We start from the raw sequence: 54660 nt of genomic DNA on the forward strand, positions 1-54660 counted from the left end.
CGAGCGCGCCGAACGCCGCCACCCCCACCGCACCGCCCGCCTGACGCGCCGTGTTGAGCAGCGCCGAGGCCGTCCCTGCGCGCGCCGGCTCGACCGAGGAGAGCACGGCCGTGGTCATCGCCGGCACGGCGAGGCCCATGCCGGAGGGAATCAGCAGGAAGGCGAGCAGCATGTAGGCGAGCGGCGTCGAGGCATTCACGCTGATCAAGAGCGCGTAGCCCGCACCCGCGATCAGCGCGCCGACGATCATCGGCCGGCGCGTGCCGTAATGCGCCACCACATGGCCGCTCACGATGTTCGAGAGCAGGAAGCCGCCGGTGAGCGGGATGAACGCGAGGCCCGCCTGCAACGGCGTCTCGCCTCGCGCATGTTGCAGATAGAGCGCGAGCACGAACACGGTGCCGTAATACGTGAGATTCACGCAGATACCGAATAGCACCGCCGCGCTGAACGTGCGGTTGCGCAGCATGGCGAGCGGCACCATAGGGTCGCGTGTGCGTGCTTCGAGCGAGACGAACGCGAAACCGGCGACGAGCGCGAGCGCAAAGCCGCCCGCCACGGCCCAGTGCGTGAAGCCGAGCGGCCGCCATTCGATCACGGCGCCCGTAAAGGCCGTGAGCGCCACGACGGCGAGCAGCTGGCCGCGCACATCGAGGCTGCGCACGGCGGAGGCGCTTGCGGCGCCGGCATCGTGCGCATGGCGGCGCGGCGCGGGAATCCAGGCGAGCGCGGCCCAGAGACCGGCTGCGCACAGCGGCAGGTTCACGAGGAAAATGCTGCGCCAGCCGAACGCCGCGATCAGCAGACCGCCCGCTACCGGGCCGGCGGCGATCGAGATCGCGCCGGCTGCGGTCCAGAAACCCACGGCGCGTGCCCTGAGCGCCCGGTCGTGGCGGCACGCTTCGTTGAGCAGCGCGAGCGAATTGGGCAGCATGGCCGCGGCGCCCGCGCCCTGCAGCGCGCGGGAGGCGATCAGCATGACCGGGTTGGCCGCGAGCCCGCAGGCCAGCGAGGCGAAGGCGAACACCACGAGACCGATGGCGTAGAGGCGGCGCGCGCCGTAGCGGTCGCCGAGCACGCCGCCCGAGAGCATCAGCACAGCGAAGGCGAGCGTATAGGCGTCGACGATCCATTGCAGGCCCGCAACCTTCGCATGGAGGTCGGTCGCGATGCGGACGAGCGCGATATTGACGATGGTGACGTCGAGTTGTGTGACGACGAACCCAACGCTGACGGTCGCGACGATACGCGTGAGCGCAGGGGTGAAATGGACGGGGGTGGGGTGTGAGGTATTCATGCGCCCATGGTAGGGCGCTCGCAGGCTTCGACGTTTCAGCGCGAGGTGAATCGTCGAAGCCATCGAAAAAATGGTGCCTGACCGGTGGCGGCCGTCCAGTGCGCGCTCAGTGGGTGTTCGGCGCGCACTGCCGAGCGCTTACTCTTCGCGATGCGCGTCCTTGAAGAACAGCGTCGTGATCGCACCGAGCACGCAGATCGCGGCCACATAGTACGTGGGCGCGAGCGGCGCGGACTTCATCAGCAGCGCGACGACGATCGGCGTGAGGCCGCCGAACACGGCGTACGCCACGTTGTACGAGAACGAGATGCCCGAGAAGCGCACCACGGGCGGGAACGCATTCACCATCACATAGGGCACCGCGCCGATCGTGCCGACCAGCAGCCCGCAGAGCGCATAAAGCGGCATGAGCATCGAGCTGTCCACGGCGATCTGGCGGAACAGCGTGTAGTACGCGATCGCGAGGGCGATGCCGCCGATGGCCAGTACGCGGCGCGCGCCGAAGCGGTCCGCGAGCGCGCCCGCGCTCACGCAGCCCACCGTGAGGAAGAGCGTCGCCACGCAGTTCGCGAGCAGCGACGTGGTGGCGTCGAGATGGAATTGCTTCTGCAGGAGCGGCGGCGTCATGAGGATCACGACGACGATGGCGGCCGAAAGCATCCACGTGAGCAGCATCGAGACGATCACGGCGCGGCCGTGGTCGCGCAGCACGGCCTTGAGCGGAATTTCGTCGGCGAGCGACTTGCGCGCCTTCATCTCCGCGAACACGGGCGTCTCGTGCAGCCACTGGCGCAGATACACCGAGAACATGCCGAACAGCCCGCCAATCAGGAACGGAATGCGCCAGGCGTACGCGGCGATGTCGCCCGGGGCGTAGTGATGATTGACCGCCGCGGCGATCAGCGAGCCGAGCAGGATGCCGAACGTGAGGCCCGCCGTGAGCGTGCCGCATGCATAGCCGATATGGCGGCGCGGCACGTGCTCGGAGACGAACACCCACGCGCCCGGCACCTCGCCGCCCACGGCTGCGCCTTGCAGCACGCGCAGCGCGAGCAGCAGCACGGGAGCGAGCACGCCGATCGTCGCGTAGGTGGGCAGGCAGCCCATGGCGAGCGTGGGCAGCGCCATCAGCAGCACGGAGAGCGTGAACATGCGCTTGCGGCCGAGCAGGTCGCCGAAGTGCGCCATCACGATGCCGCCGAGCGGCCTCGCGAGGTAGCCTGCCGCGAAGATGCCGAAAGTCTGCAGCTGGCGCAGCCAGTCGGGAATCGTTGCGGGGAAGAACAACTGGCCGATAGCCGGCGCGAAGAACACAAAGATGATGAAGTCGTAGAACTCGAGGGCGCCGCCGAGTGCGGCGAGCCCGAGCGTCTTGTAATCGCTGCGGGTGAGCGCGCGCGCAGCGGCAGGCGTGCGCACGCCAATATCTGTTGCTTGCATTTCCGAAAACCAGGGTGTTGTTATGTACGACGTTGTATGTAGCGCGTGCGGAACGCGTGTGGACGTCCGTGATGGCCGAATTTGCCTGGTGCGCGCGTGGCGCGGGGGCGGCGGTCGTCGGATAGGCGGGCGCAAGGGTGGGGCACGGCAACAGCGCGTCCGCGAGGGTGGGCGGACGTGCGACGACTTCAGGCCAGTGCGCGATTCTACAGGAGCCTGGAAGCTGCCCGATGCGCGGCCCGTCAGGACGCTCCTGCGCCGCTGTGGGAAAACGGCGAAGCGCTCTGGAATTCGGACTCGTCTGATGGGCAGATTTTACACATATCCACAAAATTGCCCGCTCTCATCATCGATTCATCAGGGGGCTCAACATGCGCATCGCGATTTTCCAGCGCGACGCCGACCATCGCCAGCAGCTCGAACGCGTGCTGACGCAATGCGGCCACGCCTGCGTTCCGTCAAGCGACGCACTCTTGCTTGGCAGGACGCTGGCCGCATCGACCGTCGATATGCTCCTGCTCGACTGGCAGGGTTCGCAAATCGCCGGCGCGGAGCTGCTGAGAACATTGCGGGCCGTGAACGGCAGCCAGATTCCGGTGCTGTTCGTCTCGGAGGACGCCTCCGACGAGAGCGTGGTGAAAGCGTTTTCTGTCGGCGCCGACGACTACGTGTGCCTGCCGGTTTGTCCCGCGGTGCTGCGTGCGCGCGTGGACGCGCTCCTGCGCCGCGCATTTCCCGACCGGTACGAGAACCTCACGATCGAAGCCGGCCCCTATCGCTTCGACATGCGGCGTCAGGCGGTCAGCGTGCACGGCAAGCCTGTGCTGCTGTCGACTACGCAATACCGGCTTGCTGCGCTCTTCTTCTCGAATATTGGGCGGGTGCTCTCGCGCGATCACATTTACGCGATGGTGTGGGGCCGCGAGCTGCATACCTTGACCCGAACGATCGACAGCCACGTGTCGCGACTGCGTCTGCTGCTGGAGATCGAAACGCCGAACGGCTTCCGGCTGCAGCCGGTGTACAAGAGCGGCTACCGGCTGTTGTGCCTGCAGGACGAAAATGAGGCGCTCGCCGCCGAAGGCGCGACGCTCGAGTCGGCTTGAGGCGAAGCGCTACGATTCTGTAGTTCGATAAAAGAAGACGGCGGCACGCATGGCGTGCCGCCGTCTTCCTTGTTCGATACGTCGCGCGCCGCGCGCGGCAACCTCAGCGCGCGAGGCCGAGTCCCTGCAGCACGGCGTTGCCTTCCGACGTGAGGCGGATGCGCGGGTCACCGGCGTCGTCCTGCACCTGCTCGACGAGGCCGGCTTCCTTGAGCATCGGAATCTCGGGTTTGGCGTGCGCGTCGATCGGCGCATGCAGCAGCAACAGGAGCGTCGCAAGCTCGTGATGGCTCAGCAAGCGGCGCAACAAGGTGCGGCGAGCGGGCTTCGCACCAGGCGCTGCCTCGCTGTCGGCCTGACCTGTCGTCTGGATTTGCGGGTCTTGCTGTTTCACGGAACCTCCTGCGGCATTCGTTTCTTCTGGGTGAAGCGATGATGAGGACGAAGACTTAAGCGATTCTTAAAACGCCCGGCGAAAATGTGTCATCGCGCTACACGGCGCGCATCAATGTAAAAGGCTGTAATAGAAGGGCACGAAGGCCGCCCGGCGGCTGCCGGGCAAAAACGACCCGTCAAACGTTCAAGGCGCGCAGGTTTTGCTCGCACCCTCGATCCACAGGTTCGAGGCGTGGCGCTTGCCGGCGTAGTAGCGGTAGGTTGTCGCACCATTGTCGGTGCGAACCTTGATGACGTTCGAGTCGCCGAATTCGAGCATCTGGCCTTGCGGCAGCGGCGAGGTGGTAAAGCTGGCGCCGTGACGCGAGGCTTCCACGGTCAGGCACGAGATCACGTCCTGGACCGACCGGTTGGTTGTGGAATCGATGACCGGCTGGCCAGCGTCCGGGTTGCTCTGAAACCACGCGCACGCGCCGAGCGAGAGCGAGAGGGCAAGGGGCACGGCAAGCTTCTTCATATTTCTCGGTATCCAACGAAATAGCCAATCATTATATCGGGAGCATCTCCCGTGCCACGGTGCTGCCGCAAAACTGTCACGCGCCGGGCATCTGTGTTGCGGCAGTGCGACGTGAGTGCGGAGGCCTACATACTGGCGCGCAAGAACCTACGGAGCGAGATAGACTATTTAAGGGGTGCCGTCTGGAAATCTGACGTGACGTCAGGAGAATACGCATGAACCGCCCATCGGTACGCTTTCCTGTTCGCGCCGCTGGCGCTGGCTCACTCTTCAGGTGGGTCAAGTGGGGATTCGTCGTCGCGTTTCTGGCCGCCCTCGTCATCATCGCGCGCATCGTCCAGATCGAAATCGACACGTCGCGCCTGCAGGCGCGCTACCTCTCCGAACTCACGCGCGACATAGGCTTTACGGTCGAGAACGGGCCGAGCCACAGCATCCGCTTTCCCACCACGAACGGGCCGTACGACGTGCGGCTCGGCTATGCGCAATTGCCGACCTTCGAGAACCGGCTTGCGGAACGCGGTTTCGCGATCGCCGCGCAGGCGCGCGATTCAGATCGCATGATCGCCGTCGCCGACCAGGGGCTTTTCCTGCCGTTCGAGGAAAAGGATCAGGCCGGCATCGTGTTGCGCGACGCGACGGGTGCGACGCTCTTCCATACGCGTTATCCGCAGCGCGCGTACGAGAATTTCGACGCGGTGCCGGCCGTGGTGCGCGACTCGCTGCTTTTCATCGAAGACAAATACCTGCTGGCCCAGGACCAGCCGAACCGCAACCCGGCCATCGACTGGGGGCGCTTTAGCCGCGCGCTCGTCGATCAGGGTGCGCGCCTCGTGAACCAGCATCAGCAAACGCCGGGCGGCAGCACGCTCGCCACGCAGATCGAGAAGTTCCGGCACTCGACGGGCGGCCGCACCTCCACGCCGCCGGAGAAGCTGCGCCAGATCGCGTCCGCTTCGCTGCGCGCTTATCTGGACGGCCCGCAGACGATGCCAGCGCGCCAGCAGATTCTCGTGCACTACCTGAATTCGGTGCCGCTCTCCGCCAAGCCGGGTGTGGGCGAAGTCAACGGCCTCGGCGACGGCCTCGCCGCCTGGTATGGGCGCGACTTCCGCGACGTCAATCGCATCCTGCGCGCGCCGCTGACGCCCGAGACGCTCGACGCGCAGGCGCTGGCGTTCCGCCAGGTGCTCTCGCTGCTGATCGCCCAGCGCGCGCCTTCGTACTTCCTGCAAAAGAACAACGACGCGCTCGCGAAGCTGACCGACAGCTATATCCGCCTGCTTGGCGCCGGCGGCGTGATTACGCCGGCGCTGCGCGACGCAGCGCTCGCCACGCAGCTGACGCTCGATCGCTCGAAGCCATCGCAGCGCGCGCCGGTTTCATTCGTGGAGCGCAAGGCGGTGCTGACGCTGCGCACCCAGCTCATGCAGGCACTGGGGCTGACAACGCTTTACGATCTCGACCGCCTCGATCTCACTGCCACGGCCACGCTCGTCGACAGCGTGCAGCAGGCCGTGAGCGACCGCCTTGCCGATGCTGCGACGAAGGACGGTGCGCGGCAGGCGGGTCTGGTCGGATTCGAGATGCTGCGCCCCTCCGACGATCCTTCGAAGATCGCGTATAGCTTCACGCTGTTCGAGCGCAGCAGCGGCGAGAACCTCGTGCGCGTGCAAACGGACAGCGTGAACCAGCCGTTCGACATCAATTCCGGCGCGCGCCTGAATCTGGGGTCGACGGCGAAGCTGCGCACGCTCGTGACGTATCTGCAGATCGTGAGCGCGCTGCACGCGCGGTACGCGGCCGATGACGCGAAGTCGTTGCGCGCGATGCTGCCGCAAGTCGATCCGAGCGACGCGCTCACGCGCTGGGCGATCGACTATCTCTCGAAGACCTCCGACCGCTCGCTGCATTCCATGCTGGAAGCGGCCGTTGAGCGCAAGTACTCGGCCAGCCCGGGCGAGACGTTCTACACCGGCGGCGGCGCGCAGAGCTTCAACAATTTCGAGTCGAGCGACAACGCGCAGATTCTCACCGTGCACCGCGCGTTCCAGCATTCGGTGAATCTGGTGTTCGTGCGGCTCATGCGCGACATCGTTCACTACGAGATGATCCAGACTTCCGGGCCGCCGGCACAATGGCTCGACGATCCTGTCGTGCGCACGCGTTTTCTCACGCAGTTCGCCGATGGTGAGAGCCAGGTTTACATGAAGCGCTTCTACACGCGCTACGCGGGCAAGAGCAATGACGAAGCGCTGGCGATCTTGCTGCAGCACACGCGCAAGGGCCCGGCGCGCATCGCGACCGTGCTGCGCAGCGTGAAGCCCGACGGCAAACTGCCGTGGTTCGATGCACAGATGCGCGCGCAACTGAAGAACACGAAGTTCCAGTGGCTCGATGACGAAGACCTCGCGCACTACTACGACAAGTACGCCATTGACAAATTCAATCTCAACGACCGCGGTTATATTGCGGGCATTCATCCGCTCGAACTGTGGCTGCTGAATTACTTGCGCCTGCACCCGGATGCGACGCTCGCGCAGGTTCAGCAGGAGAGCCGCGACACGCGCCTTTACACCTACAGCTGGCTCTTCAAGACGAAGTATCACGCGACCCAGAACCGTCGCATTCGCCACATGATCGAGCTGCGCGCGTATGAGGCGATCGGCAAGTCCTGGCGCGCGGTCGGTTATCCGTTCGACAGCATCACGCCGTCGTATGGCGCGGCGATCGGTGCTTCGGGCGATCGGCCCGCGGCGCTCGCGCAACTCATCGGCCTGATTTCGAGCAATGGCGAAAAGCTGCCGACGCATAGCTTCGAGTCGCTCGACTTCGCGCGCGGCACGCCTTACGAAACGCACTTCGTTCACGCGACCACGCCGCCGCAAGCGCTGATTTCGCCGGAAATCTCGCAGGTGGTGCGCGAGTTGCTGACGTCGGTGGTGGAGGGCGGCACGGCCAAGCGCCTCGCCGACGGCATGACGCTCCCCGACGGCAAGACACTGCCCGTGTACGGCAAGACCGGTACCGGCGACCAGCGCTTCAACGTGTACGCCCCGGGCGCGCGGCTCATCGAATCGCGCAAGGTGAACCGGAGCGCGACCTTCGTGTTCGTGATTGGCAACCGCTTCTACGGCACGCTCACGGCATGGGTGCATGAACCGTACGCGGCGCGCTATACGTTCACGAGTGCGCTGTCCGTGCAACTGCTGAAGTCGCTCGCACCGGTGTTGCAGCCGCTTCTCGAATCGAGGTCCGGGTCGGATGGCGACGCGAAGCCCGATCCTGTCCACGCCGCGCAGCAGATGACGCTCATCGACCCGCAATCGGGCGAAATGCGCCGCGTGGTGTGGAACGGCAAGGCGCTCGAATTCGACGACGCGCACTGATTCAGGTTATTCGGAATCCAAAGCAAAATGCGAGGCTGGCGCAGATGCGCCAGCCTCGCGTTCTTCTTTATGCGGTCAAGATCCGCTTCAATATCCGCTCGGCGGCGGAGGTGCCGACCCCGGCGGAGGCGGCGGCAAATAGCGCGGTTGCGGCGCTGTCTGGAACTGCTGCTGTGGCGCCTGGAACTGCTGCGGCTGCGACATCGTCATGTTGCCGGGCGCCGGTATACGGTTGCCGGTGGCGTACATGCATTGCAGATAAGCGTAGTCGTAACGACGCTGCACGTCCCACGCGGAACCCTGTGCGTTGCCCATGCCCACCGCGCTGCCCGCGAGCAGGCCTGCACCCGCGCCAATGGCCGCGCCCTGGCCGCCGCCAAATGCGGCGCCCGCGGCCGCGCCGAGCGCCGTACCGACTACGGCGCTGCCCAGGCCCGCGCCGGTTGCCGCCTGGTTCGCGGTGACGCCGCCCACCTGCTGGAAGGCGAACTGGCGGCAATTCGCGTCGTCGACGCGGAACTGGTCGAAGGTCTTGCCTGTGCCAGGCAGGGCCATCACGCTCGGCCCCGTAGGCGTCACGGCGCATGCGCTCAGCAACCCCGCTGTGGCGAGTAGCGCGAGATACGTGTATTTCATTTGCGGCTCGATATTTTCAAGGTATTCAGTTCGAAGGCGCCGGTTGGGCGGGAACCGCGCGCCAGCCCGACGAACATTGCTTCACATAGGGATAGTAGGTTTTCGACTCGTCGCAGTAATACCAGGTGTCGGGGTTTGCCTGCTGGTCGCCTGCTGCATCGCCAGGCGCGGCATAGGCGGGGCCCTGCTGCGGGTCCATCGCGGGGGCGCCGGCTTGCCCCTGCTCGATATAGTCGGGCGCCTGCGGGGGCGGCGCGACGATGACGGGCGCCGGCGCGTAGTAGTAGGGCGCGGGCGCGACCGGGTAGTAATACGGCACGCCGGCACCGAAATACACGCCGACATGCGCCGCCTGTGCTACGCCGCACACGCCGATCAGCGCGGCCGCAGCGGCCCCGAGAAACAGTTTCGACCTTCTCACACACGATCTCCAGAAACGGGCAGGCTGGAGCAACGGCGCGCGCCAGCCAATTATCGAACGCTAAGACATTGCCGGAACCAATGCAATTACGCGAGTTGCGCCGATTTTTCGAGTTGTTACAGAACGCGCTGGGCGGGTTGGGCGCAAGGGCCTTCCGGAGCGCGTACGGCGCGCAACGGTTGGCTTCGCGACCCATATTCCACGGAAATGCGTGCAATGAGGCACGAGCGTTCGTCGCCCGTTTGTAATAATTGGATAGATGTAGGGTCTTTCGTCAGATCGACATGGACTGTGCGCACTTCACCACTGTGGCGCGTCGCCGTACGCATTCAAAATTAATAAGGACTGCGGCATAAATAGGGATCTTGCTTGTCTTGTGGCGCTGTCGACGCTCGCCTCGTCGCCGGAGCGGGAGGGTCGCTATGCGGCATAAGGGAATCCCTCGTCGAGCGTGCGATCTCGTGAGCGCAAGCGTAATGTAAAGCGCATTTTTATTTTTGAAGAACTGAATAAGTCAAATCTAAAACGTTCTCAATGTTTATTGCATAAAATGGCATTTCAATTGCCAATTTTTCATTAAATGCGGATTCGGATTGAAGCGCCTGGGTCTCGCGGAAAAATCGTCGCCTAATCTAAAGTAAGGGCCAGAACGAAAACGTTTGCCTTAGCGCAAACCCCTGGTCAAGTTACCCAAATAGTGAGCCGTTAATGCACGGGTAAGAGATGCAGCATCCACGCGCCACGAGCGCCATAAAAAATCTGAGAGAAATCGCCCGAACCTGACGGCGGCACGCCGCAATCCGATTTGCATCGAAAGCGAAACCAATACGAGGGCAAGACCATGGAACAATCGACACCGGATCGCCAGATCGAATTGCGCGAATTAAGCGCAGTGAATGCAGCGCTAAATCGTGTTCAGGCAGTAATCGAATTCGACCTTCAGGGCACCATTCTTCACGCCAACGAAAATTTTCTCGCGACGCTCGGCTATACGCTCGAAGAAGTGCGCGGCAAGCATCACAGAATGTTCTGTGATCCTGATTATGTTCGTACTGAGGCTTACCGCCAGTTCTGGGAGCGGCTTGGCCGCGGCGAGTTCGATCGCGGCGAATACCGGCGCCTGGGGCGCGGCGGCCGCGAGATCTGGATCAACGCGTCGTACAACCCGGTGATCGACGATAGCGGCCGTCCTTACAAGGTCATCAAGTTCGCCACCGATATCACGGCTGCCAAGCAGCAGCACGCGGAATACGAGGGACGCCTGCGCGCCATCGACAAGGCCCAGGCGGTGATCGAGTTCGACACGGGCGGCATCGTGCTGCACGCGAACCAGAACTTCCTCGACACGCTGGGCTATCGCCTCGAAGAGATTCTCGGCAAGCACCACCGTTTGTTCTGCGAGGAGGCGTACGCGGCCAGCCCTGACTATCGCGAGTTCTGGGCCAAGCTCAATCGCGGCGAATTCGACGCAGGACGTTACAAGCGTGTCGCCAAGGGCGGCCGCGTGGTCTGGATCCAGGCAACCTATAACCCGATCTTCGACGTGAATGGCCGGCTCTACAAAGTCATCAAGTTTGCCAACGACGTGACCGCGCAGGTCGAACTCGAAGAGAGCGTGCAGCGCCGCGCGCAGGACGACCAACGCAAGGTCGAGAAACTGCTTGGCGTGGTGAGCCGCGCGGCCGCCGGCGACCTGACGGGCGAGGTCGAGGCACATGGCGAGGAACCGATCGACCAGCTGGCCGCCGGCATCAAGGGCATGATGAGCGACCTCGCGAGCGTGATCGGCAAGGTGGTCGAATCGGCGGGCACCTTCAAGGACTCGTCGCAGGACATCGCCGCGCGCGCGGACACCGTGGCGAGCGGCGCGCAGTTGCTCGGCGCGACGGTCGAGGAAATGAACGCGTCGATCGAGGAACTCACGGCTTCCATCAACTCGATCGCCGACAACTCGCGTGGCGCCGACCAGCTCGCCAAGGACACGCAACAGGAAGCGGAGCGCGGTGCGAAGGCCGTGACACGATCGATCGAGGCGATGGAGCTGATCAACCGCTCGTCCGAGGATATCGGCGAGATCATCAAGGTCATCGGCGAGATCGCGAGCCAGACCAATCTGCTCGCGTTCAACGCGGCGATCGAGGCCGCCCGCGCGGGCGAACACGGCCTCGGCTTCTCCGTGGTCGCCGACGAAGTGCGCAAGCTCGCCGAGCGTTCTTCGCAGGCAACGAAGGAAATCTCGAAGCTCATCAACGAGTCGGTGAAGCGCGTGGCGCAGGGCAGCGAAATTTCGAAGCAGGCAGGCGAGGCGTTCGAGAAGATCGTGGCCGGCGTGAGCCGCACGACCCAGGCCATTTCGGAAATCTCATGCGGCGCGGACGAGCAGCTCATCGCGGCCCGCGAAGTGAGCGCCGCGATTCAGCAGGTGGCCGAGGAAACCGAGAAGTCGGCGGGCGCGTGCGACACGATCGCGCGCGCGGCAGCGTCGCTCAAGGGCGGCGCGCTGGGTCTCGACACGACGGTGGCGCGCTTCGTGGTGTGAAGACCGGAGGGTGTAGTGGATATCGATCAGGATGCCGAACTGCCGGTGCGTATTGCGCTGTTCGAGCAGGTGCGCCGACATACCGGCATTGCGATGAACGAGCGCAAGTGGACCATGCTCAAGGGCCGCTTGCGCCGCCGCATCATGACGCTCGGGCTGCCCGACTATCGCGACTATTTACGTGTGCTCGACGGCAGCACGGACGAAGTGCGCGACTTCATCGATCTCGTGACGACGAACGAGACGTCGTTCTTTCGCACGCCGCGCATCTGGGAGTACCTGGCGCGCGAATTCCTGCCGCGATGGGCTGCGAAGCGATCGGGCGAGCCCTTGCGCATCTGGTCGGCGGCGGCGTCGAGCGGCGAGGAAGCGTGGACGACGGCCATGCTGTGCGAGGAGTTCCGTTTGCAGCATCCCTCGCTACGTTACGCGATCGTCGGCACCGATATCTCGGACGGCATTCTTGCGAACGCGCGCGCCGGCAACTACGCCGGCCGCAGTATGGAGGGCCTGCGCCAGCAGCGGCCGGAACTCGTGCAGCGGTATTTCCGCGGCGACTCTGCGGCCATCAGCGTGAATGAGGCTTTGCGCTCGCACGTGAGCTTTCGCCGTCACAACCTTTACGACGTGCCGCGCGATCTGGGCCCGTTCGATCTGGTCCTGTTGCGCAACGTACTGATCTATTTCGATCTCGAAGGCCAGAAGGCCGTGCTCGCCAACGTTCGGCGGGCGATGCGGCCAGGCGCCGTGCTGATCGTGGGCGAATCCGAATCGTTGAGCCGTGTCGCAGCGGGATTCGCCTTCGAGCAGCCGCTCATCTATCGCAACGAGGAACGTGAACATGAGCATCCAGCGTGACGTGCAGGTGCGAATGTGTGAGATCGCGGTGAGCAGCGCGGAGGAGGCGAAGATTCTGCGCGCGACGCTGGGATCGTGCGTGGGCATCGGCCTCCTGTGGCGCTCGCGTGGGACCTACGGGCTCGCGCATTGTCTGCTGCCCGAGCCTACGGGAGGCACGCGCGCAACCGGCGCTCCGCAGGCGGGCAACGGGGCCAAGTATGTGATCGAAGCCTTGCCGAAACTGCTCGCCATGATGCGCGCGGACGAGGCGCGCGAAGGCGATATCGAGGCCGTGCTCGCGGGCGGCGCGAACATGATGCATCACCGCACAACCATCCACGAACCGATCGGAGAACTGAACGTTCGCATCGCACGGCAGATGCTGGCGGATGCGCGCCTGAAACTCGTCCACGTCGACGTGGGCGGCGAGTGCGGGCGCCAGTTGACCATCGACTGCGAGCAGCAACACTACGCCGTACGCCACTTCTCGCGCTCGCTCGAGCCGCGGTCTCCGGCTACGCGCTCGCAGTCTCCCTCGCAGTTAGCAGGATAAGGAGTCACCCGATGAGTCTATGCACGCTTGCCGCCGGTCCCAACGTCGAGCTCTACGGCTCGTTCCATCTGGCGGGCGCCGAGTTGGCGCTGCCGGTGGCCGCCTTGCAGGAAGTCGTCAACCCGCCCGAGACGCTCACTGCGATCCCGCTTGCGCCACCGTACCTGCTCGGGCTTTTCAACCTGCGCGGCACGCTGATTCCGGTGGTCGATCTGCGGCAGTTGCTGCGCCTGAACGCGGAGGGCACGAGCGCGGCGCGCAAAGTCGCCATCGTCGAATCCTCCGGCGTACGCGTGGGGCTGCTGTTCGACGCAACAGGCGAAATTCTGCGTGTGCCGCGCGAGCAGGTCATCAGGCTCGACGTTCCCGAGGGCAGCCCGCCCATGGCGATCGACGCGGTACTCAAGCTCGAAGGCGGCGAGCGGATTCTGCAGGTGCTCGCGCCCGCGGTGCTGCTCAGCCTGCGCGACATGCCGCAACTCGCACAAACGGCGCCGCGCGCGGCGCAGCGGCGTGCACACCAGGGCCAGCGTCGCCAGAACGTATCGTTCAAGGTGGGCGCCACGGCGCTCGCGCTGCCGATGGAAGCGATCCAGGAAATCATCCGCGTGCCGGCCTTGCAGCAGTCGCCGCTGGCCAGCGAGGTTTGCATCGGCATGCTGAACCTGCGTGGCGCGACGATTCCGGTGCTCGATTTCAGCGCGTTGCTCGGCTTCGCGCGCGCGGGCGACGAAGCGCGCGTGGACGAGCGGCGCATTGTCGTGCTTCATCGCAACGACCTGCATTTCGGCATGCTGGTGGACGAAGTGGCGAGCATCGTCGCGTACCGCGAAGAAGACCTGTTGCCCATGCCGGCCTATGGCGGCAATGCGCAGCGTTCACTGTTCGCGGGCTATCTGGCGGCCGAAAATAGCGCGGGCGTGCTGCTCATGAATGCCGACGCCCTGTTTGCCAACGAACGCGTCGTTGCGCTGGCTGCGGGTCATCGCGATCTGTATCGAAACGCTCTTGCGCAGGCGGCGCAAAAACGCGGCGCGGGCACGCGGCAAACGCTCGTCACGTTCCGCATTGGCCAGTTGATCGGCGTGCGCATCGCCCAGCTGCGTGAGGTGATCGACTATCGCGACGACATCGTGCATACGCCAGGGCTGCCCGGCGTCGTGCGCGGCATGCTGAACCTGCGCGGCGTGCTTGTGACCGTGATCGACGTGCGAGCGATGTACGGCATGCCGCCGTATGAGGATCTCGCGGCTGCGAAGGTGCTCATCGTCGAATACGAGCACGAAAAATACGGACTGCTTGTCGATTCGGTCGAGGATATCGTGACGCTGACCGGATCGGCCCAGTTGACCTTGCCGCAGGCGTTCACACGCAACGACGGCGCGCGCGTGAATACCGATATGCGCGAAGCCGTGGAATTGCCGGGCAAGGGCACGCTGATGCTGCTCGAGCCCGCGTCGCTATGTGCGCGCGTGGCCAAGGAAGCGGCGGTCTGATCGACGGCCAGAGCGCGCCGGCTAGCGTGCGGCGCGTTCGCGCTCGAGCCGGCGCACGGCTTCGCCCACGTCCTGGCTGAACTGCGCGAGCGCGGCGAGTTCGAGGTTGGGCGGCTGCAGCGCGGACCAGAGTGCGTCCACGAGGCGTTCTGCCGTGGCGTCGATGTCCGTGCGGCGGTTGGCGAGCGTCGCGTCCCACAGCACATGCTCCATGGGCCCGAATACCAGCGAACGCAGTAGCCGCAGCGGCAGGTCGTTGCGGATCTGTCCGCTTTCCTGGCCGCGCGCGAGTACCCGCATGAGCGGCGCCGTGTAGCGGCGCTGCATTTCCGTGAGCGCTTCGCTTAGATCGTGGTGCCGCGTGCGGCCTTCCGAGAGCACCAGTTCGCAGATGCCGGTGCCGCTCTCCAGCATCAACTGCAGATGCATGCGCACGATGAATGCAAACTGCTGGCGCACGGTGCCGTCGCGCGGCAGGCCGCCTTCGATCGCGGCGATCGATTCGTCATACCAGTCGCCGATCACGCGCGCGCACAACTCCCGTTTGCCCCGAAAGTAGCTGAACACCGTCGCCTCGGACACACTGAGGCGTTGGGCGATCTCAGCGGTGGTGGCGCGTGCGTACCCTTTTTCCGAGAACACTTCGCGCCCCGCCTGCAGGATCTCGCGCACGCGCTGCTGCGACTTGCGGCCCGCCGGCTGGCGGCGCGATGCGGGCAGAACGGCTTTCGGGGCGACGGCTTCCATATTGAGCTTCATTCAATTTACGTCAGGATGGGATTGATTATCCGCGAAAAAAACGCCACCGGACAAGGAAATTTCATCTATATGACAACTTGAGCGTAACTCAGAAATACCTATTGACGTTAACGTAAATCTGGCGTGAAATGTGCGTCCATGGGGCGAAGCAACGCCCGGTTCGAGATTCCCTGGAGACACACATGAGCAACGTACCCGGTTTGCAGTTCCCGCTAGGCGAAGAAGTCGAAATGCTGCGCGACAGCATCGCTGGCTTCGCGGCGAAGGAAATCGCACCGCGCGCGGGCGAAATCGACCGCACCGACCAGTTCCCGATGGACCTCTGGCGCAAGTTCGGCGACCTGGGCGTGCTCGGCATGACGGTCTCGGAGGAATACGGCGGCGCGAACATGGGCTACACGGCGCACATGGTCGCGATGGAGGAAATTTCGCGCGCGTCCGCATCGGTCGGCCTGTCGTACGGCGCGCATTCGAACCTGTGTGTGAACCAGATCCACCGTAACGGCACCGAAGCGCAAAAGCGCAAATATCTGCCGAAGCTCGTTTCCGGCGAGCACGTCGGCGCGCTCGCCATGAGCGAGCCCAACGCCGGCTCGGATGTCGTGAGCATGAAGCTGCGCGCCGAAAAGAAGGGCGACCGCTACGTGCTCAACGGCACGAAGATGTGGATCACCAACGGCCCGGATTGCGACACGCTGGTCGTCTACGCGAAAACCGATCCTGAAGCGGGTTCGCGCGGCATGACGGCGTTCATCGTCGAGAAGGGCATGAAGGGCTTTTCGGTTGCGCAGAAGCTCGACAAGCTCGGCATGCGCGGCTCGCACACGGGCGAGCTGGTGTTCCAGGACGTGGAAGTGCCCGAAGAGAACATCCTCGGCCAGCTCAACGGCGGCGTGAAAGTGCTGATGAGCGGCCTCGACTACGAGCGCGCCGTGCTGGCGGGCGGTCCCACCGGCATCATGGCCGCGGTCATGGACGCGGTCGTGCCGTACATCCACGACCGCAAGCAGTTCGGTCAGGCCATCGGCGAATTCCAGCTCATCCAGGGCAAGGTCGCGGACCTCTATACGACCTACCAGGCGTGCCGCGCGTATCTCTACGCAGTGGGCCGCCAGCTCGACACGCTTGGCAAGGACCACGTGCGCCAGGTGCGCAAGGACTGCGCGGGCGTGATTCTCTACACCGCGGAAAAGGCCACGTGGATGGCCGGCGAAGCGATCCAGATCCTCGGCGGCAACGGCTATATCAACGAGTATCCGGTCGGGCGTCTCTGGCGCGACGCGAAGCTCTATGAAATCGGCGCGGGCACGAGCGAGATTCGCCGCATGTTGATCGGCCGCGAGCTGTTCGCGGAAACGATGTAATCCTAAGAAACTCACGGTAACGAAGGGAGGACGGGATGCCGGTCATCGAATCGAAGCTCAATCCGCGTTCGGACGACTTCAAGGCCAATACCGCGGCACTCGAAGCGCTCGTCGCGGACCTGCGCGAGAAGATCCAGAAGCTTTCGCTGGGCGGCGGCGAAGCCGCACGCGACAAGCACCTCTCGCGCGGCAAGCTGCTGCCGCGCGATCGCATCGCGCAACTGGTCGATCCGGGCACGCCGTTTCTGGAGTTCTCGCAGCTCGCGGCCTACGGCATGTACAACGACGACGCGCCGGGCGCCGGCATCATCACGGGCATCGGCCGCATTGCGGGGCAAGAATGCGTGATCGTTTGCAATGACGCCACGGTGAAGGGCGGCACGTACTATCCGGTCACGGTGAAGAAGCACGTGCGTGCGCAGGAAATCGCGCAGGAAAACAACCTGCCTTGCGTGTATCTCGTCGATTCGGGCGGCGCGAACCTGCCGAATCAGGACGAGGTGTTTCCGGACCGCGATCACTTCGGCCGGATCTTTTACAACCAGGCGAATCTCTCTGCGCAGGGTATTCCGCAGATCGCGGTGGTGATGGGCTCGTGTACGGCGGGCGGCGCATATGTGCCGGCCATGAGCGACGAGTCGATCATCGTGAAGAACCAGGGCACGATTTTCCTCGGCGGCCCGCCGCTCGTGAAAGCGGCGACGGGCGAGGAAGTGAGCGCAGAGGATCTGGGCGGCGGCGACGTCCACACGCGCCTTTCCGGCGTGGTCGACCATCTCGCACAGAACGACGCGCATGCGCTCGCCATTGCGCGTTCGATCGTCGGCAATCTGAACCGCACGAAAACGCCGCCCGTGGTGCTGCGCGAGCCGCTGCCGCCGCGCTTCGACGCGAAAAGCCTGTACGGCGTGATTCCCGTGGATACGCGCAAGCCTTTCGACGTGCGCGAGGTGATCGCCCGCATCGTGGACGACTCGGCGTTCGACGAATTCAAGGCACGCTACGGCACGACGCTCGTGACCGGCTTTGCGCACATCTGGGGCCACCCGGTGGGCATCATCGCGAACAACGGCATTCTGTTTTCCGAATCGGCGTTGAAGGGCACGCACTTCATCGAGCTGTGCTGCCAGCGCAAGATTCCGCTCGTGTTCCTGCAGAACATCACGGGCTTCATGGTGGGCCGCAAGTACGAAAACGAGGGCATTGCACGTAACGGCGCGAAGATGGTGACGGCAGTGGCCACGGCGAAGGTGCCGAAATTCACGGTCATCATTGGCGGCTCGTTTGGCGCGGGCAACTATGGCATGTGCGGCCGCGCGTATTCGCCGCGCTTCCTGTGGATGTGGCCGAATGCGCGCATCTCGGTGATGGGCGGCGAGCAGGCTGCGTCCGTGCTCGCAACGGTGCGCCGCGACGGCATCGAAGCGAAGGGCGGCACGTGGAGCGCCGAAGAGGAAAACGCATTCAAGCAGCCGATTCGCGATCAGTACGAGCTGCAGGGCCATCCGTATTATGCGAGCGCACGTCTGTGGGACGACGGTGTGATCGACCCGGCGCAAACGCGCGACGTGCTCGGCCTGGGCCTTTCCGCCACGATGAACGCGCCGATCGAAGACACGCGCTTCGGCGTGTTCCGCATGTGATGCATTGAGGACCAGACAATGCAATACGAAACGCTCACAGTAGAAGTCGTCGGACACGTGGCCACCGTTACGCTCAATCGCCCTGAAGTGCGTAACGCGTTCAACGAAACGATGATCGCGGACGTCACGGCTGCGTTCACCGCGCTCGGCGCGCGCGACGACGTGCGCGCGATCGTGCTCGCCGGCAGCGGCAAGGCCTTTTGCGCAGGCGCGGACCTGAACTGGATGCGCAAGATGGCCGGCTACTCCGACGCGGAGAATCGCGCGGACGCCATGCGTCTCGCGCAGATGCTCTCGGCCGTCTATCGCTGCCCCAAGCCGGTCGTAGCACGCGTGCATGGCGACGCCTACGCGGGCGGCATGGGTCTCGTATGTGCGGCGGACATCGTGGTGGCCGTGGAAAGCGCGCACTTCTGCCTTTCCGAAGCGCGCCTCGGTCTCATGCCCGCCACGATCGCGCCTTACGTGATCCGCGCGCTGGGCGAGCAGGCTTCGCGCCGCTACTTCGTCACGGCTGAAGCGTTCGACTGCGCCACCGCGCAGCGGCTCGGCCTCGTGAGCGAAGCGGTGAGCGCTGAAGACCTCGACGCCACCGTGCAACGCATTACCGAAACGCTTTGTGCGAACAGCCCGAATGCCGTGCGCGAATGCAAGCAGCTCGTGCAGGACATCGCCGGCCAGACGATCGACAGCACATTGATCGAAGACACCGCTGTTCGCATCGCGCGCATTCGCGCGAGCGAGGAAGGGCGCGACGGCGTGTCGTCGTTCCTTGAAAAGCGCACGCCGCGCTGGCGCGATCAATAACGCAAGAAGCAGGAAACGAAGCGAGGACATGACATGTTCAACAAAATCCTGATCGCCAACCGCGGCGAAATTGCGTGCCGGGTCGCGGCTACGTGCAGGCGGCTCGGCGTGAAGAGCGTGGCCGTGTACTCGGACGCCGACGCGAACGCGAAGCACGTCGCGGCCTGCGACGAAGCCGTGCATATCGGCGAAGCGGCCGCTGCGCAAAGCTATTTGCGCTATGAGCGCATCATCGAAGCCGCGCGCGCCACGGGCGCGCAAGCCATTCACCCCGGCTACGGTTTTCTTTCGGAGAACGAAGACTTTGCCCGCGCGTGCGAAGCGGCTGGCATCGTCTTTATCGGGCCGCCGGTCGGCGCGATCGCCGCCATGGGCTCGAAAGCGGCCGCGAAGGCGCTGATGCATGCGGCGGCTGTGCCGCTCGTGCCGGGCTACCACGGCGATGATCAGGACCCCGCGCTCCTGCAGCGTGAAGCCGATGCAATGGGCTACCCCGTGCTGCTCAAGGCGAGCGCGGGCGGCGGCGGCAAGGGCATGCGCGTGGTCGAGCGCAGCGAAGACTTCGCGGCGGCGCTCGCTTCGTGCAAGCGCGAGGCGGCCAGCAGCTTCGGCAACGACCGCGTGCTGATCGAGAAGTACCTCACGCGGCCGCGTCACGTCGAAGTTCAGGTGTTCGCCGACAAACATGGCGGCGCGGTCTACCTGTTCGACCGCGACTGCTCGGTGCAGCGCCGCCACCAGAAAGTGCTGGAAGAAGCGCCCGCGCCGGGCCTCGAAGACGCGGTGCGCCGCGCTATGGGCGAGGCGGCCGTAGCCGCTGCGCGCGCCGTGCATTACGAAGGCGCCGGCACCGTCGAATTCATCATGACGGGCGCCGACTTCTACTTCATGGAGATGAACACGCGCCTGCAGGTCGAGCACCCCGTAACCGAGATGATCACGGGCCTCGATCTCGTCGAATGGCAGCTGCGCGTGGCGGCGGGCGAGCCGCTGCCGCTCGGGCAGTCGCAGCTTTCGATCACGGGCCATGCACTCGAGGCGCGCATTTACGCGGAAAATCCCGCGCGCGGATTCCTGCCCTCCACGGGTACGCTCAAGCATCTGCGCATGCCGGATGGCGTCGAGTTCCGGCTCGGCGACGCGGGCCAGCGCGCGAGCGTGCGTATCGACAGCGGCGTGCGCGAAGGCGACACGATTACGCCGTTCTACGATCCGATGATCGCAAAGCTGATCGTGCACGGCGCCACGCGCGAGGACGCGCTTGCGCGTATGAAGCGTGCGCTCGAAGCGTGCGAGGTGGTGGGGCCGCATACGAACGTCGAATTTTTGCAGCGGCTCGTGACCTGTGAGCCGTTCGCAAGCGCCGATCTCGACACGGGCCTGATCGAGCGTAACCACGAGGCGTTGTTCTCGCCGCAGCAGAAGCCGGTTCGCGAAGCGCTCGCGCTCGCGTGCGCGGCGCTGCTCGGCCGTGAGGGCGGCGCGGCGCATGGCGCTTCACCGTGGCACGCGCTTTCGCATTGGCGCCTGAATAGCGGCTTCGCACAAACGCTTTCCTGGCGCGATGTCGAAAGCGATACCGCGTTCACGGTTGCGCACACGCATGACGGCGGTGAGGAAACCCTGGCCTATGCGGGTCACGAGGCGCGCTACTCGTGGTGGCGCAGCGAGGGCGTGGACGAATACGGCGCGACCATCGGCGACAGGCGCGTGACGGGCCGCGTATTCATCGACGGCGACGTGTTTCATGTGTTCTGCCTCGGCACGGCGATGGCGTTCGAGTGGCAGAACCTGCTCGCGCATGCCGCAGACGCGGAGCACGGCGAAGGCCGTCTGACTGCGCCCATGCCGGGCAAGGTGATCGCCGTGCTGGTCGAGCCGGGCGCCGTGGTCGAGAAGGGTGCGCCGCTCATCGTCATGGAGGCGATGAAGATGGAGCACACCATCGGCGCGCCTGCGGCTGGTAAGGTGACCGAAGTATTGTATGGCGTAGGCGATCAGGTGGCTGACGGCGCGCAATTGCTCGTGCTTGAAGCCGCTTGATACCGCTTGATGCCGCTCGAAGCGGTTTGACTTGCAGGGCCAAGCAGTTCCTTCCGGCCTCCCCTGTAGCCGGAGAACGACGTGAGAGTTTTGCCCTGGGGCGCTCTGCAATAGCGGAGCGCCCTTTTTTTCGCGCTTGCAGTTGGGAACCGCTCAGTGTGCCTTCGCATGCGCCGCGAGCAACTCCCGATGTCGCGCTTCGGTGGCGTCGTCGGCGGGGAACATGCATTCGAGGCGCAATTCCTGGGCGGCGACGTTTTGCGGCGTTCCCACGCTCGTCACCATCGAGAAGTAGCGAAGCACTCTGCCGTCGTCGATGAAACTCAGCGGAATGACCGGCATGGTGGGCGTGCCGGCCGATCCATGATGGGCTTTCCAGTCGCCTGGCACGCCGGGGTACGCGAGCAACTCGTCAAGCAGCGTGCGTGTTTCATCGTCGATCACGCGCCCGACCGCTTCGCGATACACGCGCTGCAGCAGGCTGCGCGAGACGTTCTCCCAGTCCGTGAGGAACGGGCGCATGCCTTGAGGATCGAACATCAAATGCAGCATGTTGCGCGTGCCGGTACGCGCGGACATGTCGATGAAGTGGCCGAAGAAGCGCGGCGCGGCGTCGTTGGTCATCAGCACGTTCCAGTGCCGGTCCATGACGATGGCCGGAAACGGATCGTGCTGGCGAATGACCCGTTCGAGCGCCCGCACGACATGCTCCATTTCCTGCGCGTTCCAGGGGGCGTCCGAATAGACCGGCGCGTAGCCGGCGGCGAGCAGCAGGGCGTTGCGCTCGCGCAGGGGCACATCGAGTGTTTGTGCAAGCGTCAGCAGCGTGTCGCGGCCCGGCACGCTGCGCCCGCTTTCAATGAAGCTGATTTGCCGCTGCGAAATCCCGGCGTCGAGCGACAAATCGAGTTGACTCACGCCACGCGCATCCCGCCAATAGCGCAGCAGGGTGCCAAGTTCGCTTTGCGGCGCGTTCGGTTCGGGGCGCATGGGGTTCATCGGTTCTCCCGGGTTGGATGCGGATGCGATCGTATGTTGAGGATAGGCGCACATGCGCGGCTCGCCAATTACATGCGATGTAATCGCTGCACGGCGCGCGAATTGCAAGCCTTGCGTGCCTCCGCGTGTGGGCGCCTCCACCTACGCGCACTTCGTTCAAAAACAGTGCGATGATTGAGTTTGGCTTTTCGGCAGACCTTTCCGGCCGAATCCTGGGAACTTGTCGCCGAGCTGATTCGCCACATGCGGCGATCCGGGGTCGGAGTGCAAATCCCCGCACCCTTCGTCATGGTCGTTCCGCCCCTCTACCAGACAGGTGAGGTCATCATGCTTGGTGTTCGTAAAGCTGTGTTCCCGGTGGCGGGAATCGATACGAGCTTTCTGCCGGCAACGAAGGCGAGCCCGAAGGAAATGCTGCCGGTCATCGATAAACCGCTCATTCAATATGCCGTTGAAGAAGCCATCGGTGCAGGCATCACCGAGCTGATATTCGTGACGGGCCGCGGAAAGCGCGTCATCGAAGATCATTTCGACAGGTCTTACGAGGTCGAGCACGTGCTGAGGGCGCGCGGCAGGCATAATCTCGTCGAGCTCGTGCAGAGCATCAAGCCGGCCAATGTGGAGTGCGTCTATGTCCGGCAAGCGGAACCGCTCGGTCTCGGGCACGCCGTGCTTTGCGCGGAAAAGCTGATTGGCGACGAGCCCTTTGCAGTCGTGCTCGCGGACGATCTGCTCGACGGCAAGCCTCCGGTTCTCGCGCAAATGGTCCATATCTTCAGCCATTACGATTCCTCGGTTCTCGCTGTGGAAGAATTCGAATCGTGCGAGTCGACGAGTCATGGCGTGATCGACGGCCGGCATTGGGACGAGCGCGTGATCAGCGTGAGCCGCATCATTGAAAAGCCGACGCCCGAACTGGCGCCTTCGAGTTTTGGTGTGGCCGGGCGTTACGTGCTCATGCCGAGCATCTTCCATCATTTGCGTTCGCTGAAACCCGATGCGAATGGCGAGATCGAACTTACGCCCGCCATTCATTCAATGCGCGAAGAGGAGCAGGTGCTGGCCTACGAGTTCGTGGGCAAGCGCTATGACTGCGGCACCAAGCTCGGCTATGTTCAGGCGACGGTCGACTTCGCCCTGAGGCACGCGGAATTGCAGGAGACCTTCGACGCTTGGCTGCGTGAGCGCATTGGCGCGGTGCAACTGGGCGCGTGGGCAACCGCGCCGATGCTGAGTCAACCGGCTCCGGACGCGGCGGGGCTCGCACATTAAAGCCATGCCGTTTGCATAGGAGAATTGAGCAATACCCGCGTACGCGCAGCCTCGATGACCGGGCGGGATCTGACGATGCCGCCCTTTTTCAAGGCGATGCGAAGAAAGGATTGGTAAGAAACGCTGCAAGGTTCCGCCCGCTGCACTGCTTTAAAATCGCGGCATGAACCCCAGCGTCCTCATTGTCGACGACGATCCCGTCGTGCGCGATCTGCTGAGCCGCTTCTTGCGCTCGCATAACTTCGATACCGCCGTGCTGCACGACGGCGTCCACCTCCAGCGCCGCCTCGAGCGCGAACGTCCGTCCATCGTGGTGCTGGACATCATGATGCCGGAGACCGATGGCCTCGAGGCCATTGCCGCCTTGCGCGCGGCGGGTGACGACATTCCCGTCATTTTCGTCACCGCGCGCGGCGCCGTGAGCGACCGCATTCGCGGGCTCTCGCTGGGGGCGGACGACTATTTGCCCAAGCCCTTCGATCCGCATGAACTGCTAGTGCGTATCCAGAACATTCTGCGGCGGCGCGGCCCGTCCACCGCCAGCGCACCGGAGGCAAGGCGGCGCTACCGGTTCGGCGACTTCGAACTCGACTTCACGATGCGCACGCTCTCCTGCGGCGACACGCAAATCCCGCTCAGGGAAAGCGAATTCGCGTTGCTGAAGGTATTCGCCACACATCCCTACAAAGTGCTTTCGCGCACGCTGATCCACGATATCGTGCATCGCGACGAGCGCGAGTTCCACGAACGCAGCCTCGACGTGCCGATCTGGCGACTGCGCCGCGTGATCGAGGCCGATCCATCGAATCCGCGCCATATCCAGACCGTGCGCGGTAAGGGCTATGTATTCGTGCCGGATCCGGCGAATTATTCGGAGGCGCACGGCGCAGCAATTCAGTGAGAAGTCCGTTGAATACGCTGTTCGGGCGCATGGCATTGCTCTCGGCGGCGGTTTTGCTTTCCATGCAGCTCGGCTGGTTTTTGCTGCTTGCCCGCCAGCCGCCGCGCCATGAAGTCGATGGCTTCGCGCGTGGTGTCCTGCTTGCGCTGCGCGTGGCCAGCGAAGAGCACGTCGGCGGCGGCACGCTGCCGCCACCGGTGCATCTCGGCGGCTCTCTCGAGCCGCCGAAGGACCGCGACCTGAGCGACGTGTTGCGCGTGCACCGCGTGCCGGTGTGGAACGTGCCCAAGGACGTTCACCTGCACGAACCGACACGCAGGCCGCTGGTCGACTTGACGCGTCATCTGCGCGAGCAATTGCCGCCCGGCACGCAGTTCGCCGTGGATGACGGGCGCCCGCCGCAGCTCTGGGTGCGCTTTCCGGGCAGCACGACCTGGGTTGTCGTGCCGGTCGATATCCCGCCGCCGCCGCGCTTTGTCATCGAAGGGATTTCGATGCTGCTGGCGGCGCTCACGCTGTCGTTCCTCGCCGCATGGCAGATCCAGAAGCCGCTCGCGAGCCTTGCGCAGGCGGCACGCCGGTTCGGCACCGGCGAGCGTATTGCGCCGCTCGAAGGCAAGGGGCCGCGCGAACTGCGCGACGTGAGCGCGTCGTTCAACGACATGATGCGCTGCGTGAACGAGGCCGAAGACGACCGCGTGGTGATGCTGAGCGGCATCGCGCACGATCTGAAGACACCGCTCACGCGGCTCAAGCTGCGCGCGACGCTGATGGCCGAGGAGGCGGAGCGCAACGGCATGCTGCGCGACGTCGACTCGCTCACCCACATCGTCCAGCAGTTTCTGGAGTTCGCACAACAGTCGCCCGACGCGGGCAGGCTATTGAGCGTCGATGGCTTTCTGCAAAGCCAGTTTGGCAATCCTGACGAAATCGAAGGCGGCAACGAGCCACTGTTCGTGCTCGATCTGCGTGCCGGTCCCCGGTTCAAGCTGCCGCAGGTCACGCTGGATCGGCTCGTCACGAATCTGGTCGATAACGCGCTCGAGTATGGCGCGCCGCCGGTCGAAATCTCGACGGCGATCGAAAACGGATCGCACCTGATACGCGTACGCGATCACGGCGCCGGCATCGAGCCCGAGCGCATTCCCGCCGCCATGAGGCCGTTCGTACGCCTGAATGCGGCGCGTGGCGGCGAAGGCCACTGCGGCCTCGGGCTAGCTATCGTCGCGCGGCTCGCGCGCGACAGCGGTGGCCAATGCGACGTCACGAACCATGCCGATGGCGGCCTGCTCGTGAAGCTCTGCTTTCCTGTCGCCCACGGCTGATACGCCACCACAAAAAAACGCGCCGAGCCCTCGCGGACCGGCGCGCAAACGTGCCAACGCTTGAAAATGCGGGCGCTTGTGGACGTAGTGGATCAGGCCGTCGTGCTGACGAACAGGCCGCTCGCGGCGCCCGAGCCCTGCTGCTGCAGGTTGCTCGCGAGCGTCGTGAGGAATTGCTGAAGCTCGGACGTCGTGCCGCTCGACGAACTGCTCGACGAGGCGCCCATGGCCGTCAAAAGGTTCTGGAAGTCGGACGTCAATTCGCTGTCCGAACTGCTGCTGCTGCTCGATGAGCTGCTTGCCGTGCTCGAATCGGAGGACGTGCTGCTCGAAGCCGACGAGAGCGACTGCGCGAGGTTCGAGATCGCCGAAGCGAGATCGCTGCCGTAACCGCCTGCCGACGAGGGCGGCGGAGGCGGCGGCGGGGGCATCATCGCTGCCGCAGTGGTCGTCGTGCTCGTATCGCTCGATGCGGACGACGTGCTGGAGCTGGAAGCCGTAGTCGCAGATGTTGCGCTTGCCGACGAAACTGCGCTGCTGCTGTCGCTGCTATCGTCCGTGGCCGTCGTGGTGACGCCGCTCTGTTGCGCGGCGGCCTGGAACAGCGCGCCGAGGAATTGCTGAAGCGCGGCGGCAAGCGCATCGGGCGACGTGGACGACGTGCTCGACGTCGAACCGGTGGAGCTCGACGAAGAATCGGAACTGGTGGTGCTCGCAGACGCGCTGGCCGTGCTGTCCGTGGTGAAGCCGAGCGACGAGAGCGCCGAGGCGATAGCGGCGGCGAGCGGATTGACGTTGTTCGAGTCCGACGAGGCGTCCGAAGCCATGGGCATGCCCGACGTCTGGCTGCTGCTCGTGGTTTGCCCTTCTGCCTGGTAAGCGGCCCAGGTCGAAAACAGTGAGTTTGAGTTGGATAACGCGCTTATCGACATGTTTAACCCCCCGGTGAATGTGCGATATGGTCGATGTCCGACCGAGAAGGCTGGTCAGGCCACTCAGTCGGCGCAATCGTATGCCGTCTTTCACTGCGAGGGGCGGCTTTGTAATTCGAGGAAAGAGTTCAGGTAAGGAATTCGTGCAATCCTTACCTTTCCTTTCTTCAGCCTGCTTCGTCGCGCACCGGCGGTGCGAAGCGCAGCGCTACCGCAATGCGGTTCCACGCATTGATATTCGCCACGGCGGCCGTCAAGAATGCCATCTGCTCGCCGGGAAACTGGCGCGCCACGTCCTCGTAGAGCGCGTCGCTCACGCCGTCATGGAGCTTCGCGGTCAGCGCTTCCGTGTAAGCCAGCGCGGCGCGTTCACGCTCGCTGAAGTATTCCGGCGCCTCGTGCCATGCAGCCACGAGATCGAGCTTGACGCGCGGCACGCCTTTCTCGCGCGCAATGTTGAGGTGGTACTGAATGCAGAACGCACAGCCGTTGATTTGCGAGGCGCGGATTTTCAGCAGTTCGGTGAGCGGCTTTTCGATGCCGGAGGCGTCAACAGCCTTGCTCATGGCGGAGAGGGCGGCGGTAACCGGGGCGGCGTCGCGCGCGAAGGTTTCGTAAGCAATGCGGGTAGACGTGCTGGACATGACTGGACCTCGCGAAGTTTGGTCGTTAATATCAGAGCACGAACATCATATTCGAACCCTGACATTATGCGCAAGACAGCAAGGAAAGACCCGGCTTCGGAAAGGAGCGAACACGCGAGCGCCATTCCGGCGGTCGGCGAGGGCAAGCGCGGCGAGGCCGGTTATTTCGGCTACCTGCTGCGCCAGGCGGGCGCGGCGCATCGTTTGCGCATGGAGCGCGCGCTCGACGATCTCGGCATTACGCCGCCGCAATTCGTCGTGCTGACCATGCTGGCCGCCTACCCCGGTATTTCGGGCGCCGATCTCGCGAGGCTCGCGGCGCTCACGCCGCAAACGGTGAGCGTGATCGTCGCGAATCTGGAGCGCGGTGGCGCGATCGTGCGTCGCCCGCACGCGGTGCATGGACGCATTCAGCAAATCGATGTGACCGATGAGGGCGAGGCGCTGCTCAGGCAGTGCCGCGCGCGCGTGAAGAAGCTGGAGGCGCGCATGGCCGCGGGCTTCACGGCCGAAGAGGAGCAGGTAATACGCCGCTGGCTGGTGAGCGTCGCGCGCGAGGATGATATGGGCTGAATGCATCCGGGCGCGACTGCACGTTACTGCGCAGCGCTCTTCGCTTGCGCGAGGCTGCACGAATGGTCGAGCAGGCCTTCGGCCGTGCCGGTTCCGCCATCGACATCGAGCCCGCTGTTCACGACGAGCCAGCCGCTGTGCTTCGCATCGGGGCCTGCGCCCGTCACGAGTATCGTCTGCACGGCCATGGTCTGTTGCGGGCCGAGATCGCGCTCGACCACGCGAAACGGATTGTTGCTATCCGAGAGACTCGTCACGCGCGTGACGCGGTAGCGCGAGCCATCGAGCGTGGTCCAGCGCCAAGTACCCGGCGCGATGTCGCCATACGGCGCAAGCGCCTTGGTGATGTCGGCTCGCATGCAATCGACGTGAATATGCAGTTGATTCTGCGTGCGGCGCTCAGAGGAATTGATCTCGAGGCCGAGCTGGTTGCCGGCGAGCGGCATGCCGATCTTCGCCTCTACGAAGCGCCCCGCGCCCCATGCGCCTACCCAGTACTCCGGCGCGCCGCCGTAGAGAATTTCGGGGCTTTCGATGCCGCTCACGCGGTCGGTGGGAATCACAAGATACTGCGCGCGCCCTGCGATGTCCTTGAGCACGGCATAGCGCTTCTGGAAGTCGACGGTGGTGCAGGGGCCGGGCTTCCCCTTGTCGCGCATGTTCGGCACGCACTGGCCGCCGACGACTTGCCAAAGACCGTTGGAGTCGACCGCGGAGAGGCGCACGCAGGCGCCGGTGGCGGCGAGCGCAACGACTGCCGTCGTGGCTACGGCAAGCCGGGACATCCGCATGAAAGGGGCAAGGCGCAAGGATCGCATCGGCACGAAGTGTCTGGGTTTAGTCGATCAAATGCGCCGCGGTGCGAAGTCTGCACGCGTTGCGGCGCAACGCTGCGCGCAGTGTAGCGCAATGCCCGTGACAGTCGCTTGTGCGCGGTTGCCGAGGCTTATTTGCGGCGCGGATGAAACGTGACCGGTTGCGTGTTCGATGCGTCCGTTGCCGCGGGCGTCGGCCCGCACGTGCCGCAGGTGCCGCAGCCGTCGCCGCAATCGCCGGTTGCGCCTTTGGGCTGCACGAACCGCCCGAGGCGCCGCGCGAATGCGCTATGTTGCGAACGCAACAATCTGGAGGCCACGGCAGCCTGCACGCGCGTGGCCGTTTTCGGCGCGAGCTTGCGCAGCGTATAGACGAAGCTCGCGGCCACTAGCAGCGCGATCACCGCATATTGCGCGACGAGTCCGGCGTTCATACGAAGTGCCTCGCGATCTGATATGTGACGAACGACGCCGCATAGGCCACGACGAACATGTAGCCGAACGACACCACGACGGCGCGCCACGAGCGCGTTTCGCGGCGAATCACGGCGAGCGTGGACATGCATTGCGGTGCGAATGCGAACCACACCATCAGCGAGAGGGCGCTGGCGAGCGAGAAGTTCTGCGCGAGCGTGTGGCCGAGCGCGGCGGTATCCGCGTCGCCGCCCGCCACCGAGTACACCGTGGCGAGCGCGGCCACCGCCGTTTCGCGCGCGGCGAACGCGGGGATCAGCGAAAGGCTCATTTGCCAGTTGAAGCCGAGCGGCGCGAACGGCCATTGCAGCGCGCGGCCGAGATAGCCGGCGATGGAGTAATCGATGGCGGGCAGCGTCGCGCCTGCGGGCGGCGAGGGGAACGTGGAGATGAACCACATCAGCACCGTGAGCGCGAGGATGATGCCCGTGAGGCGTTTGAGGAAGATCGCGCCGCGCTCCCACAGGCCGATGGCGACGTCGCGTACGCGCGGCAGCCGGTACGAGGGCAGTTCCATTAGCAGCGCGTGTTCGCGGTGGTCGCGGCGCAGCTTCTTCATGACCCAGCCCACCGCCATCGCGCCGACGATGCCGGCGGCGTAAAGCGCGAAGAGCACGAGGCCCTGCATGTTGAATACGCCGAAGACCGTGCGGTGCGGAATGAATGCGCCGATCAGCAGCGCATACACGGGCAAGCGCGCCGAGCACGTCATGAGCGGCGCGACAAGGATCGTGGCGAGCCTGTCGCGCGGGTCGGAGATGCTGCGCGTGCCCATCACGCCGGGAATCGCGCACGCGAAGCTCGACAGCAGTGGGATGAACGACCGCCCGGTGAGACCGACGGCCACCATCATGCGATCGAGCAGGAAGGCCGCGCGCGGCAGATAGCCCGACTCCTCCAGCACGAGGATAAAGAAGAACAGCACCAGAATTTCCGGCAAGAAGCCGAGCACGGTGCCGACGCCGCCGAACAGCGCGTCCGTCACGAGGCTGCGTAGCGGGCCGTCGGGCAGCGCCGCGCCGGCGGCCGCGCCGAGCCACGTGAAGCCGTCGCCGATGGCGTCGGTGAGCGGCTTGCCGAGCGAATACACCGCCTGGAACACGAGGAACATCACGAACGCGAGGATCAGCGGGCCGAGCACGGGGTGCAGCGCGAAGCGGTCGATGGCGTCGTCGCGAGCGTCGGTGGCGCGCGGCATCGTCACGGCGCTCGCGAGAATCGTGCGCACCGTGGCGTGCAAGTCGTCGCTCGCGGCTGCGGCTCCTGCTGGCGTTTGTGGCTTTTCAGCCGTCGTGCGCTCGATCAGTTCGATGAGCGCTTGCGCGCCGCCGCGCCGAACGGCCACGGTTTCGACCACGGGCATGCCGAGCCGGCGCGCAAGCTCGCCTACATTCACCTCGATGCCGCGGCGCCTGGCGGCGTCCATCATGTTCAGCGCGAGCACCATCGGACGCCCCATGCGCTGCACTTCGAGCACGAAGCGCAGATGCAGGCGTAGATTCGTCGCGTCGGCCACGCAGACGATCAGATCCGGCGCGGCCTCGCCCGGGTAGCGGCCGAGCAGCACATCGTGCGTCACGCGCTCGTCGGGGCTCGTCGAGTCGAGGCTGTAAGCACCCGGCAGATCGAGCAGTTGCACCTTGCGGCCCGAGGGCGTGGCAAAGCGTCCTTCCTTGCGCTCGACCGTCACACCCGCGTAATTGGCAACCTTCTGGCGCGCGCCGGTCAGCAGATTGAAGAGCGCGGTCTTGCCGCAGTTGGGATTGCCGACGAGCGCCACGCGCAGCGGCGTAACCGGGACCTGGCTCATTGCGCGGTCTCCCCGTTTGCCGTCACGCTCACGCGCTGCGCTTCCGCGCGGCGCAATGCAAAGCGGGTCGAGCCGATCTGCACGAGCAGCGGGTCCGCGCCCCAGGGTGCGCGCGCAACCACGCGCACGGGCTCGCCCGGCACGAAGCCGAGGTCGCGCAGACGCTGCGCGATCGGGTCGGGGGCATGGATATCCTCGACACGCTCCACGAGGGCGGTCGCTCCTTTGGACAGATCGGTCAGACGCATAGGTGGGGGACTTGCTTACAACGAATGAGAATTGTTCTCATTGTAGCGGCAGGGCGGTAGTTTTGGCGGCAAATGCACCTTGGGCCCGCCGATGCGGGCAGAGAACCCGCAGCGGAGGCGGGGTATCGGTGGCGCATGCGCTTATTTGCCGCAGGCAGCGCGCGGTTTCCGGCGCAGTGGCCGTTTACTCAGAATGACTAATTAAATGATCCGCGATGCAAGAATGCGCCGCGCGACTTCCTCGTTGCGAGGGTGCGCCGTCCGCTCAAATCTCCGGCGCAGGCAGCGTCCCGAGAATCGCTTCGAACGCGAGACCGATCGCGAGCAGCCTCCGGTCCCCGCCGGCCGGTCCGTCGAGTTCGAGCCCGACTGGCAAGCGCGCGTCGATAAGGCCCGCCGGCAGCGCGAGGCCCGGAATGCCGGCGTTGCTCGCGGGATCGGTGTTGCGCAGATACGCCTCCATCTCGTCGATCGGCGCCGCGCCGTCGATCGACACGCGAGACGATCCATTCAGTTCGTCGATCGGTACGGCGGCGAGGCGCGTCGTGGGAAAGAGCAGCGCGTCGAGGCCGCTGGCCGCGAAAGTCTGCGCATAGAGCTGCTGCAGGCGCGGCCGCCACACCGTCATCGCGCTGTGATAGTCGCCGCCGCGCGCGTCGGCGAGCACGGCGTCGTAGGCCGCGCGCACATCGGGGCTCGCAATGCGCGCGGCGACTTCGGCCACGGTTTGCGCGGGTGCGTGATTTGCAACGAGCCATGCGGTGAGATCGTCGATGGGCTCGTGCAGCGCGATCGCATAGCTCACGCGGTCGTTCAGCGCGAGCAGCTCGCTCATTTCGACCGGCACGAACGTGACGCCTGCGACTTCGAGTTTCGCGAGTGCTGCGCGTGCCACGTCTTCGAGCGCGCCTTCGAGTCCTTCCCACAGCGGCGCAGGCAGGCCAATGCGCAGATTCGTCACGGCGGCCGGCGAGAGCGGGCCGTGCCCTGTGATCACGGCGTCGAGCAGCGCGACATCGGCTACCGTGCGCCCCATCGGCCCGACCGTGTCGCGCGTATGGCTGATCGGCACGACGGCCTGCGGGTCGTGATAGCGGCGTTGCGTGCCGCCGTCGCCCACGCTCGGGCGCAAGCCGACAATGCCGCACAGCGCGGCGGGTATGCGCGTGGACCCGCCGGTGTCGGTGCCGAGTCCGGCGGGCACGATGCGCGCTGCAATGGCGGCCGCTGTGCCGCCGGAGGAGCCGCCCGGAATTCGTTCGGGGTCCCAGGGGTTGCGCACGGGCCCCGCATGCGGCGCGAGATTCGTGCTGGTGATGCCGAACGCGAGCTCGTGCATGTTGGCCTTGCCGAGCAGGATCGCGCCGGCATCGACGAGGCGCTGCACTGAAGGCGCGTGACGCGCGGGCGCGAAGCCTTCGAGCGCGGGCGTGGCCGCTGAGGTCTGCAGGCCGCGCGTATTGATGTTGTCCTTCACGACCACGGGCAGCCCGGCGAGCGGCAGACGCGCGCGCTCGTTTGCGCCGAGCGAATCGATGCGCTGCGCGGCGGCGAGCGCGCCTTCCACGTCGAGCACGGTGAGTGCGTTGAGGTTGGAGAGCGCCTGCGCGCGCGCAAGCAGCGTGGCGACGTAGTCGGCGGCCTTCAGTTGCCCGGCGTGGATAGCCTCGACGGCTTGCGTCGCGCTCAGTTCCAGTTGCTGGTCGACAGTCCAGGTCATGCAGCGTTCTCCTCGTGCGGCTATAGAGCCATGCTAACAACGCGCGCGTTCAACGTTGTGGCGCTACTTCTTCAAGAGACGCAGCGCGAAGCGTGCGAGCGTGGGCACGAGCGTCGGCCGCAAGAGACGCGCGTCGTAGCCGCTCATGCGCGCGTCGTGTTCTTCGAGGCAGAGTTCGATCATCCCGCGCGGATCGAGCGAATCGCCCAGCACCTCGCGATTCGCGGGCAGGAAATTCGAGTCGCGCGCGTTGCCGCTGGCGTCGATGCCTCGCGCGATCGCGAGCCGCTCCCACACCAGCATGAACCAGATGGCGGCTACGCGCACGGAGTGCCACGGCCTGCGCCACCAGGGCATGGTCTTGCGATACCACGCCACCCAGTTGACGAAGAAGAGGATGTGGCGCGCCTCTTCCTGGATCACCGGCTCGAAGGTTTCGACGAGGTCAGGCGGGAAAAAGCCCGAGCGCTGCGCCGAGCGAAACAGTCCGAACGCGAAAAAGCTGTCGATGCACTCGCTATAGCCGGTGAACATCCACGCCCATTCCGCCTTTTTGGGCGGCGGGTATGCGGGTTCCGGCGCAAGTTCGATGCCATAGGCATGCACGAGGTTCGAGAGCACGACCTTGTGGCGCGCTTCCTCGGCGGCATCCATTTCGATCGCTTCGTGCAGCAGCGGGTCGTTCAGGGTTCGCGCGTAAGTCAGTACGCGGATCGAAGCCCGGCCTTCGGTCTGCACGGCCATGTCCCAGATCGGCAGCGACGTGAGGCGGCGGAGCGCGTCGGGCTCGAGCTTTGGCCAGTCGAGCACGGCGGGGCGGTACGGATCGTGGGTATCGAGCAGCATCCGGCAGAACATCTTGCGGTGCTCGTCCGATCCGATTTTGATGGGCCCTGGCGCGTCGTGCGTCCAACGCCGCAGCGCGGCGTCCTGCTCGGAGATGAAGGCTGCGCCTTCGTCCGGATGCGTCAGGGTTTCAGACATGAGCATCTAACGTGAAGGGGGTATGACTCCTATTCTGTCACAACCGTAAGGAAGCATGCGCCGTCACGCGCAGCGGCGCTGCTGCTCGATCCACATGCGCGCCCAGCGGCAGGCGTAGGCGAGCGCGTGCCTCTCTTCGAAGAAGTAATCGAGTTCGTCGAACGAATACTGCGCGCCCGGCTGCGTGCCAATGGTGAGATTGGCGGCGAAAAGGCCGTTCGGGAGCTGCTGCGCGCTTGGGGCGACGACGTAGCCTTTGTAGCGTAATGGTGTGTTCATGGCCGCGCTTCCTGCTGATCGACTGCCGAATTGCTCGGGTTCTCTTTTCGAGTGGCACGTGTATCTTGCTGTCCACTCACTGTGCCGACACGGACCAGCGTACGGGCCGCCGTATGTCGATGGAACCAATCATTCGTCGCAAGCAAATCACGTGTGGCCTGGAACGGTCAGCAGAATGATCCGGATGAGGCGAGGGGTGAATCCGGCTTCAATGTGGACCGGACGAAATGCAGCGTCTGTGGGATGGCGCACGCGATGCGCACCGCGCGACGCCGGCAATGTGGGTTAGGGAACGTTTACCGCCCGCGTACTCGACGGCACGCGGGAGGGTAAGCGGCAGAGGTGGGGCAGCGTGTCAGACGGCGAGGCTCAGGCGCTTTTCGGTGCGCGGCGCGTTGGCTGCCTGCGCGCCGCCGACGCTGTTCAAGGCGCTCGCAAGCGGCGCTGCGTAGTGCTCATGGCCCTGGCCGCCGAACGCGAGCGCGAACTGCGCCGCCTGGCGGCCGACCGTTGCGAGCTGTTCGGCGACCTTGGCGTCGGAGCACTGTTGCGCGCTCTCGAAGCGCGTCTCGAGCGTATTGATGCCCGCGCCGAACGGCGTTGGCCAGCCGCGCAGCGCGTGCACGATCGAGCGCAGTGACGTCAGCACCGAGCCCGCCGCCTGCCAGCCGTAGGCCGTGACGATACAGCCCACTGCGCGGCCGTCCAGGTACGGGCGGTTGTCGGCGCGCAGTTCTTCGAGCGTGTCGAGCGCGTTCTTCACGAGCCCGGATACGCCGCCGTGATAGCCAGGCGTCGCGATGATGACGGCGTCGGCGGCGCGCACGGCTTCGATCAGTTCGAGCTGGGCGTCGGTCCGAGCGGGGTCTTCGGGCGCGTAGTGCGGCAGCGTGTGCAGGAACGTGCCGCCGAACAATTGCGTGCGCGCGCCGGCGTCTTCGGCGCCGCGCAGCGCAAAAGCGAGCGCGCGCTCGGTCGACGAGGCGGCGCGTGTGGTGCCGCCGATGCCCACCACGAGCGGGCGGCGTTGCGAATCGGAAATGCTCAAGGGGGGCTCCCTGAAATGCGATGAGACCTGGCTCGTGCGTGATCGGGCAACGCAGCCACGAAGCCTGAAAGGCTGGAAAGGGTCATCTTAGAGAGCGCGCCGCGCGGCGCGAAACGACTTTTTGTTCTATCCATATGCCGGCGGCGCTACGTTGCGCTGCGCCATGCGGCCCGAAATGCATATGCCAAACCATTGGTTGGACACGCGGCAGGCCGTGGCTAAGATGAAGCCGTCTCCTCCATGACATCTCCTTGACATGGGATTCGGCCCCGCACTTCTCCGGTGACGGGGCTGTTTTTTTTGGGAGACGGAAACGGGCGGCGCTTCGAGGTCTTCGAGGCCATGATCGCGGCAGCTGCGTGCCGCGCTGTATGTCGTGCTTTGCGCCGCTGACTGCGGCTACGCGCTAGCTCAAACCGTGAGGACGTTGCCGTCGGGGCCGATTTGCGGCGGAATTTCCGGCAGGGTTCCGTTGCCCGGCGCAGTGCGCGCGGGGGCGCCCGGCGTGGCCGGCAGCGTGGGCGCGGGGGCGCGCACGGCCGGTTCGGCGACCTTGCGAGTGGTCAGCTTGTCGGCAGAGGCCAGCTTGTGCTTCGTGCCGTGGTGCGACTTCTTGCCGGCATTGCCCGCATGCACCGAGGGCGTGCGCGCTTCCGGCGGATTCCAGATCTCGATGTAGTGTTCCCCGGCGATCGCGGTGGACGCGAGGACGCCCAGCAAGGTCCCCGTGATGAAGAATCGCACGTCGTGTTCTCCGTTTCGATGTACAGGCCGGGGCCGCGCCATGCGCCGGGGCGCGATGAGGCGGCGTAACCCGGTACGGCGACCGGGCGGCACGAACGGCCGGCTGCACGCACTGTACATTCATACAGGCGCTTATGCAAACGTTTCACGACGTGCTGCGGGCGAGGTGTTGCATGGGTGCGCCGCGGCCTTACGGGGCTTGCGCCGACGCTCAATCTGGCGTTTGCGGGCGGTTCAGGCGTCGAGCGTCGCCCGGTTTTGTGCGATCGCTCGGTCCGCGGCCGGCCCGTGGGCGCCGAGCCAGCGCCCGTAGCTGCGCGGCGAGAACGCGAACGTGAGCACGATCATCGCGCTGATCGATACGGCGAGCATGATCCACGCGCCCGTAAAGCCGCCCGTGAGGTCGCGCACGCGGCCGGCCACGATCGGGGCGAGCGCGGCGATCACGAAGCCCAGACCCTGGACGAAGGCGACGAGGCGCGCGGCGACGCGGTGGTCCGCGCTATGGTCGAGCGCGGTGACGAGCGTGACCGAGAACGTCCCGCCGAGCCCCGCGCCCGCCGCCGCGACCCACAGCAGCGGCGCGGCCTCGGGCCATGCGGCGAGGCCGATCACGCCGACGAGCTGGCCGCACAGGCCCAGAACGAGCCACGGACGCCGGTCCTTGAACGCCGCCGCGGCAAGTGGCAGGAGCAGGGCGCTGGCGGCCTGGAACACCGTCATCGCGGCGAGCAGCGAGCCGCTCGCTTCGACGCTCGCGCCGTGCTGCTGATAGTAGGCGGGCAGCCACGCGACGAGACTCGTATAGCCGCCGTTGACGAGCCCGAAGTGCAGCCCGAGCGTCCACGCCCGGCGCTTGCGCCAGACCGGCACCGTTGCCGCGTTGGCATGCTGCTGCAAGGATGCGGTGGCGGCTTGCTGCGCGCGCCGGCCTGAGCCGAACCCGCCGTTCAACACGCCCCAGATCGCGAGCGCGACTAGCGCGGGCAGGGCCCACACGGCAAGCCCCGTGTGCCACGAGCCGCTGATGCGCGCGACGAGCGGACTCAGGCTCGCGCCGAGCCCGCCGCCGCCCATGATCGATGCCGAAAACAGCCCCATGGCGAGCGGCACCCGCGCGGCGAAGCGTTGCTTCATGACGGCAGGCAGCAGCGCCTGGATGGCCGCGACGCCCGCGCCGGCCGCGGCCGCCGTAAGCATGAGCGCGCCGCCGCTGCCGGTGAACGCGCGGGCAGCACAGGCCGCGGCGATCGCCACGAGCCCGAGCGCGACGCCGCGCGTCTCGCCGAGCCGGCGCGCGAGCAGGCCGGTGCCGAACGCGCCGAGCCCCATCGCGACGACGGGCAGACTCGTGAGCAGCGAAGCGCCGTAGAAGCTCAGGCCGGTGTCGTTGCGGATGGTCGTCATGAGCGGGCTGATCGAGGTGAGCAGCGGCCGCAGATTCAGGCCGATCGCGACGATCGCGGCATACCACGCAAGCGCGCTGGCCGACTCGCCGGACGGCGTCTGGGAATGATTGGAGCGGTTTTGAGGGTTCAATGCGGTCAACCTTTTTACTACTGTTTGGTTGACCATTATACAAAATAATTGTCAACAATCTGGCGATGTCCGCTATGCCCGGCATCGGCGATCGAGTATGGGCGCGCGTCTATATCGCCTCGCCATGCCGCTCGCTACAATGCGACCTGACCCAGCGACCCGACCCAGCTAGCGCGCCTGCCCATGGCCCAATCCTCCCGCCTCGCTCCGCCCCGCGATACCGACGAACCGTCCGATGTCGAAGCGCATGTCTATGCGTCGATTTCTTCCGCGCTGCTGGAAGGCAAGCTCGCGCCGGGCCAGCAACTGGTTGAGCGCGAACTCGCGGCGGCGTTCGGCTGCACGCGCGGCGCGTTGCGCAAGGTGCTGGCGCGCCTCGGCTACGAGGGCAAGCTCGTGCTCGAACCCAATCGCGGCGCGTTCGTGCCGTCGCCCTCGGAGGACGACATACGCGCCGTGTACCGCGCGCGCCAGGTGGCCGAAGCCGGCGTAATGGTGAGCCTGTGCGGCAAGCTCGACGCCGCGATGCGGCGCAAGCTCGCGGCCCACGTGCGCAGCGAGAAGAAGGCGTTGCGCGAGGCGCGTGTGGACGAAGCGGTGCGCCTCGCGGGGCAGTTCCATCTGCTGCTGACCGAGCAGGCGGGCGGCACCGCGCTCGTCGAAGCGCTGGCGCAACTGGTCGCGAAAACGGAGCTTTACAAGGCCTTGTTCGATCCGTCGAAAGCGTCGATGTGCGCGCCCGACGAGCACGCGCAGATCATCGAGGCGTTGGAAGCGGGGGACCTGACTGCGGCGCTCGCGACGATGCGCGCGCATCTGGCCGAGCTGGAGGAGCGCGTGGTGCAGCAGGCGCGCGCACGCGCGGGCCGCGATCTCAAGACGGTGTTCGCGGATCTCGCGAACGGCTGAACGTGCGAGGTGCGCGTCAGCCCTGATCTACGCGCCGGCGCAATTCCTTCGAAGCCGCGAGCGGAATGCGCGCGTCGTCCCACGTGGCGAGCCATTCGATCTCTTTCGCGGCGAACACCTGGCCATGATTGCGCAGCGCGTATTGCAATGAGTCGATGACGTGATTGCGGATGATTTCGGGCGTATGCGGATCGTCGAGGACGATGCGCAAGGCTTCGAGCGTGGCCATGGTGCGGCTCCGGCGAATGTGGCGACCGCAACGTTATCGCACGACAAAAAAACGCTTGCCGGGCGAGAAAAAATGCCCGGCAAAGCGCGCCTCAGTGCCGCGTGCGCTTGAATATCTCGTACTCTTCGGCGAAGGCTCTTGCAACGGCGGGCCGCTCGCGCACGCGCTGCGCGTAGGTCGCGACGGCCTCCCATTGCGACACATCGATGCCCACGTACGGCGCCCAGTTCAGCACGGTCACGAGATAGGCGTCCGCCACGCTGAATTCGTCGAGCAGGAAGGTGCGCGATTCCAGATGATGCGCGAGCAAGCCGAAGCGGCGCGGGATCTTGCCGCGCGCATAGTCCTTGACGGCCTCGTCCACGTCCTTGCCGAGCAGCGGCACGAACACGGCCTTGTGCAGTTCGGTGCCGATAAAGCCTATCCATTGCTGCAGGCGCGCGCGCTCGCGCGTGCCCGCTGGCGGCGCGAGTCGCGCTTCGGGAAAACGGTCGGCCACCCACGGCAGCACCGCCGAGTTTTCGGTGAGGGTCCAGCCGTCGTCCTCGCGCAGCACCGGCACCTGGCCGAGTGCGTTGACAGCGAAGAAATCGCCGCCTTCGGCAAGCTGCTTCGTGAGCGTATCGACCTGGATGTAGCGTGCCTGTGCACCTGCCTCGTAGAGCGCGATGCGCGTGGCGAGCGAACACGCCAGCGGGGCGAAATACAGATCCATCGTCTTCCTCCTTTGCGGGCTTCGGGTTTTTCTGATTTTTGTACTATAGTGAACAAAAATCGCCGATCCAATATTTCTATGCAATCCAGTACAAAAAAGGATAGCCGCCCGCGCGGGCGTCCGCGCGCCTACGATCCACAAGAGGCGCTCGCCCGCGCGCGCGATACGTTCTGGCGCAACGGCTACGCAGGCACATCGCTCGACGACCTGAGCGAGGCGACCGGCATGAACCGGCCGAGTCTCTACGGCGCATTCGGCGACAAGCACGCGCTCTATCTGCAAACCATGGAGCGTTACGTGGAAGCGGGGCGCGTGGCGATGGAGTCTGCGCTGGACAGCGCAGTGCCGCTACGCGAGGCGCTGATGCGCGTATTCGACGGCGCGCTCGGCTGGTATTTGCCCGCGCACGATGCGGCGCGTGGCTGCCTGCTGATCGGCACGGCGGCCGTGGAAGCCGTCAACGACGACGCGGTACGCGAGCGCCTTGCCGCAGGATTGCGCACATTCGACAAGGCGTTCGAGCGGCGCCTGCGCGCGGCGCTCGCGCAAGGCGAGCTGCCGCCCGATGCCAGCGCACCGATGCTCGCGCGCCTCGCCTCCGCGCTATTGCACAGCATGGCGCTGCGCGCGCGGGCCGGCGATTCGAGGTCCTCGCTGCGCGCCATGGCGGTGGCGGGCGTCGCGTTGATCTGCGGCGAAGCGCCGCTTGCGGCCGATGCGCGTGCGGTGCGACGGCGCGCGAAGTGATGTCACGCTGAACCTTGCCTGTCGGCGTCCGCTACGCGGGTCCGCATGCCGCTTTCCCTTGTTACACTGGCGCAGTCGCGCAGGGACGGCCTGCGCACTCGAAGAGGGGAACACGATGGTGCGCTACAGGCACTACAAGGGTGGCATTTACGAACTGGTTTGCGAGGCGACGCTGGAATCGGATCCTTCCGTCACGATGATCGTGTATCGCGCGGCGAACGGTACGATCTGGACGCGACCCTCCACCGTGTTCTTCGAACTCGTCGAGTACGAAGGCGGACTCGTGCCGCGCTTCGCGCCCGTCAACTGATTCTTTTCACTCGTCTCTTCCACGCTTTAGAGGTTTCTTCGAATGCGTTTATTGATTGCGCTGATCCTGCCTTGGCTCCTGTTCTTCACCATTGGACGTCCGATTGCGGGCATCGTCTGCCTGATCCTGCAGATCACGCTGATCGGCTGGATTCCGGCCGCGATCTGGGCCGTGTATTCGCTCAGCCAGTTCAAGACCGACCGGAAAATAGAGGACGCGCTCGGCCGCCGCGGTTAAATCCCGGAGCGGGCGCGTAGACGCCATGTAGCGGCGTGTTCCGCGTTACAGCGGTAACCCGTGCTCACAATTCAATAAGAACTTAACGCTGATTTTTCTTTCTTACAAATAGAAAGGAGAGTCAGCTATGTTCAAGTTCGTTCTCACGGTGGGCGCCATCGCGCTCCTTGCCGGGTGTGCGGTGGCCCCGGGCTACGACTATGGTTACGGCGGCTATGGCCAGCCGTACTCCACGGGTTATTACAGCGGCTACGCGCCGGGCTATGCGCCCACGTATGGCAGTGTGAACATCGGCGTCTGGGGCGGTGGCGGCGGTCGCGATTATCACGGCGGCGACTGGCACGGCGGCGGCGGTGGTTGGCACGGTGGCGGCCCGGGTGGTCACGGTGGCGGTCACGGTGGACCTTGGGGGCCGCCGGGCGGTAGTCATGGAGGCGGCCCCGGCGGCGGTCATGGTGGCGGAGGCCACGGCGGTGGCGGTCACGGTGGCGGCGGCCCGGGCGGCCGTTGATGCGGGCTTGCCGCTCACATCGGCGCGGTTACGTGTTGCCCAATGATCCGCGCCGAGTCGAAAGTGCGCTTCAAAACGAATCAGGCCCGCCACTCTCACGAGGGCGGGCCTGATGCTTTGCACGAGAACCCGGCGTCACAGCCGGGGTTGTCGCGAAACTTACTGGCTCGACTGCGACGTGCCGTTCGTCGACGGGCCGTAAGCCGTAGCGCGCTGCGCTGCGACCTTGGCTTCGGCAGCCTGAATGTTTTCCGGATAGTGCATCCAGTCGCTCGGATCGTAGCCGGCGGCGCGCAGTTGCGCGAGATCGGCGCGAACTTCGGCGCGGGTCACGGGTTGTTGCTGGGGTTGTGCCTGCGCGAACGCGGCGGCGGGCACGGCAACGATGACGGCGAGCACAGCGGCCTTCAGAAACGAATTCATGACTAACCTCCAATATTTTTTGTGAGGAGCCATCGCATCGGCGTGGCCCATATGGTGAATGTATGCGGTTGGAGGGTCAGGGTAAATACCTAGAAAACGAATTCAGTGTTCTTCTGGAGGCAACAATCGGGTTCGGGATCTCCTGAAGTATTGCGCGACGCGCTTGCAATAAGGCCGGACGGCCGCAGATTATCCGGCCCTAAAATCTCGCCGGATTATTGCGAAATCCGTAATTCCAATTCGCCCGAAACGGTCTGTATCCGGCCGGGGCGCTTGCCTAGAATCCACTCACAGCCAGCCGATGCGGCGAGTCGCAGCGAGCCGGCCGAGCACGACAAGGTATGCACCGTCGTTGCGCATAGACGCTAAATAATTTCGGAGGTTGTAATCATGAAGTCGCTCCTCAAGGCTGTTGCCCTTACCGTTGCTCTGGCTGCTCCGCTCGCTGCTTTCGCTCAGGCCGATCAAGGTCTGACCCGCGAGCAAGTGCGTCAGCAACTCGTCGAATTCCAGCAAACGAGCCGCAATCAGACTGCAGCCACTGCCCAGACGGCCGCGCCTGTCGCCCAGACCGACGGTTCGTTCGGCGGCGTGAGCAACACGACGTCGGTTGCGGGTGCTCGCTATGTGTCGGAAGCGGCTCGCACGGGTCCGCAATCGGTGTATTTCGGCGGTCAGTAAGCCTGTCGGCAGTCAGCAAATAAAAACGGCCCGCGACTTCGCTTCGCGGGCCGTTTCGCATTCGGGCTTCCCATCTTGTAGCCGCTATATGGCTTCCGCCTCCGGCGAGTCGAGCACGAGATCCGTGCGCGCGACGGCCACGCAGGTCAGCACATAGCCCTCGGCTTTTTCCTCGCGGCTCAATCCGGGCCACTCAATCGTGAAGCTCACTTCGCCACTCACCACGCGACACATGCAGGCGCGGCAGGTGCCGTTGCGGCACATACGCGGCAGACGAATGCCCTCGAACGCCGCCGCTTCGAGCAAGGTCAGCTCGGGCGGCGCTTCGAAGCTGCGCCCGAGCGGCTCCACGCGGACCACAGGCACATGCGGCGGTCCGTCCTGCCTGCTTGCGTGACTCACATCGCTCATGAAATCGACACCCCGAGCAGCCGCCCCGCGCCCGCCGTGAACGCCGCCGCGGCGAGTCCGATCACGATCTGCCGGAATGCCGAGAACGTCGCGCTGCGCCCGTTGAAGAGCGACGTGAACACGCCGACGAGGGCAAGTCCGCACGCGCTCAGCGCCACCGACTGCGCGATGGCCGTGACGCCGTGCGCCCACAGGAACGGGGCAGTTGGAAACGCCGCGCCGAGCGAGAAGAGGCAAAACGAAACGGCGGCGGCCGACCACGGATTGCCGCCCAGCTCCTTCGGATCGATGCCAAGCTCTTCGCGCGCAAGCGTATTGAGCGCCTCGTCCTTGTTGCGCATGATCTGGGCGGCCACGCGGCGCGCTTCATCCGGATCGATGCCCTTCGCCTGGTAGATGAGTGCGAGTTCGTGGCGCTCGGCGTCGGGCGTGTGCTCGAGTTCGTCGGCTTCCTTCGCGAGCTGGGTGCGCGCAAGCTCCCGCGCGTTGGTCACCGAGAGCCACTCGCCGAGCGCCATGGAGCAGGCGCCCGCGACAAGGCCCGCCAGCCCCGTGAGCAAGATCGTGCGATTGACGCTGCCCGCGCCCGCCACGCCCATGATCAGGCAGAAGTTCGAGACGAGCCCGTCGTTCGCCCCCAGCACCGCCGCGCGCAGGTCGTTGCCCGACGTCGCGCTCTTGTGCCACGACTCCGCAGCGCCGATCGCTTCGCCATGGCCATGTTCGGGCTCGCGCTTCTTCGCGACGATCGCCTGGACGATGGCGGCGTGCTGCTGTTCCTGGGCGGAAAGCTTCTCGGCGCCGGGTTCGCGCGCGTAGCGGTCGCGGTCGGCGTATTCGGCGGCGGCGACCGTGGGCAGCACGAGCGAAGGGCCAAACGTGCGCGTGAGCGCTTGCAGCAGGCGGGTTTTTGCGCTGCGCCGATGCGGCCGGGGCGTGACGCCGTTGGCCGCGAGCTTCTCGCTCCAGACGCTCGCGTGCTCGCGCTCGGAGGCGGCGAGTTCCGCGAAGATGCGGCGGCGCTCGTCGTCTTTCTCGACCGCGGATAGCGTGTCGTAGACGGCGGCGCTGTCGAGTTCGTCGGCGAGATTGCGCCGGAAGCGGTTGATTTCCTGAGCGGTGGCCATGGGGCGCGGTGCGGGAAGCGATCCGCCAAGCTTACCCTGGCGCCGCTTTGCCCAGAAGCCGCGCCTCGACCCGCCAGGCCGGTGCGCTCAGCGGCGCTGACGCAGATGCCGATAGACCGTGTTGCGCGCGAGCCCGAGTTCGCGAGCCGCCGCCGAAACATTGCCGCTGTGGCGCGCGAGGGTCTCTTCGATGAGCCGCGACTGCCAGACGGAGAGCCGCGCGGGTTCGTGTTCCGTGTCGCTCGTCTGGTCTTCAGCCGTGACGTCGGCGGACTGCTCCGTGCATTCGCTCGCGGGGGCGCAATCGTGCATGAGGTCTTCGGGAAGATGCGCCATGTCGATGGCGTCTTCGCCTTCGGCCATGATCGCCGCCGTGCGCAGCGCGCTCGCGAGCTGACGCAGATTGCCCGGCCAGCGGCAGCGCGCGAAGCACGCACGAACGGCCGGTGTCAGACGCGCGGGCGCGCCCGGCACCTCGTGCCGCACGATCTCGAGCATGCGGGCGACGAGCGCGTCGAGGTCGGTGCGCTCGGCCAGCGCAGGCAGCGTGACGACGAGGCCGTTGATGCGGTAGTAGAGATCCTCGCGGAACGTGCCTTCGGCGATCATCGCGCGTAGATCGCGGTGCGTCGCGCAGACGATGCGCAAATCCACCGGCACCGCGCGCGTGCCGCCGAGCGGCACGACGGCGCGCTCCTGCAACACACGCATGAGCCGCACCTGCTGCGCGAGCGGCATGTCGCCGATCTCGTCGAGAAAGAGCGTGCCGCCATGCGCCTGCGCGATCTTCCCGGCGCTGCCGCGGCGCTTCGCGCCCGTGAACGCGCCGTCCTCGTAGCCGAACAGCTCGGCTTCGATCAGCGTGTCGGGCAGGGCGGCGCAGTTGAGCGCGACGAACGGCCCGTCGCGGCGCGGTGAATCGCGATGCAGCGCCCGCGCGAGCCATTCCTTGCCGGTGCCGGTGCGGCCAAGCACGAGCACCGGAATGTCGCGGCCGCGCACGCGCGCCACGCGCTGCAGGGCGGCGGCAAGCCGCTCATCGCCGGTGTCGAGTTCGGCGAGCGTGGGCTGCGGGGTGGTGTCGGTGGCGTTGGGCGCTGTCGCCTGGACGGAAGCGGGCGTGTACGGCGAGCGGGACGTTTCGGGTACGGCGCTGCGCGCGAGCGTAGCGACGCCCGACGTGGCCGCGCCGGGCGTGGCGCGCGCGATCACGCGCACGCCGCTTGGCAGTGCGAGCGTGAGCGGCTCGCCACTCGCGCGCATGAGCTGCTGCATGAACGCCGCGAACGGCTGGCCGAAGAGCGCCGCGAACTCGCGCTGCTGCAGCTCGGCGAGCGGCGCGCCGAACTGGAACAGGGCGCTGCGGTTTGCGCAGAGCAGCGTGCCGTCGGCCGAGAATGCGGCCAATCCTTCGTAGAGCGTACCAATGAATTCCGCACGCGCGTGAAACTGGAGCCGGATGGCATCGGCGAATTCGGTGTTGAACAGATGGTTCTCGATCATCTGCGCCGACATGCGCACGAGCGCGAGCGTGTGCTTGTGAAAACCGCGCGACTCGCCGCTCACGTCGAGCGCGCCGAGCGTGCGACCGTATGGATCCGCGATCGGCGCGCACGAACAGGTGAGGATGTGATTGGCGCGCAAAAAGTGCTCGCCCGCATGCACCGTGGTCGGCTGGCCTTCCACGAGCGCCGTGCCGATGGCATTCGTACCGCGATGCTGCTCGGCCCACGATACGCCCGGTCGCAGCGCGACGCGCTGCGCTTTCTCGACGAAATCGCTGTCGGCATAGCTATGGAGGATCACGCCGTTGCGATCGGTGAGCAGCACCATGCTCTGCGTATCGACGATCTGCGCGTGCAAGGCGTCCATGACGGGACGCGCCTGGTGATAGAGCGTGCGGTTCGTCTCGATCAGCTCGCGCAGGTCGGCGGCGGCCAGCGCGTCGAATTCGGGCGCCTCGGTGGCACGCAGCCCGAGTGCGCGCGAGCGCGCGTGTGCCTGCGCGATGGCGTCCGCGCGGGCCGCGTCGTGCGGCGTGACGGGGCGTCGGGTCACTCGTGTCTCCAGTCGTTTTGGGCGCTACGCTGCGGCGCAGCATGGCAGTGCACGAGCGGCGCCTCTGGGGCAGTTCATGGTACAGGATACGCGGCGGCTGCCTATTCGGGTTGAAGCCGGGTCGCAGCCCGTGTTTCAGCCGTGCCGTCGCCCCTCAACTGCGCCTTGAGTTTACCGGCGCGGGTGCCATGATGAAGGTGAGGGCGCATTCGCGTCGCGCCCCCGCTGAGTAGCGGAGTTCGTCATGGTGCACGGCGAATTGAGGATCGTGGTGGCGGTGATCGCCACGTTCGTTGCGCTCTTTGGCCTCGGGTATGCGATTGACGGATTGATCTTCGACGAGAACAACGTCGTGCTGTCCGGCATGGTGACCGTGGCCCTTGGGATCGTCGCGTTCGTGGTGATGCTCACCCTGCACCCGAAAGACCTCGAACATCTCGATCAGCACCGGCATCGCGAATCCTGACGCGCCCGGTGGCGCGCATGGTGCGATGCGGCAACCGGCGCAGCGCGTTGGCGCAGGGCCGGGGAGGAGAGTGTTTGTGCGCGCAACCGCGCATGCGAATGCTGCATCCGCGAAAAAAGGGGCGAGACGAAGGCCTCGCCGGCTATTTCAGGCGTGTGACAACGTCGACCTTGCGGGCGGCAGGAAGTCGTCTAAAGTGAATCAAATCAACCCGCGCGAGCGTATCGTTCGCTAAGGTCGATGTTGATCCGCGTGTGCCGGATCGGGGTGTTTCCAGGCACTAATCTGGGGCAGCCCGTGGCCGGCTGAACGCGGCCTTTTCACCCTCCACCAAAGGCGACCCCCATGCAGATCATGTTTCCGAATGAGGTGCCCGAGTACTCGGGCCCAGACCTGACCTTGGCGTTTCCGGCGATGATCGATGGCGAGCGGGTGGAGTGTCTGATCACGGCGGCGGCGCTGGAAGATCACTTCGGGGCGGCTTCGCCGCGCGCCGAAGATATGCTCAGCGCGTTCGACCATCATCGCGACCGCATCGAGGCTTGCGCGCGCCGTTTGCTCTCCGAAACACGTGCGCAGTGCCTCGTGCTGCGCAGCGGCTACGTGCGTTTCGTGCAGGCGCACGCCAACGCGTAGTCAACACAAGAGCGCCCGCAGGACGCGGGCGCTTTCTGTTCAACTGAGTTTTCTTGCCGCGCCCTTTTCGGGCGCGGCTTTCGTTTACGCGCGCGCCGCCTTGCCGCTAGATCATGCGGCGCAGCGTGTTGTCGCGGAATACGACGTGATGCGCGATCGCTGCGAGCGCGTGCAGCCCGATCACCCAATAAAACAGATTGCCGATCAGCACGTGTGCGTCCTTGAGGAACGTGCGCGCGGCGGGGTCCGGGCCGACGAGTGCGATCTGCAGATCGAGCCCCGCGAGCGTGACCGGATGGCCGCCGGTGTTGATCATCAAAATACCGAGGAGCGGCTGCACGAAGATGAACAGATAGAGCGCGAGATGCACGAGGCGCGAGAGAAACGACAGCAGCGCGTTCGAGTCGATCTCTGCAGGCGCGCCGCGCCAAAGACGCCACACGAGACGCAGCACGGCGAGCGCGAGCACGAGCGAGCCGGCCCAGAAGTGCACGTTGCTCCAGAACGCGCGGCTGTCGGTGCCCTTGGGGCCGCGCACCTCGATCGCGAGATAGGCGAGCGCGATGAGAACGAAGATGACCCAGTGAAAGAAGATGGCGGGCTTCGTGTAGCGTTCGGTTGCGGCGGGGTAAGTTGCCACGTGGCGGCTCCTGTGTGCGGGGAATCTGACGATAGTTCCCTATGATAAGGAGGACGCGCCGTACGGGGCAGTTATGCGGCTGGGAAGTTTGATGCTGAGGGGGGCGGCGGCGAATCAAAACAAAAAGGGTGGCGCGAGGCCACCCTTTTGCGTTTATGCGTTGCCGAGATAGAAGAAGCGGAACAGGAACACGGCGGCGATGATCCACACGATCAGTTTCACGTCGCGCACACGGCCCGTGAGGAGCTTGAGGCCCGCATACGAAATGAAGCCGAAGGCCACGCCGTTGGCGATCGAGTAGGTGAACGGCATGGCAAGTGCCGTGAGAGCGGCGGGCACGACTTCGGTGGCGTCGTCCCAGGGCAGATCGGCGAGTTCGCGCAGCATCAGGCACGAGACGTAGAGGAGTGCCGGCGCCGTGGCGTAGCCCGGCACGACGCCCGCGAGCGGCGCGACGAACAGGCACGCGAGGAACAGCACGGCCACGGTGAGCGCGGTCATGCCGGTGCGGCCGCCCGCCTGCACGCCCGAGGCGCTTTCGATATACGCCGTGGTCGACGAGGTGCCGAGAACCGAGCCCGCGAGAATCGCGGTGCTATCCGCCAGCAGTGCGCGGTTCAGACGGTGCATCTTGCCGTGCACGAGCAGGCCGGCGCGATTGGCCACGCCCATCAGCGTGCCGGTCGCATCGAACAGTTCGACGAGGAAGAACACGAGCACCACGTTGAGTACGCCCGTGGAGAGCGCCGCCTTGATGTCGAGCTGCGCGAACGTCGGCATGATCGACGGCGGCGGCGAGAAGACGCCGTGGAACTGGTTGCCGCCGAAGAAGAACGAGAGAATCGTGACGCCCACGATACCGATCAGAATCGCGCCGCGCACCTTCAGCACGTCGAGCGTGACGATCGCGAAGAAGCCGATGATCGCGAGGATCGTGTGCGGATCGTGCAGGTTGCCAAGTTCGACGAGCGTGGCCGGGCTGCCGACCACGACGCCCGAGGTCTTGAGCGAGATGATGGCGAGGAAAAGACCGATACCCGCTGTGATCGATACGCGGATCGAATGCGGAATGCCGTTGACGATGGCTTCGCGCACGCGCAGCAGCGTGACGATGAAGAACAGGCACCCGGAGATGAACACCGCGCCGAGCGCAGCCTGCCACGTGAAGCCCATGCCCTTCACGACCGTGTAGGCGAAATACGCGTTCAGGCCCATGCCGGGCGCGAGCGCGATGGGGTAGTTCGCGTAGAGGCCCATGATGATCGAGGCGAGTGCCGCGACGAGGCAGGTGGCGACGAATACGCTTTCCTTCGGCATGCCGGCGTCGCCGAGAATGGCCGGATTCACGAAGATGATGTAAGCCATCGTGAGGAAAGTAGTGAAACCGGCGAGCAGTTCGGTGCGCAGGTTGGTGCCTGCTTCTTCGAAACCGAAATAGCGTTTGATGGCGTCCATGAAGATCGGGCCCTTGAGAGTCGAGCGGGTTGTTCGCTGCTTGTTTGTGTGATTTCTTGCGTGTAGCCGGCAGGTCGTTGACGTGCCCATGCACGCGCGCGTGCCGTAGCGCGTAGCTACGGGCGCGATTGTAAACAATTGTCCGTCGAGCGCAGAAAAGCCGTTGTGAGCGTGGAACAGGTACAACAGCGCGCGTAGCGGCGGCAAGCGTGAGAAGGCGCGGCGAGTCGCGCCCGTGGCGGGAAGAAATGGGCACAGCCGCTCACGAGCGCCGGGCGTTGCACGCCCGGTGCCGGGTTACTGCGGCCGTCCTGCAATCAAGCGATTACTGCTGCATTTGACCGGCGGGAGCTCCGGCGCCGGCGCGCGCCGCACGCCGTTGCGCGACGATCGCGCCCGCCCGTTGAGCGTTTTCCGGGTAGTCAATCCAGTCGAGCGGATCGTAGCCCGCCTGCCGCCATTCGATCAGATCCGCACGGACCTGCGCACGAGTCAGCGGCTGTGAAGGATCGTACGGTTGGGCCACCGCCGCAGCCGACGCGAAGCAGCACGCTGCGGCGAGGACGCCGAGCGCTACACGTGGAAGGGAGTTCATGGCAAGGCCTTTCATATTAGGGATATCCCTAGGAGTATAGGCGCTATCTCAATAACAGAAAGGGGGATCGAAGCCTTCTTTGGTTACGCGCCGCGCTTCGATAGAGCGCTTGCTGCGCGGTAGTCGGTCGGGCGCTGTCCGGTCCACTTGCGGAACGCCCGATGAAACGCGCTGGGCTCCGCGAACCCGACCGCGGCGGCGACGTCTGCGACCGAGCGGCCCGGTTCCCGCAGCGCCGCGATCGCCAGGTCGCGGCGCAGTTCGTCCTTGATCGACTGGCAGCTGTGGCCTTCCTGGCTCAGCCGCCGGCGCAGCGTGGCGGGCGCCACGTTCAGGCGTTGCGCGATGGCGTCGGCGTCGGGCCACGCGGTGACGGGCAGTGCGCGCAGCGCGCGTCGCACGCGCGCCGCGAACGAGCCCGGATTGCGGTACTTCACGACGAAGTTGCCGGGTGCGTTGCGCAGAAACGCCCGTGCCGAGCTGGCGGTCTGGATCACGGGCAATTCGAGAAAGCCGGGCGCGAATTCGAACCAGGTGGCCGGCTGATCGAATGTCATGTCGTCGCAGAGCATGAGCTGGTATTCGTGCACGGCGCCCGGCTGCGGGCAGCGAAAGCGCGCCGCGAGCAGCGGAATGCGCCGCCCCACGAGCCAGCACACGAGCCCATAGACGAGGATGAACCAGGTGGCGTACGCGAACATCGTGGGCGTGGGTTTGCCCACGCGATGCGAGAGCGTGACGCGCACCCGTGTGGCGTCGATGTCGATCTCGCCCGATAGATCGTCGAGCACGAGCCGCATGAAGTGCACGGCGCGCTGCAGCGCATGACGGCCCGTGCGGGCGCCGAGCGCCGAGTGCGTCATGGCGATGAAGCTGCCGCTTTTCATCGCGCGCGAATCCTGGCCGAAGAATTCGTCGTCGAGCGCGCGCGCGATGCCAGACCATAACTGGCCATATTGCGCCGCGCTCACGCGCGCCTCGGGCGCGAGCAGCACGGCCGTCGCGATGCCGGCGGCATCGGTGAGCGGTGCGGTTTCGAGGCCGCCAGCGCGCGCCAGCGCGAGCGTCTCGTTGACGAGGCTCATCGAGATCGTGCCTTTTTCGCTCAGTGTCTGGATTCTCGCTGGCTGCACAGAGCCGCCTCCCAAGGGGTTATCGCAGCCGATATGGTAAATCCGATCAGCGAATTTGAGCGTGGCGGGCATCGAATACGGCCGCTCGCGTGCCTACACTTTTCGTAAGCCTTGCCGCCGGGGCCGCATCGCGCCAAAGTGGAAGGCAAGCGCAAGAGACACAGGAAGGGGACACACATGGACGAGTTCTATACCGACGACCAGCGCATGATTCGCGACGCCGCGCGCGACTTTGCGAGCGGGCAACTGGCGCCGAACGCGGCGCAATGGGACCGCGACGGCAAGCTGCCCGACGAGGTCGTCAAGCAATTGGGCGAGCTGGGCTTTCTCGGCATGATCGTGCCGCAGGAGCAGGGCGGCTCGTACACCGACTACGTGGCCTACGCGCTCGCCATGGAGGAGATCGCGGCCGGCTGCGCCTCGTGCGCGACGCTCGTGAGCGTGCACAACTCGGTGGGCTGCGGGCCGATCCTGCAGTTCGGCACCGACGCGCAAAAGGACCGCTGGCTCGGCAAGCTCGCGAGCGGCGAGCTGATCGGCGCGTTTTGCCTGACCGAGCCGCAGGCAGGCTCCGAGGCGAGCAACCTGCGAACGCGCGCCGAGCTGCGCGACGGCCAGTGGGTGCTCAACGGCAACAAGCAGTTCGTGACCAACGGCTCGCGCGCGAACATTGCCATCGTGTTCGCCGTGACCGATCCCGACGCCGGCAAGCGCGGCATTTCCGCGTTCATCGTGCCGACCGAAACGCCTGGCTTCAACGTCGGGCCCCATGAGAAGAAGATGGGCATCCGCGCGTCGGACACCTGCCCGATCTCGCTCGTCGACTGCGCGATTCCCGAAGCGAATCTGCTCGGCCAGCGCGGCGAAGGGTTGAAGATCGCGCTCGCGAATCTCGAAGGCGGACGCATTGGCATTGCCGCGCAGGCGCTTGGCATCGCGCGCGCGGCCTTCGATGCGGCGCGTGCGTACGCGCACGAACGCGTGCAGTTCGGCGAGCCCATCATCAAGCATCAGAGCGTGGCCAACCTGCTCGCGGACATGCAGACGCGCATCAACGCCGCGCGTCATCTCGTGCATCACGCAGCGCGGCTGCGTACGCTCGGCAAGCCGTGTCTTTCCGAGGCTTCGCAGGCCAAGCTTTATGCTTCCGAAATGGCCGAGGAAGTGTGCTCCCACGCGATTCAGATTCATGGCGGCTACGGCTTCCTGAACGACTATCCGGTGGAGCGTCACTACCGCGACGCACGCATCACGCAGATCTACGAAGGCACGAGCGAAGTGCAGAGGATGGTGATTGCACGGCAGCTTTGAAATGAAGTGAGGAAGACGAAGCAATAATAAGCGAGCGCGTATGCGCCATAGCTATGTATGGGACCGGAGTAAGTGATAAAGCACTAACTCCGGCTCGACAGGAGACGACGATGACCGGGTTCACCCCTTCCGCGCAGGCCTTCATCGACGCACGCGAACTACTGCTGCGTCACCGCACCGACTACGCACGCGCGTACGACGAATTCGCGTGGCCGAAGCTCGACGCGTTCAACTGGGCGCTTGACTACTTCGACGTGATGGCGCGCGGCAACGACAACCCGGCGCTCTGGATCGTCGACGACCTCGCGGACGGCGGCACGCGCTATTCGTTCGCGCAGATGTCGGAGCGCTCGTCGCGCATGGCGAATTTTCTGCGCGAGCATGGCGTTGCGCGTGGCGACCGCTTGCTGTTGATGCTGCCCAATCGCGTCGAACTCTGGGACGTGATGCTGGCGGCGATGAAGCTGGGTGCCATCGTGCTGCCCGCCACGACGCAGCTCTCGCCCGACGACGTGCGCGAGCGCGTGGAAACGGGCGGTGCGCGCTACGTCGTCGTGGACGCCGCCGAACTCGGCAAATTCGATGCGCTCGATCCAGGCGTGAAGCGCATTGCGGTGGGCGCGGCGCCCGATGCGTGTAAAGGCTGGATCGATCTTTCGCGCGCGTACGAAGCGAGCCCCGCGTTCGAACCCGACGGCCCGACGCGCGCCTCCGACCCGCTCCTGCTCTATTTCACCTCGGGCACGACCTCGAAGCCGAAGCTCGTCGAACACACGCACGAGAGCTACCCCGTCGGCCACCTTTCGACGATGTACTGGATCGGCCTCATGCCCGGCGACGTCCACTGGAACATCAGTTCGCCGGGCTGGGCCAAGCATGCGTGGAGTTGCTTCTTCGCACCGTGGAACGCGCAGGCCTGCGTGTTCGTCTACAACTACGCGCGCTTCGTGCCGAAAGACACGCTTGCCGCGCTCGTGCAATGCGGTGTGACCACGCTGTGCGCGCCGCCCACGGTGTGGCGCATGCTCGTGCAGGAGCCGCTCGCAGCGTATGCGGTGAAACTGCGCGAGATCGTGGGCGCGGGCGAGCCGCTCAATCCCGAGATCATCGAGCGCGTACGTCACGCGTGGGGCATTACGATCCGCGACGGCTACGGCCAGACCGAAACGACCTGCCAGATCGGCAATTCGCCGGGCCAGCCCGTGGTGGCGGGCTCGATGGGACGGCCGCTGCCGGGCTATCGCGTGGAACTCGTCGATGCCGACGATCGGCCCGCGAGCGAGGGCGAAATCGCGCTGCCGCTCGTTCACCGTCCGCTCGGCCTGATGACGGGCTACGCGAACAACGCAAAGGCGAGCGAGTACGCCATGCGCAACGGCTACTACCACACGTCCGATGTTGCCCTGCGTCGCGACGACGGCTCTTACGTCTACGTGGGCCGCGCCGACGACGTGTTCAAGTCGTCCGATTACCGCCTGAGCCCGTTCGAACTGGAAAGCGTGCTGATCGAGCACGAGGCGATCGCCGAGGCGGCGGTCGTGCCGAGTCCGGACGAGCTGCGCCTGTCCGTGCCGAAGGCCTTTGTCATCGTGCGTCAGGGCTTTGAGGCGGGCCCCGAACTCGCACGCGAGGTGTTCCGCTTCTCGCGCGAAAAGCTCGCGCCGTACAAGCGCATTCGCCGCCTGCAGTTCAGCGACCTGCCCAAGACCATCTCGGGCAAGATCCGCCGCGTCGAGCTGCGCCGGCGCGAAATGGAGCGCAGCGCCGAACCCGCGCGCCAGCCCGACGAGTACTGGGAAGAGGATTTCCCCGAGCTGCGCTGATATCCAAACGGAGTCCGAAATGATCGAATTCGAGTACGCGCATGAAGGCGCGGTGGCCCTGCTCACGCTTTCGCGGCCGCCTGCGAATGCCTTTACGGTCGACGGCTTGCGTCAGCTCCAGCAGGTCGTCGAGGCGTTTGATCGCGAGCCGCAGGTGCGCGCGGTCGTCATCACCGGCAGCGGGCCGAAGTTCTTCAGCGCGGGCGCCGACCTCAATGCCTTCGCCAGTGGCGATCGCGAGGTCGCACGCACGGCGGCGAGCGCGTTCGGCGCGGCATTCGAGGCGCTGCAGCACGCGCGGCCCGTGGTCATCGCGGCGATCAACGGCTATGCGATGGGCGGCGGCCTGGAGTGCGCGCTAGCGTGCGATATCCGCATTGCCGAGGCGCATGCGCAACTCGCGCTGCCTGAGCCTGCCGTGGGATTGCTGCCCTCTGGCTGCGGCACGCAGACCTTGCCTTGGCTCGTGGGCGAAGGCTGGGCCAAGCGCATCATCCTCACGGGCGAGCGCGTGGACGCGCAAACGGCGCTGCGCATCGGTCTCGTGGAGGAAGTCGTCGCAACGGGCGGCGCGCGCGAGGCCGCGCTCGCGATGGCCGCTCGTGTGGCGGGCTTGAGCCCGCAAGCGGTCACCTTCAGCAAGTCGCTGATCCATCAGGCGCGCAACGGCGTGCCGCGCGGCGCGGCGCT

Annotated in this window: 58 protein-coding genes (1 of these 58 only partly in view); 28 read left to right on the forward strand and 30 right to left on the reverse strand. The window is 65.4% G+C overall.

Features of this window, described 5'->3' with window-relative positions; genetic code table 11:
• Positions 1-1297 (reverse strand): MFS transporter (locus E1N52_RS23600; RefSeq protein WP_133185153.1); only part of this gene is annotated, 1297 nt, incomplete at its 3' end.
• Positions 1298-1435: 138 nt separating this feature from the next.
• Entirely contained in the window at positions 1436-2737 is a 1302-nt protein-coding gene (locus tag E1N52_RS23605) for an MFS transporter (RefSeq protein ID WP_133185154.1), read from the reverse strand.
• Positions 2738-3108: 371 nt separating this feature from the next.
• Between E1N52_RS23605 and E1N52_RS23610 the strand changes: the two genes are divergently transcribed.
• Positions 3109-3843, forward strand: coding sequence for a response regulator transcription factor (locus E1N52_RS23610; protein ID WP_133185155.1), 735 nt, complete (start codon positions 3109-3111; stop codon positions 3841-3843).
• Between the two features lie 103 nt (positions 3844-3946).
• Here E1N52_RS23610 and E1N52_RS23615 read toward each other — a convergent pair whose 3' ends face one another.
• Together E1N52_RS23615 and E1N52_RS23620 are read right to left on the reverse strand one after the other, a co-directional pair.
• Positions 3947-4216, reverse strand: a complete 270-nt coding sequence (locus E1N52_RS23615; RefSeq protein WP_133185283.1) for a hypothetical protein — start codon at positions 4214-4216, stop codon at positions 3947-3949.
• 207 nt (positions 4217-4423) lie between these two features.
• The gene (locus E1N52_RS23620; protein ID WP_133185156.1) at positions 4424-4756 is read right to left on the reverse strand and encodes a hypothetical protein; all 333 of its coding nucleotides are present in this window, start codon (positions 4754-4756) and stop codon (positions 4424-4426) included.
• Positions 4757-4971: 215 nt separating this feature from the next.
• Here E1N52_RS23620 and E1N52_RS23625 point away from each other — a divergent pair, with 215 nt between their 5' ends.
• Positions 4972-8145, forward strand: coding sequence for a transglycosylase domain-containing protein (locus E1N52_RS23625; protein WP_133185157.1), 3174 nt, complete (start codon positions 4972-4974; stop codon positions 8143-8145).
• An 87-nt stretch (positions 8146-8232) separates the two neighbouring features.
• Here the strand turns inward: E1N52_RS23625 and E1N52_RS23630 are convergent, their stop codons facing one another.
• Positions 8233-8781 carry a glycine zipper family protein gene (locus E1N52_RS23630; RefSeq protein WP_133185158.1) on the reverse strand — a complete coding sequence of 183 codons (549 nt, stop codon included), beginning with the start codon at positions 8779-8781 and terminating at the stop codon, positions 8233-8235.
• A gap of 25 nt (positions 8782-8806) precedes the next feature.
• On the reverse strand, positions 8807-9202 hold the full coding sequence (locus E1N52_RS23635; RefSeq protein WP_133185159.1) for a hypothetical protein: 396 nt from the start codon (positions 9200-9202) through the stop codon (positions 8807-8809).
• Between the two features lie 841 nt (positions 9203-10043).
• Between E1N52_RS23635 and E1N52_RS23640 the strand changes: the two genes are divergently transcribed.
• From E1N52_RS23640 to E1N52_RS23655, 4 genes are read left to right on the forward strand one after another with little or no spacing between them, the layout of a single operon-like run.
• Complete coding sequence (locus tag E1N52_RS23640) at positions 10044-11741, forward strand: methyl-accepting chemotaxis protein (RefSeq protein WP_133185160.1); 1698 nt, start codon at positions 10044-10046, stop codon at positions 11739-11741.
• Positions 11742-11756: 15 nt separating this feature from the next.
• Entirely contained in the window at positions 11757-12599 is an 843-nt protein-coding gene (locus tag E1N52_RS23645) for a CheR family methyltransferase (protein WP_133185161.1), read from the forward strand.
• Positions 12583-13134, forward strand: a complete 552-nt coding sequence (locus E1N52_RS23650) for a chemotaxis protein CheD (protein ID WP_133185162.1) — start codon at positions 12583-12585, stop codon at positions 13132-13134. Before E1N52_RS23645 ends, E1N52_RS23650 begins: the two co-directional genes overlap by 17 nt.
• Positions 13135-13145: 11 nt before the next feature.
• Positions 13146-14630: a chemotaxis protein CheW gene (locus E1N52_RS23655; protein ID WP_133185163.1), complete on the forward strand. Its 1485-nt coding sequence runs from the start codon at positions 13146-13148 to the stop codon at positions 14628-14630.
• A gap of 21 nt (positions 14631-14651) precedes the next feature.
• Here E1N52_RS23655 and E1N52_RS23660 read toward each other — a convergent pair whose 3' ends face one another.
• Positions 14652-15377 carry a TetR/AcrR family transcriptional regulator gene (locus E1N52_RS23660; protein WP_133185284.1) on the reverse strand — a complete coding sequence of 242 codons (726 nt, stop codon included), beginning with the start codon at positions 15375-15377 and terminating at the stop codon, positions 14652-14654.
• Positions 15378-15571: 194 nt separating this feature from the next.
• On the opposite strand from E1N52_RS23660, the gene E1N52_RS23665 reads away from it, so the two are divergent.
• Genes E1N52_RS23665 through E1N52_RS23680 form a run of 4 tightly spaced genes read left to right on the forward strand, consistent with a single transcriptional unit; the run spans position 15572 to position 21246 of the window.
• The gene (locus tag E1N52_RS23665; protein WP_133185164.1) at positions 15572-16753 is read left to right on the forward strand and encodes an isovaleryl-CoA dehydrogenase; all 1182 of its coding nucleotides are present in this window, start codon (positions 15572-15574) and stop codon (positions 16751-16753) included.
• A gap of 35 nt (positions 16754-16788) precedes the next feature.
• Positions 16789-18396, forward strand: a complete 1608-nt coding sequence (locus tag E1N52_RS23670) for a carboxyl transferase domain-containing protein (RefSeq protein WP_133185165.1) — start codon at positions 16789-16791, stop codon at positions 18394-18396.
• 18 nt (positions 18397-18414) lie between these two features.
• Positions 18415-19203: an enoyl-CoA hydratase/isomerase family protein gene (locus E1N52_RS23675; RefSeq protein WP_133185166.1), complete on the forward strand. Its 789-nt coding sequence runs from the start codon at positions 18415-18417 to the stop codon at positions 19201-19203.
• A 33-nt stretch (positions 19204-19236) separates the two neighbouring features.
• Entirely contained in the window at positions 19237-21246 is a 2010-nt protein-coding gene (locus tag E1N52_RS23680) for an acetyl/propionyl/methylcrotonyl-CoA carboxylase subunit alpha (RefSeq protein WP_133185167.1), read from the forward strand.
• A 153-nt stretch (positions 21247-21399) separates the two neighbouring features.
• On the opposite strand, the gene E1N52_RS23685 is transcribed toward E1N52_RS23680, so the two are convergent.
• Positions 21400-22245, reverse strand: a complete 846-nt coding sequence (locus E1N52_RS23685) for a helix-turn-helix domain-containing protein (RefSeq protein ID WP_133185168.1) — start codon at positions 22243-22245, stop codon at positions 21400-21402.
• 327 nt (positions 22246-22572) lie between these two features.
• On the opposite strand from E1N52_RS23685, the gene galU reads away from it, so the two are divergent.
• The 3 genes from galU (at position 22573) to E1N52_RS23700 (ending at position 25743) form a co-directional block, all read left to right on the forward strand.
• Positions 22573-23517, forward strand: a complete 945-nt coding sequence (gene galU / locus E1N52_RS23690; protein ID WP_133185169.1) for a UTP--glucose-1-phosphate uridylyltransferase GalU — start codon at positions 22573-22575, stop codon at positions 23515-23517.
• A 163-nt stretch (positions 23518-23680) separates the two neighbouring features.
• Positions 23681-24418, forward strand: coding sequence for a response regulator (locus tag E1N52_RS23695; RefSeq protein ID WP_028202613.1), 738 nt, complete (start codon positions 23681-23683; stop codon positions 24416-24418).
• The gene (locus E1N52_RS23700; protein WP_133185170.1) at positions 24415-25743 is read left to right on the forward strand and encodes an ATP-binding protein; all 1329 of its coding nucleotides are present in this window, start codon (positions 24415-24417) and stop codon (positions 25741-25743) included. Before E1N52_RS23695 ends, E1N52_RS23700 begins: the two co-directional genes overlap by 4 nt.
• A 92-nt stretch (positions 25744-25835) precedes the next feature.
• Here the strand turns inward: E1N52_RS23700 and E1N52_RS45300 are convergent, their stop codons facing one another.
• Entirely contained in the window at positions 25836-25970 is a 135-nt protein-coding gene (locus tag E1N52_RS45300; protein WP_281175080.1) for a hypothetical protein, read from the reverse strand.
• Here E1N52_RS45300 and E1N52_RS44145 point away from each other — a divergent pair.
• The 3 genes from E1N52_RS44145 (at position 25969) to E1N52_RS23705 (ending at position 26622) form a co-directional block, all read left to right on the forward strand.
• Positions 25969-26133, forward strand: a complete 165-nt coding sequence (locus tag E1N52_RS44145) for a hypothetical protein (protein WP_165979434.1) — start codon at positions 25969-25971, stop codon at positions 26131-26133. The genes E1N52_RS45300 and E1N52_RS44145 overlap by 2 nt on opposite strands.
• A gap of 63 nt (positions 26134-26196) precedes the next feature.
• Entirely contained in the window at positions 26197-26367 is a 171-nt protein-coding gene (locus E1N52_RS44150) for a hypothetical protein (protein WP_165979435.1), read from the forward strand.
• Positions 26368-26394: 27 nt separating this feature from the next.
• The gene (locus E1N52_RS23705; RefSeq protein ID WP_133185171.1) at positions 26395-26622 is read left to right on the forward strand and encodes a hypothetical protein; all 228 of its coding nucleotides are present in this window, start codon (positions 26395-26397) and stop codon (positions 26620-26622) included.
• 220 nt (positions 26623-26842) lie between these two features.
• Here E1N52_RS23705 and E1N52_RS23710 read toward each other — a convergent pair whose 3' ends face one another.
• Positions 26843-27319, reverse strand: coding sequence for a carboxymuconolactone decarboxylase family protein (locus tag E1N52_RS23710; RefSeq protein WP_133185172.1), 477 nt, complete (start codon positions 27317-27319; stop codon positions 26843-26845).
• A gap of 66 nt (positions 27320-27385) precedes the next feature.
• On the opposite strand from E1N52_RS23710, the gene E1N52_RS23715 reads away from it, so the two are divergent.
• The gene (locus E1N52_RS23715; protein ID WP_133185173.1) at positions 27386-27892 is read left to right on the forward strand and encodes a MarR family winged helix-turn-helix transcriptional regulator; all 507 of its coding nucleotides are present in this window, start codon (positions 27386-27388) and stop codon (positions 27890-27892) included.
• A gap of 23 nt (positions 27893-27915) precedes the next feature.
• On the opposite strand, the gene E1N52_RS23720 is transcribed toward E1N52_RS23715, so the two are convergent.
• The 10 genes from E1N52_RS23720 to E1N52_RS23765 form a co-directional block, all read right to left on the reverse strand.
• The gene (locus E1N52_RS23720; RefSeq protein ID WP_246089193.1) at positions 27916-28683 is read right to left on the reverse strand and encodes a CDP-diacylglycerol diphosphatase; all 768 of its coding nucleotides are present in this window, start codon (positions 28681-28683) and stop codon (positions 27916-27918) included.
• A 155-nt stretch (positions 28684-28838) separates the two neighbouring features.
• Positions 28839-29141 carry a DUF6587 family protein gene (locus E1N52_RS23725; protein ID WP_133185174.1) on the reverse strand — a complete coding sequence of 101 codons (303 nt, stop codon included), beginning with the start codon at positions 29139-29141 and terminating at the stop codon, positions 28839-28841.
• Positions 29138-30991, reverse strand: coding sequence for a ferrous iron transporter B (feoB, locus tag E1N52_RS23730; RefSeq protein WP_133185175.1), 1854 nt, complete (start codon positions 30989-30991; stop codon positions 29138-29140). Before feoB ends, E1N52_RS23725 begins: the two co-directional genes overlap by 4 nt.
• A complete protein-coding gene (locus E1N52_RS23735; RefSeq protein ID WP_133185176.1) occupies positions 30988-31239 on the reverse strand; it encodes a FeoA family protein in 252 nt (83 codons plus the stop codon). Before E1N52_RS23735 ends, feoB begins: the two co-directional genes overlap by 4 nt.
• A 265-nt stretch (positions 31240-31504) precedes the next feature.
• The gene (gene iaaH, locus E1N52_RS23740) at positions 31505-32959 is read right to left on the reverse strand and encodes an indoleacetamide hydrolase (RefSeq protein ID WP_133185177.1); all 1455 of its coding nucleotides are present in this window, start codon (positions 32957-32959) and stop codon (positions 31505-31507) included.
• Between the two features lie 63 nt (positions 32960-33022).
• Positions 33023-33943 (reverse strand): ferritin-like domain-containing protein, encoded by a 921-nt coding sequence (locus E1N52_RS23745; RefSeq protein ID WP_133185178.1) that lies wholly within the window; start codon positions 33941-33943, stop codon positions 33023-33025.
• A gap of 63 nt (positions 33944-34006) precedes the next feature.
• Positions 34007-34222 carry a transcriptional regulator gene (locus tag E1N52_RS23750; protein WP_133185179.1) on the reverse strand — a complete coding sequence of 72 codons (216 nt, stop codon included), beginning with the start codon at positions 34220-34222 and terminating at the stop codon, positions 34007-34009.
• A gap of 355 nt (positions 34223-34577) precedes the next feature.
• Entirely contained in the window at positions 34578-35270 is a 693-nt protein-coding gene (locus tag E1N52_RS23755) for an NADPH-dependent FMN reductase (protein WP_133185180.1), read from the reverse strand.
• A gap of 411 nt (positions 35271-35681) precedes the next feature.
• On the reverse strand, positions 35682-36014 hold the full coding sequence (locus E1N52_RS23760) for a hypothetical protein (RefSeq protein WP_133185181.1): 333 nt from the start codon (positions 36012-36014) through the stop codon (positions 35682-35684).
• A gap of 234 nt (positions 36015-36248) precedes the next feature.
• On the reverse strand, positions 36249-37553 hold the full coding sequence (locus E1N52_RS23765) for a cyanate transporter (RefSeq protein WP_246089194.1): 1305 nt from the start codon (positions 37551-37553) through the stop codon (positions 36249-36251).
• 183 nt (positions 37554-37736) lie between these two features.
• Here E1N52_RS23765 and E1N52_RS23770 point away from each other — a divergent pair, with 183 nt between their 5' ends.
• Positions 37737-38462 (forward strand): GntR family transcriptional regulator, encoded by a 726-nt coding sequence (locus E1N52_RS23770; protein ID WP_133185183.1) that lies wholly within the window; start codon positions 37737-37739, stop codon positions 38460-38462.
• 16 nt (positions 38463-38478) lie between these two features.
• Here the strand turns inward: E1N52_RS23770 and E1N52_RS23775 are convergent, their stop codons facing one another.
• Complete coding sequence (locus E1N52_RS23775; protein WP_069261722.1) at positions 38479-38691, reverse strand: hypothetical protein; 213 nt, start codon at positions 38689-38691, stop codon at positions 38479-38481.
• 91 nt (positions 38692-38782) lie between these two features.
• Complete coding sequence (locus E1N52_RS23780; protein ID WP_133185184.1) at positions 38783-39406, reverse strand: glutathione binding-like protein; 624 nt, start codon at positions 39404-39406, stop codon at positions 38783-38785.
• Positions 39407-39484: 78 nt separating this feature from the next.
• Between E1N52_RS23780 and E1N52_RS23785 the strand changes: the two genes are divergently transcribed.
• From E1N52_RS23785 to E1N52_RS23800, 4 genes are all read left to right on the forward strand, one after another.
• Complete coding sequence (locus E1N52_RS23785) at positions 39485-40153, forward strand: TetR/AcrR family transcriptional regulator (RefSeq protein WP_133185185.1); 669 nt, start codon at positions 39485-39487, stop codon at positions 40151-40153.
• A gap of 115 nt (positions 40154-40268) precedes the next feature.
• Entirely contained in the window at positions 40269-40463 is a 195-nt protein-coding gene (locus E1N52_RS23790; RefSeq protein WP_069261725.1) for a DUF1653 domain-containing protein, read from the forward strand.
• A gap of 42 nt (positions 40464-40505) precedes the next feature.
• The gene (locus tag E1N52_RS23795; protein ID WP_133185186.1) at positions 40506-40700 is read left to right on the forward strand and encodes a YqaE/Pmp3 family membrane protein; all 195 of its coding nucleotides are present in this window, start codon (positions 40506-40508) and stop codon (positions 40698-40700) included.
• Positions 40701-40827: 127 nt separating this feature from the next.
• The gene (locus E1N52_RS23800; RefSeq protein ID WP_133185187.1) at positions 40828-41211 is read left to right on the forward strand and encodes a hypothetical protein; all 384 of its coding nucleotides are present in this window, start codon (positions 40828-40830) and stop codon (positions 41209-41211) included.
• A 159-nt stretch (positions 41212-41370) separates the two neighbouring features.
• Here E1N52_RS23800 and E1N52_RS23805 read toward each other — a convergent pair whose 3' ends face one another.
• Positions 41371-41634, reverse strand: a complete 264-nt coding sequence (locus E1N52_RS23805; protein ID WP_133185188.1) for a DUF4148 domain-containing protein — start codon at positions 41632-41634, stop codon at positions 41371-41373.
• Positions 41635-42024: 390 nt separating this feature from the next.
• Between E1N52_RS23805 and E1N52_RS23810 the strand changes: the two genes are divergently transcribed.
• Positions 42025-42315: a DUF4148 domain-containing protein gene (locus E1N52_RS23810; protein ID WP_133185189.1), complete on the forward strand. Its 291-nt coding sequence runs from the start codon at positions 42025-42027 to the stop codon at positions 42313-42315.
• 84 nt (positions 42316-42399) lie between these two features.
• Here E1N52_RS23810 and E1N52_RS23815 read toward each other — a convergent pair whose 3' ends face one another.
• From E1N52_RS23815 to E1N52_RS23825, 3 genes are all read right to left on the reverse strand, one after another.
• Complete coding sequence (locus tag E1N52_RS23815; RefSeq protein WP_133185190.1) at positions 42400-42726, reverse strand: 2Fe-2S iron-sulfur cluster-binding protein; 327 nt, start codon at positions 42724-42726, stop codon at positions 42400-42402.
• Positions 42723-43853, reverse strand: coding sequence for a VIT1/CCC1 transporter family protein (locus E1N52_RS23820; RefSeq protein WP_133185191.1), 1131 nt, complete (start codon positions 43851-43853; stop codon positions 42723-42725). Before E1N52_RS23820 ends, E1N52_RS23815 begins: the two co-directional genes overlap by 4 nt.
• An 87-nt stretch (positions 43854-43940) precedes the next feature.
• Positions 43941-45911, reverse strand: coding sequence for a sigma-54-dependent Fis family transcriptional regulator (locus tag E1N52_RS23825; RefSeq protein WP_133185192.1), 1971 nt, complete (start codon positions 45909-45911; stop codon positions 43941-43943).
• A gap of 244 nt (positions 45912-46155) precedes the next feature.
• On the opposite strand from E1N52_RS23825, the gene E1N52_RS23830 reads away from it, so the two are divergent.
• Positions 46156-46377, forward strand: coding sequence for a DUF2964 family protein (locus E1N52_RS23830; protein ID WP_133185193.1), 222 nt, complete (start codon positions 46156-46158; stop codon positions 46375-46377).
• Between the two features lie 345 nt (positions 46378-46722).
• Positions 46723-47013, forward strand: a complete 291-nt coding sequence (locus E1N52_RS23835) for a DUF1488 family protein (RefSeq protein WP_042266602.1) — start codon at positions 46723-46725, stop codon at positions 47011-47013.
• A 106-nt stretch (positions 47014-47119) separates the two neighbouring features.
• On the opposite strand, the gene E1N52_RS23840 is transcribed toward E1N52_RS23835, so the two are convergent.
• From E1N52_RS23840 to E1N52_RS23855, 4 genes are all read right to left on the reverse strand, one after another.
• Complete coding sequence (locus E1N52_RS23840; protein WP_133185194.1) at positions 47120-47653, reverse strand: cytochrome b; 534 nt, start codon at positions 47651-47653, stop codon at positions 47120-47122.
• Positions 47654-47806: 153 nt separating this feature from the next.
• A complete protein-coding gene (locus E1N52_RS23845) occupies positions 47807-49108 on the reverse strand; it encodes an NCS2 family permease (protein ID WP_133185195.1) in 1302 nt (433 codons plus the stop codon).
• Positions 49109-49433: 325 nt separating this feature from the next.
• A complete protein-coding gene (locus tag E1N52_RS23850; RefSeq protein WP_133185286.1) occupies positions 49434-49703 on the reverse strand; it encodes a DUF4148 domain-containing protein in 270 nt (89 codons plus the stop codon).
• An 83-nt stretch (positions 49704-49786) separates the two neighbouring features.
• Positions 49787-50788: an AraC family transcriptional regulator gene (locus tag E1N52_RS23855; protein ID WP_246089198.1), complete on the reverse strand. Its 1002-nt coding sequence runs from the start codon at positions 50786-50788 to the stop codon at positions 49787-49789.
• Positions 50789-51013: 225 nt separating this feature from the next.
• On the opposite strand from E1N52_RS23855, the gene E1N52_RS23860 reads away from it, so the two are divergent.
• From E1N52_RS23860 to E1N52_RS23870, 3 genes are all read left to right on the forward strand, one after another.
• A complete protein-coding gene (locus E1N52_RS23860) occupies positions 51014-52147 on the forward strand; it encodes an acyl-CoA dehydrogenase family protein (protein ID WP_133185197.1) in 1134 nt (377 codons plus the stop codon).
• Positions 52148-52257: 110 nt separating this feature from the next.
• Positions 52258-53970 (forward strand): AMP-binding protein, encoded by a 1713-nt coding sequence (locus E1N52_RS23865; protein WP_133185198.1) that lies wholly within the window; start codon positions 52258-52260, stop codon positions 53968-53970.
• A gap of 19 nt (positions 53971-53989) precedes the next feature.
• Positions 53990-54660, forward strand: partial view of an enoyl-CoA hydratase gene (locus E1N52_RS23870; protein ID WP_133185199.1) — the 5' portion only. Its footprint extends 115 nt past the window's final position; 671 of the gene's 786 nt are visible here — the first part of the coding sequence; it begins with the start codon at positions 53990-53992; its stop codon lies beyond the right edge, outside the window.

The sequence above is a fragment of the Paraburkholderia guartelaensis genome (genome assembly GCF_004353905.1).
Classification (GTDB): domain Bacteria; phylum Pseudomonadota; class Gammaproteobacteria; order Burkholderiales; family Burkholderiaceae; genus Paraburkholderia; species Paraburkholderia guartelaensis.

What these genes read in the sequence shown, in the direction of transcription:
- E1N52_RS23860 (WP_133185197.1), top strand. Translation starts at nt 51,014, where the DNA reads ATGGACGAGTTCTATACCGACGACCAGCGCATGATTCGCGACGCCGCG.
- E1N52_RS23665 (WP_133185164.1), top strand. Translation starts at nt 15,572, where the DNA reads ATGAGCAACGTACCCGGTTTGCAGTTCCCGCTAGGCGAAGAAGTCGAA.
- E1N52_RS23675 (WP_133185166.1), top strand. Translation starts at nt 18,415, where the DNA reads ATGCAATACGAAACGCTCACAGTAGAAGTCGTCGGACACGTGGCCACC.
- E1N52_RS23710 (WP_133185172.1), bottom strand. Translation starts at nt 27,319, where the DNA reads ATGTCCAGCACGTCTACCCGCATTGCTTACGAAACCTTCGCGCGCGAC.
- E1N52_RS23745 (WP_133185178.1), bottom strand. Translation starts at nt 33,943, where the DNA reads ATGTCTGAAACCCTGACGCATCCGGACGAAGGCGCAGCCTTCATCTCC.
- E1N52_RS23780 (WP_133185184.1), bottom strand. Translation starts at nt 39,406, where the DNA reads ATGGATCTGTATTTCGCCCCGCTGGCGTGTTCGCTCGCCACGCGCATC.
- E1N52_RS23775 (WP_069261722.1), bottom strand. Translation starts at nt 38,691, where the DNA reads ATGGCCACGCTCGAAGCCTTGCGCATCGTCCTCGACGATCCGCATACG.
- E1N52_RS23805 (WP_133185188.1), bottom strand. Translation starts at nt 41,634, where the DNA reads ATGAATTCGTTTCTGAAGGCCGCTGTGCTCGCCGTCATCGTTGCCGTG.
- E1N52_RS23620 (WP_133185156.1), bottom strand. Translation starts at nt 4,756, where the DNA reads ATGAAGAAGCTTGCCGTGCCCCTTGCCCTCTCGCTCTCGCTCGGCGCG.
- E1N52_RS23855 (WP_246089198.1), bottom strand. Translation starts at nt 50,788, where the DNA reads ATGAGCCTCGTCAACGAGACGCTCGCGCTGGCGCGCGCTGGCGGCCTC.
- E1N52_RS23785 (WP_133185185.1), top strand. Translation starts at nt 39,485, where the DNA reads ATGCAATCCAGTACAAAAAAGGATAGCCGCCCGCGCGGGCGTCCGCGC.
- E1N52_RS23845 (WP_133185195.1), bottom strand. Translation starts at nt 49,108, where the DNA reads ATGGACGCCATCAAACGCTATTTCGGTTTCGAAGAAGCAGGCACCAAC.
- E1N52_RS23625 (WP_133185157.1), top strand. Translation starts at nt 4,972, where the DNA reads ATGAACCGCCCATCGGTACGCTTTCCTGTTCGCGCCGCTGGCGCTGGC.
- E1N52_RS23725 (WP_133185174.1), bottom strand. Translation starts at nt 29,141, where the DNA reads ATGAACGCCGGACTCGTCGCGCAATATGCGGTGATCGCGCTGCTAGTG.
- E1N52_RS23610 (WP_133185155.1), top strand. Translation starts at nt 3,109, where the DNA reads ATGCGCATCGCGATTTTCCAGCGCGACGCCGACCATCGCCAGCAGCTC.
- E1N52_RS23605 (WP_133185154.1), bottom strand. Translation starts at nt 2,737, where the DNA reads ATGCAAGCAACAGATATTGGCGTGCGCACGCCTGCCGCTGCGCGCGCG.
- E1N52_RS23685 (WP_133185168.1), bottom strand. Translation starts at nt 22,245, where the DNA reads ATGAACCCCATGCGCCCCGAACCGAACGCGCCGCAAAGCGAACTTGGC.
- E1N52_RS23850 (WP_133185286.1), bottom strand. Translation starts at nt 49,703, where the DNA reads ATGAACTCCCTTCCACGTGTAGCGCTCGGCGTCCTCGCCGCAGCGTGC.
- E1N52_RS23720 (WP_246089193.1), bottom strand. Translation starts at nt 28,683, where the DNA reads ATGCGGATGTCCCGGCTTGCCGTAGCCACGACGGCAGTCGTTGCGCTC.
- E1N52_RS23650 (WP_133185162.1), top strand. Translation starts at nt 12,583, where the DNA reads ATGAGCATCCAGCGTGACGTGCAGGTGCGAATGTGTGAGATCGCGGTG.
- E1N52_RS23810 (WP_133185189.1), top strand. Translation starts at nt 42,025, where the DNA reads ATGAAGTCGCTCCTCAAGGCTGTTGCCCTTACCGTTGCTCTGGCTGCT.
- feoB (WP_133185175.1), bottom strand. Translation starts at nt 30,991, where the DNA reads ATGAGCCAGGTCCCGGTTACGCCGCTGCGCGTGGCGCTCGTCGGCAAT.
- E1N52_RS23715 (WP_133185173.1), top strand. Translation starts at nt 27,386, where the DNA reads ATGCGCAAGACAGCAAGGAAAGACCCGGCTTCGGAAAGGAGCGAACAC.
- E1N52_RS44145 (WP_165979434.1), top strand. Translation starts at nt 25,969, where the DNA reads ATGGCCGTCAAAAGGTTCTGGAAGTCGGACGTCAATTCGCTGTCCGAA.
- E1N52_RS23835 (WP_042266602.1), top strand. Translation starts at nt 46,723, where the DNA reads ATGCAGATCATGTTTCCGAATGAGGTGCCCGAGTACTCGGGCCCAGAC.
- E1N52_RS23815 (WP_133185190.1), bottom strand. Translation starts at nt 42,726, where the DNA reads ATGAGCGATGTGAGTCACGCAAGCAGGCAGGACGGACCGCCGCATGTG.
- E1N52_RS23670 (WP_133185165.1), top strand. Translation starts at nt 16,789, where the DNA reads ATGCCGGTCATCGAATCGAAGCTCAATCCGCGTTCGGACGACTTCAAG.
- E1N52_RS23820 (WP_133185191.1), bottom strand. Translation starts at nt 43,853, where the DNA reads ATGGCCACCGCTCAGGAAATCAACCGCTTCCGGCGCAATCTCGCCGAC.
- E1N52_RS23660 (WP_133185284.1), bottom strand. Translation starts at nt 15,377, where the DNA reads ATGGAAGCCGTCGCCCCGAAAGCCGTTCTGCCCGCATCGCGCCGCCAG.
- E1N52_RS23655 (WP_133185163.1), top strand. Translation starts at nt 13,146, where the DNA reads ATGAGTCTATGCACGCTTGCCGCCGGTCCCAACGTCGAGCTCTACGGC.
- E1N52_RS45300 (WP_281175080.1), bottom strand. Translation starts at nt 25,970, where the DNA reads ATGGGCGCCTCGTCGAGCAGTTCGTCGAGCGGCACGACGTCCGAGCTT.
- E1N52_RS23695 (WP_028202613.1), top strand. Translation starts at nt 23,681, where the DNA reads ATGAACCCCAGCGTCCTCATTGTCGACGACGATCCCGTCGTGCGCGAT.
- E1N52_RS23795 (WP_133185186.1), top strand. Translation starts at nt 40,506, where the DNA reads ATGCGTTTATTGATTGCGCTGATCCTGCCTTGGCTCCTGTTCTTCACC.
- E1N52_RS23640 (WP_133185160.1), top strand. Translation starts at nt 10,044, where the DNA reads ATGGAACAATCGACACCGGATCGCCAGATCGAATTGCGCGAATTAAGC.
- E1N52_RS23680 (WP_133185167.1), top strand. Translation starts at nt 19,237, where the DNA reads ATGTTCAACAAAATCCTGATCGCCAACCGCGGCGAAATTGCGTGCCGG.
- iaaH (WP_133185177.1), bottom strand. Translation starts at nt 32,959, where the DNA reads ATGACCTGGACTGTCGACCAGCAACTGGAACTGAGCGCGACGCAAGCC.
- E1N52_RS23790 (WP_069261725.1), top strand. Translation starts at nt 40,269, where the DNA reads ATGGTGCGCTACAGGCACTACAAGGGTGGCATTTACGAACTGGTTTGC.
- E1N52_RS23630 (WP_133185158.1), bottom strand. Translation starts at nt 8,781, where the DNA reads ATGAAATACACGTATCTCGCGCTACTCGCCACAGCGGGGTTGCTGAGC.
- E1N52_RS23750 (WP_133185179.1), bottom strand. Translation starts at nt 34,222, where the DNA reads ATGAACACACCATTACGCTACAAAGGCTACGTCGTCGCCCCAAGCGCG.
- E1N52_RS23770 (WP_133185183.1), top strand. Translation starts at nt 37,737, where the DNA reads ATGGCCCAATCCTCCCGCCTCGCTCCGCCCCGCGATACCGACGAACCG.
- E1N52_RS23865 (WP_133185198.1), top strand. Translation starts at nt 52,258, where the DNA reads ATGACCGGGTTCACCCCTTCCGCGCAGGCCTTCATCGACGCACGCGAA.
- E1N52_RS23800 (WP_133185187.1), top strand. Translation starts at nt 40,828, where the DNA reads ATGTTCAAGTTCGTTCTCACGGTGGGCGCCATCGCGCTCCTTGCCGGG.
- E1N52_RS23735 (WP_133185176.1), bottom strand. Translation starts at nt 31,239, where the DNA reads ATGCGTCTGACCGATCTGTCCAAAGGAGCGACCGCCCTCGTGGAGCGT.
- galU (WP_133185169.1), top strand. Translation starts at nt 22,573, where the DNA reads ATGCTTGGTGTTCGTAAAGCTGTGTTCCCGGTGGCGGGAATCGATACG.
- E1N52_RS23830 (WP_133185193.1), top strand. Translation starts at nt 46,156, where the DNA reads ATGGTGCACGGCGAATTGAGGATCGTGGTGGCGGTGATCGCCACGTTC.